Genomic DNA, 53,532 nt, shown 5'->3' with positions numbered 1-53,532 from the left:
CGCGCCGCAACGCAAGATCGATCCGGGGCCGCTGTTTCCGTGGCACGCGCTGGCCGAGGCCGGCGTCGGCGCATGGCCGGACGATGCGACGGTTGCCGCGCGGCTCGGCGGCCGCGATCCGCACGCGCCGGTCGATGTGCGCGAACTGCAGCTCAAGCTCGCGCGCTACGGCTACGATGTGCCGACCGACGGCGTGCTCGATGCGCGCACGCGACGCGTGTTCGCGGCGTTCCAGATGCATTTCCGGCCGTCCGACTACGCGGGCAATCCGGACGCCGAAAGCGACGCGATCGTGCAGGCGTTGCTCGACAAGTACTTCCCCGGTACGCAACCGGCGGACAACGCGCCCGCGGCGGGCGCGCCCTGAACCCGCGGCGCACCGCGCGCCGAAAAACGCGGGCTGTCATCCGAGTCCGGTAAACTGGCGGTTTTCCGCAATCCCGCAGCGTTACCACTCCATGACTCAAGACGAACTCAAACGCCTCGTCGGCCAGGCCGCCGCCGACTACGTGATCCAGAACGTGCCGGAAGGCGCCGTGATCGGCGTCGGCACCGGCTCGACCGCCAACTGCTTCATCGACGCGCTCGCCGTCGTCAAGTCGCGCTACCGCGGCGCCGTGTCGAGCTCCATCGCAACGACCGAACGCCTGAAATCGCACGGCATCAAGGTGTTCGACCTGAACGAGGTCGATTCGCTGCAGGTGTACGTCGACGGCGCCGACGAGATCGATGCGAGCGGCGCGATGATCAAGGGCGGCGGCGGCGCGCTGACGCGCGAGAAGATCGTCGCGTCGGTCGCCGACACGTTCGTCTGCATCGCGGACGCCAGCAAGCGCGTGCCGGTGCTCGGCGCGTTCCCGCTGCCGATCGAGGTCGTGCCGATGGCACGCACGGCGATCGGCCGGCGTGTAACCGCGCTCGGCGGCGTGCCGGTGCTGCGCGTGACGAAGGACGGTGCACCGACCATCACCGACAACGGCAATGAGATCATCGACGTGAAGGGGCTGCAGATCGCCGATCCGCGCGGTTTCGAAGCCCAGGTGAATGCATGGCCGGGCGTCGTGACGGTCGGTTTGTTCGCCGAGCGCGGCGCGAATCTGTGCTTGCTCGGCACGGAAAACGGCGTTGAAACGATCGTTTATTCGGCTAATTGAAAGAAATGAAAAGCAGTCCGTAACGGCTCGTTACAACCGTAATGGATTGAATGTTTAAATCTTGTGGAAACCGGGGCCCGGCAGGCGCAGTGCGCTTCCCGGGCCTTTTTTGTAGCCTTATAAATCACCCCGTCAAAAAGAGGGATAACCCTGTCAGGTGTTTACCAGATAGCGAAATATCCTCGAACTCATCAACTTATAGATCATAAGAACAGTAGTAACCAGGGCCGGCGGAACTGCGGAGCAGGTGTTCGCAAATCGACGCACGGGGAGGTGTCATGGAGCAGGGCAAAGACCGGTCACTGGTCGCCAAAGTGATGGATGGGCTTGTCTCGGGTATCGTCGAAGACAAGTACGGCGGCATCTTGCCGCCGCAAGATGTGTTGTCGAAAGAGTTCGATGTGAGTCGCACCGTGATGCGGGAAGCGTTGTCGATGTTGCTTGCGCGCGACATGCTGGACGTTCGGCCGAAAGTCGGCACGCGCGTGCGGCCGATGCGCGACTGGCGCATGATCGACGAAGACGTGGTGAGCTGGCGGTTTCGGGCAAAACCCGATCCACAGTTCATGCGCGACGTCATCGAATTCCGGATGCTGATCGAACCACGTGCGACCGCGCAGGCGGCGGTGCGTGCGACGGCGGCTGACATCGCGGGTATCCGCGAGGCGTTCGATGCGTTCAAGGTGCTGCAGCCTGGCGACACGGGCTACGACACGGCGGACGAGTTGCTGCACACGCGGATCGTGCAGGCGAGCGGCAATCAGTTCTTCCAGCAGATGGCGGCGATCGTGCGCGGTGCGGTGCGTCTCGTGAATCCGCGCGTCGTGCAGAAGGAGGGGGCGCACGAGATTGCCGTGAAGGCGCATGCGCGTGTCGTCGACGCGATCGAGCGGCGCGATCCGCGCGAGGCCGAAGCGGCTTCGCTGGCGCTGATCGATTTCAGCGCCGACGAGATCTCGCGCGATTTCTCCGTCGACGTGCCGGTGCGTGCCTGACGTTGTTCGTGTCGCTCATCCGAGTGCTGGCGAGCCGTTTATCATGACGGCCGACCGGCAGCGTGCCGGTCACCGTCATACGACCGACACGGAAGATCAGGATGAACGACAACGACCAACGCCCGGTGCGCTTCGGCATCGTCGGTGCGGGCAGCATTGCGCGCCGCTTCGCGCAAAGCCTCGCACACGTGCCAGGTGCCACGCTCGCCGGTGCCTGGGCCCGCCGCGCCGACGCAGCGGCAGCCTTTTGCGGGACGTGCGGCGGCACGCCTGCCGCGAGCCTTGAGGCGCTCCTCGCGAGCGATATCGACGCGGTTTACATCGCGACACTCCATGACAGTCACGCGCAGTACACGCTGGCCGCACTTGCCGCCGGCAAGGCCGTGCTGTGCGAAAAACCCGCGACGCTGAACGCGGCGCAACTCGACACCGTGCTGCGTGCGGCACGCGACGCCGGGCGGCTTTTCATGGAAGCGATGAAGCCGCCGTTCTTTCCGTTGTACCGTCAGCTGCGCGTGCACCTGCGGGACGATCCGATCGGCGAGATCCGGCTCGTGCGGGCGGGCTGCGCGTCGTCGTCGGTACCGGACGACCATCCCGTCTATCGCCTCGATCGCGCGGGCGGCGCGCTGCTCGATATCGGGATCTACGAGGCATTTCTCGCGGTCGACTGGCTCGGCGCGGCGCGCGACGTGCAGACGCTCGGCCGCGTCGGCGCGACGGGTGTCGACATGTTCGCGAGCCTGAACAGCGTGCATGCGAACGGCGGGATCGCGCAGCTCTTTTGCGGGCTCGACGTGATGGGGCGCGGTGACGCGCTGATCGCCGCGGCCGGCGGCCACGTGACGATTCACGAGAAGTGGTGGAACCCCGCACGCGCGACGATCCGCTACGCGGACGGGCGGTCGGTCGAACTTGACGCGCCGGTCGACGGCGGTGGGTTGAACTACGAGACCGCGCATTTCTGCGGCCTGCTGCGCGCGGGCGCAACCGAAAGCCCGATCATGACGCACGACCATTCGCGGCAGATGATCGCGATGACCGATGCGGCGCGTGCCGCGCTCGGCGTGCGCTATTCGGGCGAGTAGGCGGAGAACGTGGGGTGCCGGGCACGCGTGCCCGGCGGATGGCGTGCGCTCAGTGCCGCGACGGCAGCGACAGGCGTTTTTCGTACCAGCGCTGCACCCACTCGAGGATCTGGCACAGGATCCAGTACACGGCCGCGGCGGCGAGATAGAGCGGCAGCGGCTGATAGGTCGCCGCGATCACTTCCTGCGCGCTGCGCAGCAGTTCGGTCACGGTGATCACGGACACGAGCGACGTATCCTTGATCAGGCTGATCAGGCTGTTCGACAGGCTCGGCACCGCGATGCGCAGCGCCTGCGGGCCGATCACGTAGCGCAGCGTCTGCCCCCACGACAGCCCGAGGCTGTACGCGGCCAGCCATTGGCCGCGCGCGATCCCGTTGATCGCGCCGCGCATGCTTTCGGACATGTAAGCCGCGACGTTCGCGGACAGCGCGATGACGCCGGCCGGCGTCGGGTCGAGCGAGATGCCGAGGCTCGGCAGCCCGTAGTAGATGACGAAGATCTGCACGAGCAGCGGCGTGCCGCGCATCAGGCTCACGTACGCGCGCGCCAGCCACGCGAGCGCGTTGACCCAGATGCGTTCGAAGCCTTCGAGCGGTTCGCTCTGGCGGATGCCCATCATCGCGAGCATGACGGCGCCGAGCAGGCCGAACACCATCGACAGTACGGCGAACTTGACGGTCAGTACGGCGCCCTGGGCGAGCACCGGCAGCGATTGGACGAGCAGGGACGTTGTCGACATGGAATACGAATCGAATGCTTGCGCGGAAGCGCAATCATAAACCGGACGAATAAAACAAAGGGCGGCATCGTTGCTGATGCCGCCCTGTTCGGCCCGCCGTCAGGCGGGAAATGCAGGCGTGCTTACTTGATCGGTTTCGTCACGTCGATGCCGAACCACTTGTCCGAGATCTTCGTGAACGTGCCGTCGGCCTCGAGTTGCGCCATCGCGTCGTCGATCGCCTTCTGGAACTGCGGGTTGCCCTTCTTGAACGGGATGCCCGACGGGTTCGCCGAGCCGACGTTCGCGCCCGGGCGCAGCGGCAGCTGCGAATTCTTCGTCAGGTAGGCGAGCATCAGGCGATCGTTGAGCGCCGCGTCGAGGCGGCCGGCCGCGAGATCGCGCAGGTACTCGGGCGCGCCCGGGTACGTCTTCACGTCGATGCCGGGCACCGACTTCGCCATGTCCATATAGTTCGTGCCGAGCGCGACGCCGAGCTTCTTGCCTTTCAGGTCGTCCAGCGACTTGAACTGGCGCGTGTCGTCCTTGCGCTGGATCAGCTGTGCGGACGAATACGTGTACGCCGGCGAGAAGTCGAGCGTTTCCTTGCGCTTGTCGGTGATGCCAACCTGGTTGGCGATCACGTCGAACTTGCCGGCCTGCAGGCCGGCGATGATGCCGCTCCATTCGGTCGTCACGAATTCGGCCTTCACGCCGAGCTTCGCGGCCACGGCCTTCGCGATGTCGACGTCGAAGCCGACGAGTTCGCCTTGCGGATTCTTCGAGTTGAACGGCGGGAACGTGCCTTCGAGGCCGATTCGCAGCGTGCCGCGTTGTTTCACCTGGTCGAGGAGGTCGGCCGCATGCGCGGTGGCGGCGGCGAACGACGTGCCGATCAGGCCGGCAACCAGCAGCTTCTTCAGCAGCGAAAATTTCATCGTGTGAGCTTCCTTGCCCCGATGGGGGCTTCTGTTCTGATAGTGCGATCGATGATAGCAAAAACACAATCGATCGATAAATATCGTTTGTTTATGCCTATATTACTTACGCGGCAGGCTCGCGGGCGACGGCCTTCACGCATTCGGCGACGAGTGCGGGGCCGCGATAGATGAAGCCCGTATAGAGCTGGACGAGCGCCGCGCCGGCCGCGAGCTTTGCACGGGCGTCCTCGCCCGAGAAAATGCCGCCGACGCCGATGATCGGCACTTCGCTGCCCACTTCGGCGCGCAGCTTGCGGATCACCTCGTTCGACGCGTCGAACACCGGGCGGCCCGACAGGCCGCCGGCTTCGTCCGCATGCGGCAGGCCCTGGACGGCCGCGCGCGACAGCGTCGTGTTGGTGGCGATGACCGCTTCGATCTTGTGGCGCAGCAGCGTGTCGCCGATTTCCTTGACCTGTTCGTCGTCGAGATCGGGCGCGATCTTCAGCGCGAGCGGCACGAGCTTGCCGTGCAGGTCGGCGAGGCGCTGCTGCTTGTCCTTCAGCGCGGCGAGCAGCGCGTCGAGCTCGCCCGCGCCCTGCAGCTGGCGCAGGTTCTTCGTGTTCGGCGACGAGATGTTGATCGTCACGTAGCTCGCGAACGGGTACACGCGCTCGAGGCAGTACAGGTAGTCCTCGGCGGCGCGTTCGATCGGCGTATCGGCGTTCTTGCCGATGTTCAGGCCGAGGATGCCGCGATAGCGGGCGGCCTGGACGTTCTTCACGAACTGGTCGACGCCGTGGTTGTTGAAGCCCATCCGGTTGATCAGCGCGTCGGCCTGCGGCAGGCGGAACATCCGCGGGCGCGGGTTGCCGGGCTGCGGGCGGGGCGTGACCGTGCCGACTTCGATGAAGCCAAAGCCGAGCGCCGCGAGGCCGTCGATGGCCGCGCCGTCCTTGTCGAGGCCGGCCGCGAGGCCGACCGGGTTGCGGAACGTGAGCCCCATCACGGTGCGCGGCGCGTCGGGCACGCGGGCCGACAGCGCGCAGGCGAGGCCCGTGCGGCCGGCCGCGCCGAGCGCACGCAGCGTAAGGTGGTGAGCGTCTTCCGCATCCATTTTGAACAGGGATGCGCGGGCCAGCGGATAGAGGGAACTGAACACGGGAATTGGGCGGACGGCCGGAATGAATGACAACCCGCTATTTTACCGGGAGTTGGGCGGCAGGGGCGCGCTTCGCGTCGTCGCCCCCGCGGCGCGCGTCAACCCGAGCCGGAGTGCCCGCCCGGCAACGGCGCGCGGGCCAGTGCCGCGTCGACGGGCGGCAGGTCGATCCGTTCCGGATCGAGCGTCTTCCAGCGGCCGTCGATCAGCCCCTCGAGCGGGTGGAAGTTCGCCTTGTAGGCCATCTTCGGGCTCTCGCGGATCCAGTAGCCGAGGTACACGTACGGCAGGCCGAGGCTCTTCGCCTGCTCGATCTGCCACAGGATGTTGTAGGTGCCGTAGCTCGTGTGCCGGTCGTCGGGCTCGAAGAACGTGTAGACCGACGACAGCCCGTCGCCAAGGATGTCGATCATGCTGACCATGCGCAGCTTGCCGGGCTCGCCGCCCGGCGCGTCGAGGTCGCGGAATTCGACGAGGCGGGAATTGATCCGGCTCTGCAGCAGGAACTGCTCGTACTGGTCGCGGCTGTCGCGATCCATGCCGCCGCCCGCGTGGCGCGCGGACTGGTAGCGCATGTAGAGCGCGTAGTGCTCTTCGTCGTAGTGCAGCGGCGAAACCGTCGCGACGAGCGCGCGGTGCCGCTTCCACATCCGGCGCTGCGTGCGCGACGGCACGAACGCGTCGACCGGCACGCGCACCGGCACGCACGCGCGGCAGCCGTCGCAGTACGGGCGATACGTGAAGACGCCCGAGCGGCGGAAGCCGGCCTTCACGAGTTCGGTGTAGATGTCGGAGTTGATCAGGTGGCTCGGTGTCGCGACTTGCGAGCGCGCGATACGGCCGTCCAGATAGCTGCACGGATAGGGCGCCGTTGCATAGAATTGCAGCGCCGAAAGCGGTGAAAGCGGCAGCTCAGTCGGGTGAGTCATGGGCAGCTCTCGATGCAGGGAAGGAGTGCCGCGCTAGCGCTCGATCCCGGAGGGCGCCGCCGTTTCGGCGGGGCCCGTCAGCGCGGCGAGCACGCGCTTGTCGAACTGCCACGGAATCGGCGGTTCGGCTACCGCGCTGCGCACGTGAGCGACAAAGGCCTTGCGTGCGATCTCGCGGCCGCCGAGCGACGCTAGATGCGACGTATTCTGCTGGCAGTCTATCATCTCCAGCCCCTGCTCGCGAAGGTGGGCGACGAGCGCGGCCAGCGCGATCTTCGATGCGTCGGTGGCATCCGCATACATCGACTCGCCGAAAAACATTCGCCCGAACGACACGCCGTACAGGCCGCCGACACGGCGCCCGTCATGCCACGTCTCGATGCTGTGCGCGTTGCCGGAGCGATAGAGCGACGTGTACGCGTCGATGATCTCGGCGGTGATCCACGTGCCGCGCTGCCCTCGGCGCGGCGCCTGCGCGCAGGCGCGCATCACGCCCGGAAAATCGTGATCGACGCGTACTTCCCATTCGGGCCCGCGCAGCACGCGCTTCAGCGTCTTGCGCAGCGACGGCGACACCTTGAATTCGGCCGGCACGAGGATCATGCGCGGGTCGGGGCTCCACCACAGCACGGGCTGGCCGTCGGAGTACCACGGGAAGATGCCGCGCCGGTACGCGTCGATCAGACGGGACGGCAGCAGGTCGGCGCTCGCGGCGAGCAGCCCGGGCGCGCCGGTCGCGGGACCGAGCGCGCGTTCGATGGACGGAAACGGATCGTCCGGGCCGAGCCAGGGGACCATGGGTCGCGGGCTCAGCCGTTGCGCAGCGAGCGGAAGATATCGCCGGTGTGCACGCCGTAGTCGCCCGCGGCGCGATCGGCGAAGAAGAATCGCAGGGTCTGGCTGACGGTCGGGAACGCGATCTCGTCCCACGGGATGTCGGCTTCGTCGAACAGCTTCACCTCGAGGCTTTCCTCGCCGGCTTCGAAGGCCGGATCGGTGAGCCGCGCGAGGTAGAACAGGTGAACCTGGTGCACGTGCGGCACGTTGAGCAGCGTGAACAGGTTCTGCACCTCGACGCGCGCGCCAGCTTCCTCGAGCGTTTCGCGCGCGGCGGCTTCCGCCGTCGTCTCGCCCATTTCCATGAAGCCCGCGGGCAGCGTCCAGAACCCGTAGCGCGGTTCGATCGCGCGGCGGCACAGCAGGATCTGATCGCCCCAGACCGGGACCGTGCCGACGACGTTGCGCGGATTCTGGTAGTGGATCGTGCCGCAGTGATCGCAGACGAAGCGCTCACGGTTGTCGCCCGGAGGAATGCGCGCGATGACTTCGTGACCGCAGACGGAGCAGAATTTCATGTCGAGTGGAAGGGACGAGGTGAATGCGAGTGTATCACCGGGGCGCGGCATTCTCGAACGCCTGCGCATGCGGGCGGCGTGTCGCACGAAGCGCAGGGCGCACGTGCGTGAAGAGGGGGAAGAATCGTGCGCGGAAAAACAAAAAGCCCGGCGCGGAGCCGGGCTTTTTGCGTAATTCTGGACGTTTGGTTGCGGGGGTAGGATTTGAACCTACGACCTTCGGGTTATGAGCCCGACGAGCTGCCAGACTGCTCCACCCCGCGTCCGTCGAAGAAATGAATTATAAGGAGTTACCCGAACGCGTGCAAGCACTTTCTGACAATCGCGTGTCGCGTCTTGTGCGGACGGGACGGTGGGCGCGTGCGCTAGAATCGAACGGTTTGTTTCGTCTCTTCGGCAACGGCGCCTTGCGCGATCGCATCGGCGCCGTTGCGATTCTCATTACGGCATCGACGGATTCATGGACATCGCTCACGATCTGCAATCGATCGGCGCGCAGGAACAGGCGCTCGTGTTTCCCCATTTCGACCCGGCCCGTGCGTGGGCGCTCGGCAACCGGATGCATGCCCTCGCGACATCGCGCGGCCATGCGATCGCGATCGACATCGTCACGTTCGGCCAGCCGCTGTTCTACGCGGCGCTCGCCGGCGCGACGCCCGACAACGCCGACTGGGTGCGCCGCAAGCGCAACGTCGTCGCGCATTTCCGGCGCAGCTCGTATGCAATCGGCCTGCGCATGCAGCAGGCCGGCGCGACGCTGGCGGACAAGCACGGGCTGCCGATCGGCGAATATTCGCCGCACGGCGGCGCGTTCCCGCTGACTGTCGCGGGCGCCGGCGTGATCGGCTCGATTACCGCGTCGGGGCTGCCGCAGCGCGCGGACCACGAATTCGTCGTCGAGGCGCTGTGTGCCGAGCTCGGCCAGGATTACGCCGTGCTGGCCCTGACGAGGAGCTGAGCGATGCAACTCCCGGGATACGCATGGCTCGCGATCGCGATCGTCGCGGAAGTGATCGGCACGTCGGCGCTGCGCGCGGCGGACGGCTTCACGCGCTTCTGGCCGTCGGCGCTCGTCGTCGTCGGTTACGGCATCGCGTTCTACTGCCTGTCGCTCACGTTGCGCACGATGCCCGTCGGCATCATCTATGCAGTCTGGTCGGGCGCTGGCATCGTGCTGATCACGCTCGTCGCAATGCTGCTCTATCGTCAGGTGCCGGACCTGCCGGCGGTGATCGGTCTCGGGCTGATCATCGCGGGCGTCGTGGTGCTGAACCTGTTCTCGAAGATGCAGGCGCACTGAACGTGCGACTGCCGTTTGCCGGATGGCCCTCATGACCGATTCCGCTTCCGCTGCCGTTTCCGCTGAATCCGCGCAGCCCGACGTGCTCGCGTATGTCGCGAACCGCATCGGCTTTCTCGAACTGAACCGGCCGAAGGCGCTGAACGCGCTGTCGGTCGGCATGATCCGGTTGATGCAGCAGGCGCTCGACGCGTGGCGCGACGATCCCGAGGTTGTCGCGGTCGTCGTGCACAGTCCGCATCCGCGCGCCTTCTGCGCGGGCGGCGACGTGCGCTTCTTCCACGACGCGTGGCAGCGCGGCGACCGCGATGCGGTCGACACGTTCTTCATCGAGGAATACACGCTCAACCACGCGATCTTCACTTATCCGAAGCCTTACATCGCGCTGATGCACGGCGTCGTGATGGGTGGAGGCATGGGCATTTCGCAGGCGGCGCGGCATACGGGCGGCCTGCGCGTCGTGACCGACTCGACGAAGATGGCGATGCCCGAAACGCGCATCGGCCTGTTCCCGGACGTCGGGATGAGCTGGTTTCTTGCACGTACGCCCGGCGCGATCGGCCGTTATCTCGCCGTGACCGGCGCGCCGCTCGACGCCGCCGGCGCGCTGTACGCGCAGCTCGCCGACGTCTATCTGCCCGATGCCGCGCTGCCGGCGCTGCTCGACACGCTGCGCAGCGCGCGCATCGACAGCGGTGTGCAGGCCGTCGCGTGCGTGGCCGCAGCGGCCGCCGAACACAAGGTCGTGCCGACGCCCGATACGTCGGCGCTGGCCGATGCGTATGCCGGGATCGACCGGCATTTCGCGCAGCCGGATATCGGTGCGATCCTCGCGTCGCTCGACGCCGAGCAGGATTGCGCGGCGGTCGACGGATGGGTCGAGAAGGCGGCCCATGCGATGCGCAGCCAACTGTCGCCGCTGTCGATGGCCGTGTCGCTCGAAGTCGTCGAACGCGCACGCGGCGCGACGATGGGCGATTGCCTGCGGCGCGATCTCGATCTCACGCGCTCGACGTTCGCGCGCGGCGACGTGATCGAAGGCGTGCGCGCGCTGATCGTCGACAAGGATCACCAGCCGGTCTGGCGCTTCAAGTCGGCCGCGGATATCGATCGCGCGGATGTGCTCGCGATGTTCGACAGCCCGTGGATACCCGATACGCATCCGCTGCGGAATCTGCGCGACTGACGTGAGCCGGGCCGGGTCAGGCGCGGTATCGAAATGAAAAGGCCGCCTGCACATGCAGGCGGCCTTTTCGTTGATGGATGTCGATTCGTCCGCGGTCGAAGGATGCGGAGATCGGGCCCGCGTTACTCGTCGCGCGCGTCGTCCGACATGAAGGCGCGCATGAACACGAGCGCACCGAAGCCCCACACCGCGTTCGCCGCGAAGCCGGCCGCGAGCACGGGCATCATGTTGCCCGACGGCCAGATGCCGCGCAGCGGATCGATCGCGAACACGCGGGCGGCCGTCAGCACGATGCCGCCGAACACGAGCGCGCCGATCCACGATGCCTCGCGTTCCGGCGAGACGCGCAGCAACCACGCCATCGGGATTGCGCAGCACGCACTGATCAACGCATTCGCGACAAATTCAGGAATGCCGAGCGGCGCAAACGGCTGCGTGGAGAAGCCGGTTGCGGCGATCAGGTCGGCCGTGTGAAGGAGTGCGAGCGTGGCCTCGCGGAAGAACAGGGCGGCCAGGAAGCCGGACAGGAATGGCAGGATGACTTTCTGCATCGATGAGCGCACCGCGGGCGCGCACGGCCGGGGCCGTCCGCGCGGAGTTATTCGGAAAGGTGCGTCATTATAGGGCCCGGCCGCCGCGATATTCGCTCCAGCGTCGTGCTAATCACGAAAGCGGAAAACCTAAGCTCAAAAAAATCGTTCCAAAGCCCTGTACCGATCCCTAGACTGATTTCCCAGAAACAGCCGTGCAATCGCGTCCTCGCCCGCTGCATGGCCTGACCGGCGAGCCATCCCGATTCGAACGCACACCATGCATGCGTCGCTCATCCGCGACGCGAGCAGGGCGGTGTTTTTTCCAAATTCCGGCAAGGACAGTCAAGCAGGAGCAGCAGATGAATGTGTTCTGGTTTATCCCCACGCATGGCGACAGTCGTTATCTCGGTACGGCCGAGGGCGCGCGCGCCGCGGATTACGACTATTTCAAGCAGGTTGCCGTGGCGGCCGACACGCTCGGCTACGACGGCGTGCTGCTGCCGACGGGCCGTTCCTGCGAGGATGCGTGGGTCGTCGCGTCGAGCCTCATTCCGGCGACGCAGCGTCTGAAGTTCCTGGTCGCCGTGCGTCCCGGCATCGCTTCGCCGGGACTGGCGGCGCGGATGGCCGCGACGTTCGATCGCCTGTCGGGCGGCCGCCTGCTGATCAACGTCGTGACGGGCGGCGATGCGGCCGAGCTCGAAGGCGACGGCCTGTTTGCCGATCACGATACGCGCTACGAGATTACCGACGATTTCCTGAACATCTGGCGCGGGCTGCTTGCCGCGTCGCACGACAACGGCGGCTTCGACTACATCGGCAAGCACCTGCAGTCGAAGGGCGGCAAGGCACTTTATCCGCCCGTGCAGCGTCCGCATCCGCCGCTGTGGTTCGGCGGTTCGTCGCCGGCCGCGCACGCGATCGCCGCCGATCACATCGATACCTACCTGACCTGGGGCGAGCCGCCCGAGGCCGTCGCGAAGAAGATCGCGGACATCCGGGCCCGCGCTGAAGCGCGCGGCCGCAAGATCAAGTTCGGCATCCGCCTGCACGTGATCGTGCGCGAGACCGAGGACGAAGCATGGCGTGACGCCGACCGGCTGATCAGCCGCCTCGACGACGACACGATCGCGCGTGCGCAGCAGGCGTTCGCGAACATGGATTCGGAAGGCCAGCGCCGCATGGCCGCGCTGCACGGCGGCAAGCGCGGCGGCCGCGATGCGCTCGAGGTGTATCCGAACCTGTGGGCCGGCGTCGGTCTCGTGCGCGGCGGTGCGGGCACGGCCCTCGTCGGCAATCCCGAGCAGGTCGCGGAACGCATGCGCGAATACGCGGACCTCGGCATCGAGACATTCATCCTGTCCGGCTACCCGCACCTCGAGGAGTCGTATCGCTTCGCCGAGCTCGTGTTCCCGCTGATCAAGGGCAAGGGCGCGGAGAAGGCGACCGGCCCGCTGTCGGGGCCGTTCGGCGAGATCGTCGGCAACAGCTATCTGCCGAAGGCGAGCCAGAGCTGAGCGAGGAGAGGCCTGCGATGACAACGAAAACATCGACGACGGGCGCCGTCGTGGCCGCCCGCGCATGGCGCGCCGTCGCGCCGTGGCTGGTGCCGCTCGCGCTGCTGGTCGCATGGGAGGTCGGCGCGCGCGTCGGCTGGCTGTCGACCCGCGTGCTGCCCGAGCCCGTGGCGGTCGTGCGCGCGGCCTGGTCGCTCGTGACGTCGGGCGAAATGTGGGCGAATGTGAAGGTCAGCACGTGGCGCGCGCTGTTCGGCTTCGCGATCGGCGGCGGTGTCGGCCTCGCGCTGGGTCTCGCGACCGGCCTGTCGAAGGCGGCCGAGGTCGCGCTCGATTCGACGATCCAGATGATCCGCAACATCCCGGCGCTCGCGATGATTCCGCTCGTGATCCTGTGGTTCGGCATCGACGAGAAGGCGAAGCTGTTCCTCGTCGCGCTCGGCGTGTTCTTTCCGGTCTACATCAACACGTATCACGGGATCCGCTCGGTCGACGCGAACCTGATCGAGATGGCGAAGAGTTATGGCGTGCGTGGCTTCGCGCTGTACCGCGACGTGATCCTGCCCGGTGCGTTGCCGTCGATCCTCGTCGGCGTGCGATTCGCGCTCGGGCTGATGTGGGTGATGCTGATCGTCGCGGAAACGATTTCCGCGCAGTCGGGCATCGGCTATATGACGATGAACGCGCGCGAATTCCTGCAAACCGATGTGGTGGTGGTCGGCATCCTGCTGTACGCGGTGCTCGGCAAGCTGGCCGACGTGCTGGCGAAATGGCTCGAGCGCGTGACGCTGCGCTGGCACCCCGCTTACCAATCAGGAGCAAAGGCATGAATGCGACGACTTCGGCGGCCGCTTATGGCCTGCTCGCCGGCGCAGACCTCGAGGCCGAGCTTGCGCAGGCGCGTGTCACGGACGGCGATGCACGAGACGCGGCGATCCTCGATCGCGACGGCGGCGCATCGGTCGTTCCGCTCGCGCGGCGGCGAGCGGGAAGCCCGGCACCCGACGATGCGGTGACGCTGTCGGGCGTCAGCAAGCGTTATGGCGCGCGCACCGTGCTCGACAACGTCGAGCTCGGCATCGCGCGCGGCAGCTTCGTCGCGATCGTTGGTCGCAGCGGCTGCGGGAAATCGACGCTGCTGCGTCTCGTCGCGGGACTCGAGCAGCCGAGCAGCGGCGCGCTCGTGACGCGTGGCGAAGGTGGCGGCGCGCTCGATACGCGGATCATGTTCCAGGATGCACGCCTGCTGCCTTGGAAAACCGTGCTGCAGAACGTGATGCTCGGCCTCGGGCGCGGTGCGCGCGACGACGCACGCGCGGTGCTCGACGAAGTCGGCCTGCTGGAGCGGGCGAACGACTGGCCCGCGCAACTGTCGGGCGGCCAGCGGCAGCGTGTGTCACTGGCGCGCGCGCTCGTGCACCGGCCGCAACTGCTGTTGCTCGACGAGCCGCTCGGCGCGCTCGACGCGCTGACCCGCATCGAAATGCATGCGCTGATCGAGCGCCTGTGGCGCGAGCATCGGTTCACCGCGCTGCTCGTCACGCACGACGTGCAGGAGGCCGTCGCCCTCGGCGACCGCATCCTGCTCATCGAGCAGGGGCGTGTGGCGCTGGATCAACCCGTACCGCTCGACCGGCCGCGCGCCCGCGCATCGGCTGCGTTTGCGGCGCTGGAAGACCGCGTGCTGAAACGCGTGCTCGCCGGCGGACCCGGCGCGGCCGATCAGGGCACGGTGCATGAAGCAGACAACGTTCGACCGGTCGGGCAGATCCGCTGGGCCGTTTAATTCCGGGCGGCTTCGGCCGTCCGTTCTGAGACTTTTTTCTTCGGAGCGATCAACCCGATGAGCATCACTGCAATCAACGTGCGTAACCAGTTCAAAGGCAAGGTGAAGGAGATCATTCGCGGACCGGTGGTGTCCGAGGTCGACGTCGAGACGCCGTTCGGCATCGTCACGTCGGTGATCACGACCCGGTCGGTCGACGAGCTTGAACTGAAGGTCGGCGCGGAAGTCGTCGCGCTCGTGAAGTCGACCGAAGTATCGATCGCGCGTCTCTGAGCGCGCATTTCCCGCGCCGGTGTGGTGCCGGCGGGCAGCCTTGCCCGTCGGCGCCCGCCGCGCGGCATTCCCGCAACGCGTTTGCCTCGATATTCGGCGTCCGGACGAAGTGCTAGGATGGAACGACACCTACGCCGGAGGCCAACGCATGACCCCCATCCTTTCCCCGGAAGCCATCGAGGCGCTGAAATGGATCGACCAGTTCGGCGAAAGCCGGCCGGTTCCCGCCGCGTTCGACGACGTCGTTTATGCGTTGCTGAACGAGGGGCTGATCTATCAGGCGACGGCCGACAGGGTCGACCTGACCGCGGATGGTAAATCCTTTTTGTCTGACGAATACGATTGAGCGCGCGGCGCCGGCTGCAAGGGCGGTCTGGCGCCGTGTTGCCACGGAGCGTGCGATGGAACCGAGAGGCAGCGACCTCGGCGATTTCAGCGAGCCGTACCGCGGCTTCGAGATCGAGGTGAAGACCGAGCAGGTCTGGGACGGCGAGCATGCGCATTACCGCGTGCTGCAGGGCGATGCCGTGCGGATCGACTGGCGGCTCGTCAAGGTCGACGGCGTGTTGCTGACCGAACGGCGGGTGATCGAGCGTGTGCTGGACGAGGCGCGGCGGGCGGTCGATGCGGAGTTGGGTGAAGGGTAGAGCGGGTGTCGGGCCGGCACGGCCCGTGTTGCGGTAAAATAGCGGGTTGTGTCCGCGCCGCTTGGCCTGTTGCCCGAATTTCATGTCCGTTCCGTCCTCGCTTCCTCCCCGCCGCGTATCCGTCGCGCCCATGCTCGACTGGACCGATCGCCATTGCCGGTCGTTCCACCGTACGCTGACGCGCGATACCTGGCTGTATACGGAGATGATCACGACGGGCGCGCTGCTGTTCGGCGATGCCCAGCGGCATCTCGCGTTCACGCCGAACGAATCACCGGTCGCGCTGCAACTGGGCGGCAGCGAGCGCGACGATCTCGCGCGCGCCGCGAAGCTCGGCGAGCAGTGGGGCTACGACGAAATCAACCTGAATTGCGGGTGTCCGTCCGAGCGCGTGCAGCGCGGTGCGTTCGGCGCGTGCCTGATGAACGAGCCGCAGCTCGTCGCCGACTGCGTGAAGGCGATGCGCGATGCGGTGTCGGTGCCGGTCACGGTCAAGCACCGCATCGGTGTCGATGCGGTCGAGGACTACGCGTTCGTGCGCGATTTCGTCGGCACGGTGGCCGAGGCCGGCTGCGAGACGTTCGTCGTGCATGCCCGCAACGCGATCCTGAAGGGGCTGTCGCCGAAGGAGAATCGCGAGATCCCGCCGCTCAAGTACGACTATGCGTATCAGTTGAAGCGCGATTTTCCGTCGCTGGAGATCGTCATCAACGGCGGCATCAAGACGCTCGACGAGGTCGCGCAGCATCTCGAGCATGTCGATGGCGTGATGCTCGGCCGCGAGGCGTATCACAACCCATACGTGCTTGCGGATGTCGATGCGCGCTTCTATGGGTCGACCGCAGCGGTGCCGACGCGCGAAGAGGCCGAGGCTCAACTGATCGAATATTGTGCGGCCGAACTGAAGCGCGGGACCTACCTCGGTGCGATCGTGCGGCACGCGCTCGGACTGTATCGCGGCATGCCGGGCGCACGCGGCTGGCGTCGTGTGCTGTCCGACAACAAGAAGCTCGCGCGCGGCGATCTGGCCGTGTTCGACGAGGCGCGCGCGCATCTGAACGAAGCCGAAGAATTTTTTGAAAAAAAGGCTTTGCAAGATTCAAAAGACTTCGTATAATCTTGCTTCTTCGCTGCTGAAACAAAAACAGCGGAGAAACAAAGCGGTACCAGTGGTGGCTGTAGCTCAGTTGGTAGAGTCCAGGATTGTGATTCCTGTCGTCGTGGGTTCGAGTCCCATCAGCCACCCCAAAGAATGCATTAACAAAACAGGCGCTTAGGCGCCTGTTTTGCTTTGCGGGGGACAACTCGGGGACAATAGCGTCGATTCGAGCCTCGCCATCTCTAGAGCGTTCTGCTCGCCATCCATCCATTTCGCGTACGTTGTCAGGAACATCTCGATGCTGTGCCCGAGCTGTTTCGCACAAAAGGCCGGGGTCATTCCGGCCATCAGCATCGCAGTCGCGTAGCTATGCCGCATGTTGTACGGGCGACGGTAGCGAATTCCGAGTCGTTTCAGAATCGGCGTCCAGAAGCTTCGTCGGAATGCGCGCTCGTCCTCCCATCGTATGCCGTTTCGCGGGTCATGAAAAATTGCTGCGCCAGTGATCTGGGTAAATGATCGCTGACGCGTCAATGCGCCGAGAGCCCGGCTGTTGAGCTGGACCGTGCGAGCAACCGCCGTCTTTGTTCGATCCTTGTGTTCGCCGCGTACAAGCGCTTCCGCAACCAAGATCGTCCCGCTCTGCAAATCTACGTTCAGCCATTGGAGGCCAAAGATTTCGGACGTTCGAAGACCGGTCCAGAACCAGAATTCAATGAGGTTGTGGATCTGCCCGGGATAGGCGCGCTCGGCCTCTCCAATAACTTTTTCCGACTCGTCACGAGAAAACGGATCGGGCGGGGGCTTCTGATGCTTGGCGCGAGGCACATTCGTCGCGGGATTGTCGGTCAGCACGTTGTCTGACACAGCTAAGTCAAGCGCCTTTCTCAGCACCGAAGCGTAGTTGTTGATCGTCTTGCCGCTTAGGTCGGGCCGGCCGGCGATCGCCGTCAAGATGTGGCTCAACTTGAGTTTTCGAAGTGGTGTCGGGCCCAATGGACTTTGATTCTTGTCGCAGGCTGCGGCTTTCCAAAATCGGATTGCACTTTCGTATCCGTCTTTCGTCGACAGCTCAATTCGCTGGGTGGCGAGCCATGTGTCCAGCCAGCCACCGACTGTAAGCGTGCTTGGCGCACCGCTGGTCGGAAAATACTCAACCACGCTGAAGGTTCCGAGCCGAATGTGATCGACGATCTCCGCGATAAGTCTGTGGGCGTACTTCACGTTTGCGGGAGTGGGCGGCATCGGCTTGCCGTTCAGCATCAACGTTTGCCGCTCTCTCTTGCCATCGAGCGTGAAGTTCAGTCGGATGGACGCCGCGCGAATCTCTAAGCCGCCGCTTGTTCTATTCATAGTTGATACCCCATGATGGAAATGAAGATTCCGCCGTCAGGCGAGCGCCGGTATTCGCGACCTTCGAGCCACTTTCCGTCCTCGATCTTTCGGCGGATGGCTTTCTCCGTCAGGCCGGTGATCACGGCGGCGAGTGCCACGGTGACGTAGGGGGCCGGTGCAATCAGAGTAGGTGAGTCGATCATGCTACGATCCCTCTGTCTCAAATAAGCGTTGAACCAATGCAGAAAATATTTGTGATGCGCGGATACGCGATGAACTGTGAGACGCGCGTAACGGAGGACGGCAAGTGCGCCGCTCAGGTCGAGGTTACGAAGTTGGGCTTCAGCCGGGAGGCCGCGTTCCGGAGTCTCGGCGAGTTCGGCACTGAGGCCGAGGCGGTTGACTACTCGAGGAAGTTTTCGGAAGAGTGGTTGATCCGGTACGCATGAGCCTGAGGTTCAATATGACAAAAACGGAGTTCCGCACCCTCGTATTCGAAATCGCGCGGGCGCAACGGTTGCGTGTCGACGAGATGAAAGATGGCAAGGAGCGGATCTGGTTTAACGAGAAAAGCCAGAAATTCCTCCATGAAGATCACATTGACGCCTTGTTTGATCGGCTACGCCATCCCAATCTTTCTCCGCGCGACATCAGCATTGAGATTCAGAACGTCGCGCCGGGGCGCCCCTGCACCCACAAAGGTATGCGCGAGATTTACGAGAAAATCCACGGCAGCGAGCGATGCGTCAATTTCACAAATCAAACAGAGACTCGAATGGAAGTTTGTCAAGCCTGTTCCGCACTCGAAGGTGTATCTTCGAGTGCGCCGCCTCACTTTCACTTGCAACTCCAGAGTTCGTCTAGCGGCGGATTTCCTGACAGCTTGAAGGTGATGTTCAGTCGATATTTTTGCAGCGAGTGTCATTCTTTTGCGTTTCGCAATACCGAGGCCGGTGATCCGCCGAATACATGGATTGTCGAGCGAGCCGATAGATGATCTGGTAGCGTATCGGCGCTCACGATTCTCGATTGCGAGAATCCAACAATGCTCGTCCTCGACGAGCCAATAAAAAGTTGCTAGCGTCAGAAACGTCCAAACACCTACAAGGAGGTGAAGATGTCGGGTAATTCCGGGAGAGCGAAGGAACTCGCTGAGTACGAGCGTTTGCGTGTAGAAAACGTTGAGGCACGTCGCGAGTACTATGAAGAGCGCAGTAAAGTGCAAGCCGATCCGACCCGTTCGACTGCTACTTTGTCATCGTTGGGTGACATTCTTGGCAAAGCCCATCGTGCGTTGCTGAACAAGGCTGATGAACTCGAGATCCCACCTCAATATACGGCGCACCTTGACCCATATAAAGGTCAGTAGGGGCGCCTGAAGGTAGAGAAACACGACGAGGTCGCGACCGCGCCGAGCCAGATTTTCGCAGGGACGAGGTGAGCACTCCGCACGGTATGCGACACGGTGGAATCGGACTTCACGAATAGTCAGACATTGGGCATGCTACGATTCGCGCAAAACAAGCGGGGGTGCGATGAAAAATTGGCGGTTGGTGGTGGGCATACTCTTTGGTCTCGGAGGAGCGATCCTGATTGCATTCTTTGGTGCAACCACGGCGGGGACTAAAGCATATGATCCGACGCTCATGGCATCTTGGGTTCAGGCGGTTGGCTCCATCGCCGCCATTGTCGGTGCATACTGGTTCGTGCAAATTTCAGCGAGAGATCAGCGGCAACTGGCTACAAAGGTTCGCGACAGAGAATTGGCTGAGCGGCGTTCGTCTATTCAAGCTGTGCTTGACGAAGTCTACATAAAATTCATGGAACTTCGCCGATGGTACGAGCTTGAGAACGGCACTCTTCCTCTCGAGGTGTCATTCCTATCAGTCGATGAACTTGCGAGCGCGGCGAGCCTATTGGACGACGTACCTCTGTTTGAATTCGACTCTGGTGAGCTAGTGAAAGCGATACTTGAGTTGAGGCGCACGTGTCGAACGACAATTGCCTTGTTGGAGCGTCAAGCGCGAAACTTTCGCGATCCGGAAAAGGATGAAAGGTATCCTGGGCACCCATGTATCGCAGATCAGGTCAATGACGAAGTCGACTACATCGAGACTGTTTACTACGCCGCGCTAAAAGTGACGGGGGCGGCGGCCATCCATCGCCCCGCACTGATTCGCGCATTTATGTGGCAGCGTCTCCAAAGCGAAAACTGATTTCCGTTGGTCCAATGCGCAGTCATGTGCAGTAGGTGCTTGCGCAACTCGCCAACTCGTCCCACTGTTGAGTGATGGCGAAAACGAGAACGGCGGCGATAAGCACGCCAAGGCTCTTGAGCCAAAGGATCAGAGCGCTTTCACGACCACACTCCCATCAGCGCTTCGATCGGCGGAGCGACGGCGCCGGCAAGCAGGTAGAAGCCGGCTATCACACAGAGGGGGATCCAATCTCGATTCATGGTCATCTCAATTTGTTGTTTTTGCTTGGCGTAACCGGTATCAGACGATGGCGGTCAGCGTCGTGCTGCCATCGCCGTGTTCGGTGCGAAGCATCAACGGTGCTCCGCCGAAAAGTTCAGGGCGAAGTTCGCGCAGTGCATTACTGAAGTTCTTCGGTGCTTCGAAGCCGTTGCCGAGCAGTGCGGTCGTGACCGCGAGCTCGGGACCGTCGCCGCCGGGCGTGAAGAACGACGCGACGATGGGAATCCCATGTTCTTTGCAGATAGCGATGATCTGCGTCATGAGCGGCGAGATCTGCTCGTCGTAGATCTGTTCCTTGGTGGCGGCGGTCATATCTTTCTCCAATATGATTAGGAATGCGAATTCATAACAGCGCTCAACGAACGGCACTGGCGTTCAATGTCGTCCGATCAACGCTGTCGAAACTCTTAAGGGTGCGCACTCGCCAGGGCGCCGCTGCGCTAGGTTGGTGGGTGCGGAGGATCCGCGGCCGAATGCGCGCCCTTGAGAGAGTTGAGGCAGGTTCCTTGCGATAATGGATGCGCCGACCTGAGAGACGGCACCCATAAACCACCGTTACAAGGAATCACCCATGAGTGAACCGAAAGACGACAGCACGGCGACCAAGATCCTTGTCGAACTGATCCGAGGCGGATCGGTGAAGCTTCCGCACGTGGACAGCCCGACAAATACCCAAGTAGCGACGAAAAGAGGCGAAGAAGCTGCCGCATATCTTGTCGCACTCCACAAGGGCCTCAAGGCCATTGACTAACGTAGCAGGACACCTACGGCTCACCAGTAGGCAGCTGACATCACCGATGCGCTCTCGTTGAAAGCGCATCGGTCATTCTGGTGTTAGGCGCTACCCCGTTTCTCGGCTACACCATCGAGCCGGCCGGTTGCTCTCGGTACTGCGACCCCGGCGCACTAGCACTCTTAAGGATCAACCGCCTGGGCGGCGGCTCGGCGATCATAAATGTGTCGCAGCACTTGCGATCGCAACATGGCGGCGACGCGCCAACGACTGTACGACGACGGCTGTCTGGCTGCGAGTAATGCTTTCAAATTTATTTCTCGTTAATGTCTAAATCAATACAAATATTACAAAAACATATCTAAATCATCAAATTTATGAACTGCGAGTCTAATTGTTGCCAGTAATTTGATATTTCAGAAAGATTTGTAATGATGGGGTTGGTGGTGCTTCCCGTAAGAGTTTAAAAAAATATGGTAATCTCGCCGCGCGTCTGGCTCGATGCGAATAAAACGAATCACAATTTTATGAGAGGAAAGCTGTGAAAAAGGGGATTCTTGTATTTATTGGATTGTTGATGTTTCATGTGTCGTCTGCATTCGCAACAGTGATTTCTTCCGGGACGACGCTTTATCTGGGCACACGGGTTTGCTCCGAAAATGGCCAGTACTGCCTCAACATGCAAACGTCCGATGGCAACCTGGTGCTGTACGGTCCGAGCGGTGTAGTGTGGTCCGCACAGGTTGCAGGGAAGGGCGTTACGCGCGCAGTCGTGCAGCCGGACGGCAATTTCGTTCTGTATACTTCAGCCAATGTACCAGTGCTCTATTTCAATACTCAGCATCCGGGTGCATATTTAAATGTTCAAAATGACGGTAATCTCGCGCTTTATTGGGATCGCCCGGTCTGGCAAAGTCATACAAGTGATACCAACTCTATTCAGGCGAACCAAGGGCGTATCCTTCATACTAACAACAAAATTCCTGCGGGTGCGAGCTACACGGTCGGCCAGTATTTCTTGATCTTGCAAGCCGATGGAAATTTCGTTCTTTACAAGAACGGTGCTGCGATTTGGAATTCAGGGACGGTGGGGAAGGGCGTTACGGCGGCTTGGATGCAGAACGATGGCAATTTCACGCTGACGAATGATGCAGGCGCTGCGATCTGGCAAACGAACACAGAAGTAAATCCAAATAATTATTTTGCGTTTCAGCCAGACGGAAATCTTGTTGTTTATGCGCCAACCGTGAGCTGGGATCGCCTCGCTCATTTCGATCACCCGGACTATCTCGATCACGGTGGCGGTAACTACTGCTTTGCTTGTACGGCTAAGCCGATTTCGATTCCGTTCTAAGGATTGACTGACCGCGTATTGAGCCAATGGCGCGATAGTGATGAAGGGGGCCCTCCGAACGTGGGGCCCCTTCTCGTATTCATGATCAATGGACGGCGATGAAACCTGGCGTCGCACTACGACTGGTCCGCAGCGACTTCCAGCAAGTGATGTAGGAATCTGATGTCGATCGCGGCAGGCTTGGAATGCCTCGATCTGCGAGATGGTGTCTGTGACCAGGTGCCAGGCTTGCATCCGCGCGTCGTCGTCGAATTGCTTGTCGTTGCCGGCCGCGCGGCGCACGTCCTCTGCGGTGGCTTCGCGCCAACTGACCAATATGGGGAAGTGCATCCCGCGTTGATAGTGATTCACATGCCAATCCAAAAGAACAACATCTTGTCCGTCTCCGGTTTCATGCTAAGTCTTAGCGTGCTCTACGGACCGGAATGCGACGGATGGGGATGTGTCTTGTCCAGAAGCGTCACTAATCTGGATCCTGCCACATTGGAGGTTATCTGCGATGTGCACATATATGAACGAACTACCGGGCGCCGCACGAGGACCATGAGCTACGCGAACTGCGGATCGACCCGTCCAGTGACGAGTACCTGGTCATGTGCGCATGCACCGACCTGCCGACGAGAAACGGTCGGTTGCGATCCTGCGGTCAGCGGACTATGACGAGTGTCTGAACGCGCCGAACGTCGACGCCGCGCGCGATGCTGCAACTCTATCCGGCGGACGACATGGTGGCCGAACCGAAGGAGGCCGAGTGATCTATTTTTTGGGGAAGATGTCCATATCGGATAACGTCGCGCTCCAACCGACACAGCAGCAAGTAGTATCTCGACGAAAGCCTGGAGGCTCGTCAAAAGAATCGCAAGCTGATGAGCGCGATTGCGCTTTATTGGATCGGTTTCTGGTTCGTTTTTCTGGTGCCTATGGAAATTAAGGCGACAACGCAGTCTGCGTAGAATCACGGCATCGGTATGAAGATGCATGCTAAGATCAGCATCAAAATGATCGGACACTATGTGTCTGTAGGGGATAAGCGATAAAAATCCAACTTCCAGTCGAGGCATGGAAATCATTTTTTTTGCTCGCCACGTTATTACTCTGTTGGTAGACCTGATCAATGCAAACAAGAAAAGGAGCATTTCGATGAAGTTGACATCCGTCATGAAGGCGTTTCGACTCTCGGTGCCGTTGATTCTTGCAATGATGATTTTTCCATCTGGCGCTTTGGCTGATACGACGCGATTTGTATCGTCGTTCTCGACGGTCGCCGCGGGGGATTCGCAAGAGCTGCAGAATACATATATGAGCGAAATGGATGGAAGTAATTCACCATATAACAAATTAAATGGGATCCATCTTACTCCAGAGCAGTTTGTTGCAGTGAGGTCGAGAGATTCCATGTATCAAGCCAAGGCGATTATTGGCGTTTGGTCAAAATTGATCCAGAGTGATGGTCAGCCGGTGCCAAATCTAGCCGATGCCGTAAACAATCTCGGGTTGCAGGTGATCGATGGTTATCGCGATAAAATTCTTGCATTGTACATTTATGATGAGCCTACATATGCGAATATCTCAAAAAGTACGCTTCAGTTGATAATTTCAAAATTGAATTTCAGATTTCCTGGAATTCCGACGTATGTTGTTTACTATAGAAATTGCTATGTAGACCAATCCTGTAGCTCCTCGTTGCCCATGTCTGAGCGTGATATACCGGATAACGTGGATTGGGTCGGATTTGATATCTACAATTCGAGCGGTGATCCGAATTTTGTAACAAACACGGTTACCCCATTGGTGACGCAACTGCGCACACATCTGGATCAGTTGGGCATGAAGAAGGGTATCGTTATCGTTGCGCAGGGATTTCAATCGGGCACTACCGCTCCATCCGTGAGCAGCGACAACGCTTTGGCACAGCAAATGAAGAATTATTTTGCCCTTTTGGAGTCTGCGAACGGTTGCATTCAGTCTTGTGGCCTTCAGAGGGTCATCGGCATTGATAGTTATTTTTGGGGGAAAGATTCGACTGGGCAGTTGATTGCCTTTGGCAGTCACTGGCTGCCGAATACGCAGAGAGCTCTTTTTGATGTGGCTGGCCCAATCATAAATAGAAGTGTGACTGGAAATAGATACTACGTTCCGGAGTCAAATTTTGATGGTCAATTTGCTGTCGTGACTAACGGGTATCCGGTTTACTACTACAAATATTCTGCAAATTCATACTATTGCAGGTATGCCAGTGAGCAAGAGTATTTGAATGACAAGTCTGCTTTGGGGTTGGCAAATAGGGTTACGCCAATCTACCCGACCATCGAAAGCCTATTTGACAATGGTCCGTGTCATCCGTAAGCGATAGATCGATCGGTGGCCGATTCTCGAAGTCTTGACTATACGCGGTACGAGGCGGCGCCGTGAAACAGAAGCGGGCGCCCAACAGGCGCTCGCGAGGTATCACTGCCACGGGAAATCGCAAAGAAGTGGGGAGGGCGTTACCGACGTACCGATGGGTTGCTCCGGGGCTGCATGCGTCGCGAAGTCATGTGTGTCGTCGTTGCGAGTTCGCGAACGAGGCTTTCTTTCTCGCCTCAGGCTAAGGTTCGCACGCGCCGTGCCGTTATCTTTCCTGGACAGCCCTCGTGCCTCGAATGCTGATCCGTTTTCTTGCCTGCTCGCGTACTGCGCGAGCAGGCTTTTTTCGTTTACGGCGGCTTCAAACCGGCAACTTGGCGGAATAGAGCAGGGACTTGGCGCGAACCGACAAAGCGCAACAGTCTTTCATTCGTGTAATGTGTGACTTCCTCGTGCCCTCATGCTTTGAAGGGCCGTTCGATCCCGACGACCAGTGACGGTGTCGGGATTTTTTTTGCCCGCGCGCCGATGTCCCGACGACAAGCCGCCACGGAATGCAATGCCGTCGCGGAGTCTGGCGAAGACGCATCGATGCGATGGCTTCAACAACTGCGCCGCACTCACGCCACGCCAAGGCATCGGACCCGTGGCGTCCTTCGCATACCGCAAAGCACGGTATATTTTGCGACAAGACATTCCGACCGATAGAGCAAGCAGAAGGAGTTACCGCCGATGCAGGAAACCCGGACCACGCTTCGAGCTGCGACAGCGCACGACGCAAGCCACATCGCTCGCCTGCACACGCTGAGCTGGCAAACCGCATACAGCCATATCCTTCCGGCCGCCTATCTGTCCGACGAGGTGCCGACGGAACACGCGGTCCGATGGCGCAAATATCTCGATCGCAACGAAGAGGAGTGGGGCCTTGTGCTGATCGCCGAGTCGGATGGCGAGCCCGTTGGTTTCGTCAGTGCCGAACGCCCGGTCGATCCGGCGCTCGGCGTGCTGCTTGACTGCCTTCATGTTCATCCGTCGCATCACGGCAGCGGTACCGGCAAGCGCATGATCGAAGCCGTTCGCGCGTGGGCCCGAACGCTCGGTGTGGACAAGGTCCACCTGCAGGTGCTCGAGGACAACGTACGCGCGATCGGTTTCTACGAGCACAACGGCTGGCAGTTGGCGGGAGTCGAAACGAGCCGCATCGGCCAGACGGAGGTCACCGACCGGATCTACGCGATACAGGCCTAGGCGCTCGTCCGCATCCGAACGAACGGTCGCCCGCTATGCAACTACTCCCGGCCGCGCCGAAGTCACACCGGGTAAAGGCTGAATTCGCTTTGCCGTTACGTGCCGCAATAGCGCACGAGTAAATCGGCTTCCGTCTCGTGCACTTCGACGGGCAGCGTCGTTGCGCCTGCATAGGCTAGATAGCGTGCACGATGCTGGCCGTTGCGGAATGACGCGACGCCGACTTTCGACAGGCCGGGGATGCCGAGCAGCATTCGCGTTCTCGTTTCGCGAAACGTGATGAACGGCATGTCCGGAATCCTGTCCTGGTCCGGATCGAGGAACTCGCGAATACCCGCGGCTTTGCCAGGGGCCCAGTACTGAACTGACGGCAGCACGTAGTCCGTGGTATCGCGGTCGGCACATGCCAGCAGTTTCTTCAGGTCGATCGTCACGACCCGATGTCGCGAGTCGTCGGACGAGAATACCCGCTTGAGGTGCGCATAGGCATAGGGGACGTGCCCGGGAAGCTGGATAATCCAGACATCTACGCCGTTCTGTTGTGCGCGGGCGAGTGCCATTGTTTCCTCTGGTGGTGCAAGCGGTCTTTGTGGCCGGAGTTTAGCAGCGCGATTGCAACAGTGGAGCAGATTGATACCCGGGATAGGAAAACGGAGCGGCCCGCAGCAGGATCGGAAGCGAAGGCGCAGAAGGTATGGCCGGCAAAGCGGATGCGGTCATGCGCCGGTGGTCGATATCGATGGGTCACGAGAATATCGCGATACTGCCGGCGGGAATGACACGCCGCACGAAATTCACGCAAGATTCACATGGCATCGCAAAGCCGGGCAGGCGCGGATCATCATAAGAACCAAGAGGGCAGATTGACCGGAGAAAAGCATGGCGTCGAAACTTGAGATCGAATACCTCGATTACTGTTTCACTGCAACGCTCGAAATCAGGGAGTCCGGCCGGACCGGTGTTGTCGACTGGCAACTCGAATCCGATGCGCGAAGCAAGACCCTCGCGTGGATCGTGTTCGATCGCTTCCTCGAACGGAACGACTTCGCCGATGAGGAAGATGCGCGCGCAAATATCGTCGACTGGCTGGAGCGGCTTGCGGATCCGAGGTCGGGTGCGTCAGCGGAGATTGCGAAGGCGAGCGTGGTGGCTTCGGGAGCGGTGGCGGCAACTTCATCGACTGCCGAAGTCGTCGGCGAGACCGTTATTGAAATCGTCAGCGATCTCGACTGGATCGATATGGTTGCCGACTGGTTTTCCAGCGGTTCGCCTTGATGACGAAACCGGGGTGTCGTGACGCAGGTTATCGTGCTCGTGAATTACGGCTTCGCGAAATGCCGTATAAGAAAACGAAACCAGAGTCACGGTAAAAAATAGAATATCCCTGCTTTGACAATACACGCGGCTGACCGGAAACTGAACCCGGATCTGAATACGTCCGCTTGAATCAAATCAAGATCGAACTCCAGATATGAAATGAACAATGCGGCTGACGGCTGGCGCGATCACTCATTACCGATGTCGGCCTGACAAGCTGCACAGCAATGCTGTTCAGAGTCGGCGGATACGAATAGCTTGTCGACCGATTTTTCGTCAGCGAGGGCGGCAAGAAATATCAGGACATTTTCGACATGCCCGAGCATCGCGGCGCGGTGCTTGCATGGTCTTTCCGGAAATCGATCGAGGCGTCTCCATACCAGCGGGGTGGTGGTGTTGCCCGTCGTTGTAGTGACGCCGACCGCGCGGCACGCGAGCCTGCCGGTTGCCGCGGGATTGTCACCAAATGGTGAGTTGCCGCACAGACTGTTGCGCGGCCCCCGATCACAATTTGGCAGGTTGACCGTTCTTCCCCGGCCCGGTCAACCGTTTCCCCGCTCGCTCGCGCAGGAGCGGGGCTTTTTGCCCGTCCGACGCCGGAAGGTGCGTCGGCGGAACCGGACAGGCGTTCGGCAGGCTGCATAATCGCGCCCCGGCATCCGTTCGCCTGATCCGTACGAATCGCTTTCCTCGTGCCTGAGCGAACCCTCAGGCCCATCGCCGGTTTCGGCCGGCGATGCCTTGGTCCCGGCGGCGCGCAGCCACGCTGCCGGGATGTTTTTTGCGCCGAATGCGCTGCATCACGTCGTGCGCAGCGCGCGTGTCGACCTGCTCAGCCAGTCTGTTCGACGCTGGTTTCCCATCCGTCGTATTCCCCTCCGAGCGAACGCACTTCGCGATTGATCGCGATCGTATGCCGCGTGATGTCGGCCAGCGCCATGGTTCCTTCGTGCGAAAACCGTACGGCCGACTTGCCGTCCTCGGTCGGGGCGACCGATTCGACCGGATAACCTTTCGCTTCGGCCCAGTCCGCGAACTGGTGCGCGTCGCTCGGGTCCTGAAAGTACGCCCAGTGCATCACGCGCCGGCTCACGTCGCTGGCGTCGCCTTTCTGCCGCAGCGCATCCAGCACGCGCATGTCGCGCATGATCTGCCAGTCGTCGTCGGTCGGGTAGAGGGTCTGCCAGTACGCTTCCTTGCCCGGATCGTCCTGATGGGCGTACTGAAGCGCGTAGGTCGTCTGGTCGGCCAGCGAGTCGACGATTTCCGCCGCTGCTTCGTCGTCGAACGGCACGTAGAAAAGGAAATCCCGATTACCGTCGACGGTGATGCGGCCGACCTGCACACCGCCTTTCGCGGTGATCGTGGCGTCCAGCAGATCCTCGATCGTCGTGAGATCGGCGAACTCGTCGCCGGTCGGCAGGCCTTCAGGCGTCGGATGCGCAAAGGGGACGCGCACGCTGAGCAGCGACGTGCGCGGATCGCCTTCCGCGATTTCCGCAAAGCTGTGGTTGAAGCTGATGAAAGCCTGATGGTCGCCCATTCTGGCAGGGAAGGTTCCCCAGGCGTCGGTCATGTGTTTCTCCCGTACACGATTGTCTGTTGACGGTTGCAAAGCGTCCCAATGTATCATCGAAAATCGCGTTGGCCGAAGAGGCGCACATGATCGCGAGTCTGGGCATTCTGGTGCCGGTGGAAGAGGATCGCTATCGGGCGGTGGTGGATTTCTACCGTCTCGTGCTCGCGCTTCCGGTGCATTCCGACGGTGTGTCGGCCGCGGGGAATCCGTGGCATCGCTTTGTCGTGCAGGGCGCGACGCTGACCGTTCATACGGGCAGGCGCGGCGAGTTTCCGTATCCGGAGTTTCGGCCGACCGGCCATGGAATCGCGTTGGCAATCGAAGTGCCACACGTCTCGGAGGCCGTTGCACGACTTGAATCGCACCGCGTCGGCATCCTGAACGACTGGGACTACGGCGATGGCACGGTGGCGATTTCCGTGGCAGACCCCGCGGGTAACGTATGCGAGATCTGGGGTTGCCCGTGACCCGACGCGATAGTGCGGCGGGCCGCAAAAATTTCGAAGGAGAATCCGATGTCGATGTTTGCGGTGAATGGTGTCCGAATCGATCCGCTCAGCGCGCGCGTGACGCACGTGCGCTGGGCGGCCGTGAATCCCGCCGACCGGTCGTGGGCGGCGAAGCCGAGCGAGGCGCCGGTGGCGGAAGTGGCGCACGCGCTCGCGTCGGGCAACGATGTCCGTGCGATTTTCTCGGAGTCGGACGCAACCGCGATTGGGCCGAGGCTGAAACGCGTGCTGTATCGCGACGCATCGGAAGGCATCGAACTCGACATCGATGCAACGAGCGAGTCGCGCACGTTGCGGGATCTTCCGCAAATCTGACCGGAGCGGCACGCGCAGGCGGTAACGGGTGCCGCCTCATCGATAGCGGCAGCTGGCCGAAAGGTCGGCTCGCACGACGCCGATCGCGAGGAGTAGTATCGGACAACCGCCATGCTGCCGTGCTGGTTGCGCCGAACGGTTTGACGCGCCGCGCGACTGTCGGCGAGCCAGTACCCGAAGCGAATATCGCACACGCGCCCGAGACCATGTCCAGACTTCTCATCGCCCCGTTGGTATCCGCGCTTTGTCTGGCGCTCTCGGCCTGCCAGACCGCGTCCGCGCCGGCTCCGCTGCCGTCGCCCGAGACTGCGTCGGCAGCCGTTCCGGCGTCGTCGCCGGCCGCGCCGATCCGCGGTATCGGCCTGGCGCCTCATCTGGCAGGGCAGAGTCACTGGGCCGTCGGTCAATGCACGACCAACGGCACCGTCAAGGTGTGCAATTGACCGATGCTGACCGAACGGTGTCCGTTCCCTGCGAATGAAAGATTGTGAGTGCGCGGCGACGCACGACTTTCCCGACCGCAACGAATTCTTGTCGACAAGGGGCTCGTCGCCAATCCCGGTCTTCCGGTGCGTTCCCGGCGTGTTGATAGGGCGCCCGACCTCGATGGGCCGATTGCCGTCGATGCAATTGATTGAGCGATGAACAGCGAACACGAAACAAACGATTCCGGCTTGCACGTCGATCCCGTCGCGGGAACGGTCATCGGCCAGTTGCCGGTCACGCTGGCGGTCGATAGCCGGAGCCTGAAGAAAAGGGCAATCGTCTGCGCAGTGCTGGCCGCGGCGAGCCTCTGCGGTTATGCGGCGGACCCGACGCTCTGGCCGGTAGCGGCGCTGGCCGTGCTGCTGGCGCTGGCGAGTGCCGCCTTCTTCGTCTCGTCGCGGCGCAAGATGGCGCTGCATGTCGACGAAACGGGCTTCAGGCTGATCGGCTCGGCGCGTGAAAAACCCGTTACGCCATGGCGCGACGTCACCGAGTTTCGGATCATCAGCGTCGCTGGAAATCGTTACATCGGCTACCAGTTCTCGGCGTATTCGTCGCGTACCAAGGTGCCGGGCGGCGTGATGCTGCCGATCTCCCGGTTTGCCGATCTTCCGCTCGACGCGGTGGCCGGATTGCTGGAGGCATGCCGCCGACAGTTCGGCGTGCCGGACGACCAGGCCGACCGAACGGCCTGAGCGACCCGCCCGTCAGGAAAACAAAAAAATGTCGGGGGCCATGTCGATTTCCGTCGGGTTCGTCCGTCGTAGCATCGGAGGCGTGCGCATCGCGCGTCCGTCCCGTTTTCCGATACGACAACCGACTGAAGGAGCGACACCCATGTCCACGTCCGTCAAACCGATCCCGGAAGGGATGCGCACGCTGACGCCGCACCTGATCTGCGCCGGCGCAGCAGCAGCCATCGACTTCTACAAGCGCGCCTTCGGTGCGAACGAACTGTTTCGCCTGGCGATGCCCGACGGCAGGCTCGCACACGCGTGCCTCGCGATTGGCGATTCGACACTGATGCTGGTGGATGAAATGCCCGAGCACGGCGCGCTCGGGCCGAAGGCGCTGAAAGGCACGTCGGTCTGCCTGCACCTGTACGTGCCGGACACCGATGCGGCGATCGCAAAGGCCGTCGCGGCCGGTGCGACGGTCACGATTCCGGCCGCCGACATGTTCTGGGGCGATCGCTACGGACAGGTCGAGGATCCGTTCGGACACCGCTGGTCGCTCGCGACGCATCAGCGCGACCTGACGCCCGAGCAGATCGCGGAGGCGATGGCCAGCGCACCGCCGTGCGGAAGCTGACATAGTCGCGCAGCCGCGGTTGAGCGGCAGGGTGGCGGCACAGGCCTGCACCCGGTTCGCCCGCGGTCACGTGCCGGCCGTCTTGCCGCGCTGCTTGTCCTCGTACATCCGGTGATCGGCCGATGCGAGCAGGTCGGCCACCGCGTGATGGCGCGCGGGATCGTACGCGACGTGCCCGACGCTGAACCGGATCGCGTAGCCGCGCGCGTCGGCCGCGTTGCGCAACGCGAGCGCGTGCGTCACGCGTTCGACCGGCTCGACGGCGTCGGCCGGATCGGTGGCGCTCAGCAGCACGACGAACTCGTCGCCGCCGAGCCGTGCGATCACGTCGCCGTCGCGCAGCGCGCCCGTCAGCGTATCGGCGAATGCCTTGAGCGCGCGGTCGCCTTCGGCATGGCCGAAGCGGTCGTTGATCGTCTTGAAATCGTTCAGGTCGAAGAACAGCAGCGTGGCGTGACGGCCCAGGCGATCGCACAGGCTCAGCACGTGGCGGGCCAGGATCTCGAAGCCGCGCCGGTTCGTCAGCTGCGTAAGCTCGTCGGTGGTCGCGAAATGCAGCGCGGCGATCTCGCGTTCGGTCATGTGGGCGAGATCGCCGAGCAGCGCGAGTTCGTCGGGCTCGAGCGAACGCGGCCGCGTATCGATCAGGCACAGTGTGCCGATGGGTGCGCCGTTCGGCGCCGCAAGCGGCCGGCCGGCGTAGAAGCGGATGCCGGGTGCGCCGGTGACGAGCGGGTTGTCGTGGAAGCGGCTGTCGTTCAGCGCGTCCTGGATCACCATCGTATTGCCGGCGAGCAGTGCATGGGCGCAGAACGATACGTCTCGCGACGTCTGCGTGACGTCGATTCCCGCATGGCTCTTGAACCACTGGCGATTCTCGTCGACGAGGCTGACGAGTGCGATCGGTACGTCGAACAGCCGACGCGCGAGGCGCGTCAGGCGGTCGAAACGCTCTTCGGGCGGCGTGTCGAGGATCGAGAGCGAATGAAGCGTATCGAGCCGGGCCGCCTCGTTGGCCGGTTTCGGTGCGATTTGCATGGGCCTTGTCTCTTGTCCCGGCTGCGAGGCCGGTCATCGGATCGTATGCCGACCAGTATGGCGCATTATTTGGCGCCTCGCCAAGCCTGAAGCCCGGAGCGACCGGTTTCGGCTTGATCCGGATCGATGCAGATGCGGTGAGAAGCGGGCGTCATGGACCTGCGTTTCGTCCCGATACGGAATCGGATGTGCGATGCCTCAAGGTGCTCGGCACGGTGCCGTAAATAGGACGAGTCCAATCGTTCATCACATCCCATCGCACCATGGTTCGAATTCTGTACGCGGGTTATCTCGCGTTTGCGCTGTATCTCCTTTATCCGATGGTGCAGAACGCGCTGACATTCGGCACGGATTGCGTGAGCAGCGCGCTGCCAGGGGGCGCCCGCGGTTTGTCGACGCCTTCGGCAAGCGGCGTGGACGGACACGCGAACCGCTGCGCGCCGACCGCGCAGGCCGGTGCCGCGACCGGGCGGTTGCCTGAAATCCATTGAACGCGGATTGCCGCACGTGTCGTTCGATGCGTGATGCGGCGCGTTGGCCATTCGGCCGAATTGAATGCTGCGCGACGCTCGCCGATCATATGCAACACGGCGGATCGAATGCGAGATGTCGAGAGCCGCGCGTAAGCGCGGCGCGCGTCAGTAGCTGGAGCGGTACGGCGCGCCCTGGTCGAAACGGCTCTGCCAGTGCGCGAGGTAGCGCGATGCGAGTTGCGGATTGTTCCAGACCACCACGACGTTTTCGGAATTGCGGCTGGCGGCCGATGCGCTGTAGTTGAACGAACCTGTTTCGACGTGCTCGGCGTCGATCACGAGGTACTTGTCGTGATGGATCGCATAGGCGTCGATCGTGCGGGTCGGGATGCCGGCGTTCACGAGCAGGTTCAGCGCCTGCTTGCTGCTCTTTGCGCGGTTGCCCTTGTCGTCGACGACCACGGCGACATTGACGCCGCGTCGCTTCGCGGCGAGCAGCGCGCGCGTGACGGGCGGCGACGTGAATGAATACGCGGCGACGCGGATCGAGCTGCGCGCGGCGCCGATCGCTTTCAGCACGAGTGCCTCGGCGCCGCCGTCGGGCGAGAACGCCGATTCGACGACTTGCGTCGCGGGTGCTTCGTGAGTGGGCGCGGGCAGCCATCGCGACACGAAGTCGATCGCTTGCTGGAGCAGCGATTCACTTTGCGTCTTGCCGAAAGCGGCGAAGGGTGTGGCGAGCAGGGAAGCGGCGAGACAGGCGGCGGCGAGGCGATTGCGCGACAACATCTTGGACAGCGAACAATTTCGAGACAGCGGGCCGTGAGTGTAACGCAGACGCGGCGGCTCGGTCACGTGCGGATGCGAAGGGATTCGCACGCGCGATGATCGGTGGTGGCCGTGGCAATGACGCAAAGTTGCGTTGTGCGGTATCCGTGTACGCGATCAGGACGATCAACGGATGTTGCCGACGGCAGCGTGTGATTGCGCTTGCCGTTGCGGGATAGCGATGCGCAAGCAATGCGCGAACGCAGTCGAGCGGGCTCGTTGCGGCCCGTGATGGACGCGCGCGTGCAAAGAACGACGCGTCAGCGTCCGTCGATCATGCGCGCGCCATGCGTCAATCCTCGACCGCCGGCGCACTGGCTTCGTCGGATGCGATCCACCCGGGGCCGGGCTCGGGCAGCACGTCGCGTGCGTCGAGTGGTTCGCCGCAGGCCGAGCACACGGTGACCGCATGCATCAACTGGCCGCAGGTGCGGTGGCGCAATTGCACCGGCGGCCCCTGGCCGTCGTCCTTCCAGCGATCGCCCCACGACATCAGTGCGAGCAGGGCCGGGTAGAGGTCGAGGCCCTTGTCCGTCAGCCGGTATTCGAAGCGCGGCGGGCGCTCCTGATACGCACGCTTGACCAGCACGCCTTCGTCGACGAGCCGCGCAAGCCGTTCGGCCAGCACATGGCGCGTGACGCCAAGCTGCGTCTGGAACGCGTCGAAACGGCGGCAGCCGAGGAACGCGTTGCGAAGGATCAGCATGGTCCAGCGGTCGCCGAGCACGGCGAGCGTGCGCGCGACCGAACAGTTCAGCGTACCGATGTCATCCCATTTCATCGTCGAGTCTCTTGCGGCGGTTCAGCGAAATAGCGGGTTCGATTATAGAACCCGCCTTCGGTTACAACGGGCACGGCTACGTTGACAACGGCCGCCATCGTTGTCAATAATAAGTTCCAATTTAGAACGTACTCGCGCGGCGACGCGCTTTCAACCCGGAGACACCCCGATGAATCCGCTTTCCCTGTCCGGTCTCGATCTGCTGCGTGCCGCGGTGGCGGGCGACGCGCCGCTCGCGTCGATTTCCGAGACGATCCCGATGCGTCCGCTGGACGTCGAACTCGGCTATGTGAAGTTTTCGGCGCGGGCGGACGGCCGGCACCTGAATCCGCTCGGCGGCGTGCACGGCGGGTTCGCCGCGACGGTGCTCGATTCGGTCACGGGTTGCGCGGTGCATTCGATGCTCGACGCGGGTGTCGGTTACGGCACGGTCGATCTGCATGTGAAGATGCTGCGGCCCGTGCCGCGCGACGCCGACCTGATCGCGGAAGGGCGCGTGATCCACCTGTCGCGTTCGCTGGGCGTCGCGGAGGGCACGCTGAAGACACCGGACGACAAGATCGTCGCGCATGCGTCGGCGACCTGTTTTATTCAGCGGCCGTAGTAACGAGGGCGCCAAGGCTGCCGTCCGCGCAGGCGCGTGTACATCCATGCCGGCGCCGAAGGCCGCCTGTAAGCGTACGCGGCGCAAGTCTGAAGCGGCCGCTTCAATGTGATAGCGTTTCTGCTTTCCACCGACGCGACAGGAACAGCATGGAATACCGCACACTCGGCGATTCGGGCATCGAGGTCAGCCTGATCGGTCTCGGCACGATGACGTGGGGCGAGCAGAATTCGGAGCGCGACGCGCACGAGCAGATCGACTACGCGATCGCGCAGGGCGTGACGCTGATCGATGCCGCGGAGATGTATCCGGTGCCGCCGAAGCCCGACACGCAGGGGCGCACCGAGCAGTACATCGGCACGTGGCTCGCGCAGCATCGCGCGCAGCGCGACCGCATCGTGCTCGCGACGAAGATCGCGGGGCCGGCGCGGCAGCCGCACAATCCGCGCCATATCCGCGGCGAGGGCAACCAGTTCGACCGCAAGAACCTGACCGAGGCGCTCGATGGCAGCCTCAAGCGCCTGCAGACCGACTATGTCGATCTCTACCAGTTGCACTGGCCCGACCGCAGCACGACGACGTTCGGCCGCCCCGCCTATCCGTGGGTCGACGACGCCTATACGGTGCCGATCGAGGAAACCCTCGGCGTGCTCGCGGAATTCGTGAAGGCCGGCAAGGTGCGCGCGATCGGCGTGTCGAATGAAACGCCGTGGGGCGTCGCGCAGTTCCTGCACGCGGCCGAGAAGCTCGGGCTGCCGCGCATCGCGAGCATCCAGAATCCGTACAGCCTGCTGAACCGCACGTTCGAGAACGGGTTGTCGGAATTCACGCATCGCGACGGCGTCGGCCTGCTTGCGTATTCGCCGCTCGCGTTCGGCTGGCTGTCCGGCAAGTACGAGAACGGCGCGCGTCCGGCCGGCGCGCGCATCACGCTGTTCGAGCGCTTCCAGCGCTACAGCAAGCCGCAGGCCGTCGAGGCGACGTCGCGTTACGTCGCGCTCGCGCAGCGTCACGGGCTGTCGCCCGCGCAGCTCGCGCTCGCGTTCGTCAACAGCCGGCCGTTCGTGCGCAGCAACCTGGTCGGCGCAACGTCGCTCGCGCAGTTGAAGGAGAACATCGGCAGCATCGACGTGACGCTGTCCGACGAGATCCTGGCCGAGATCGACGCGCTGCACGAACTGCAGCCGAACCCGGCGCCGTAAACGGCGCGCGGCCCGCGCGGCAACGATGCCGCGACGGGCCGCTTCGGCGGCGCATCGCGGCGCCGTCGCTGGCTTCGTTACCGCATCTTGAGCCGTGTGCGCGCGACAAACAGCGCGGCGAGGCTCAGCAGCGCGCAGCCCATCAGATAGAGCGCCGGCGACAGCCGGTTGCCGGTCGTGCTGATCAGCCAGGTGATGACGAACGGCGCGAAGCCGCCGAACAGCGTGACGCCCGTGTTGTAGCTGACCGCGAGCCCCGTTGCGCGCGTCTGCGGCGGGAACAGTTCGGCCATCAGCGCCGGCAGTGCGCCGCAGTACATCGCCTTCAGCATGCCGATCCAGATCAGTGCGGCGAGCATCGTCGCGAACGACGCGTGGCGCGTGAGCCAGGCGAATGTCGGCCACACGGAGACGAGCATCAGGACAGCCGCGACCACCATCATGCGGATCCGCCCGGTGCGATCGGACAGATGGCCGACGACCGGCGTGACGAGCGTCAGCACGAAGCCGGTCGCGAGCGTCGCCGCGAAGCCGGTCGACGCGGGCAGCCCGAGCTGCTTGATCGCATAGGTCGGCATGTACAGCACCATGTAGTTGATCGCGGTCGAGATCACGAGCGCGCCGATCGACAGCAGCAATCGCAATTTCTGATCCGCGAACAGCTCGCGCACGGGCGCTTCGGAGCGCGCCTGCGTCTTGAACTCGACGCCTTCGTCGACGTAGCGGCGGATGTACAGCCCGATCGGCCCGATCGCGAGACCGAACAGGAACGGCACGCGCCAGCCCCAGCTTTCGAGTTGCGCGGGTGTCAGCGTGGTGGTCAGCAGTGCGCCGAAGCCGGAGGCGAGCAGCGTCGCGAGGCCCTGGCTCGCGAACTGCCAGCTCGACATGAAGCCGCGCCGCTGCGGCGCGTGCTCGACGAGGAACGCGGTCGAGCTCGCGAATTCGCCGCCCGCGGAAAAGCCCTGCATCAGCCGCGACAGCATGATCCCGAGCGGTGCGAGGATGCCGATCGATGCGTAGGTCGGCATCAGCGCGATCAGCAGCGTGCCGGCCATCATCATCGCGATCGACAGCAGCAGCGACGCCTTGCGGCCCGCGCGGTCCGCGTACGCGCCGAGCACGAAGCCGCCGATCGGCCGGATCAGGTAGGACAGCCCGAAGGTGCCGAGCGTCAGCATCAGCGACGTTGCTTCGCTCGTCGCCGGGAAGAACAGCTTGGCGATCGTCACCGCAAAGAAGCCGTAGACGATCAGGTCGAACCATTCGAGCGCGTTGCCGATCGACGCCGCGAAGATGATGCGCCGGATCTTCGCGGCGCTGGGGCGGGCGGCTTCCTGCGAGGTCAGGGTGGTCGTATTCATCGTGTGTGCAGGTCCCGTGAAAGGGGCGAAGCGCGTTACAGGGCGGCGCCGGCCGCGGCGGGCGCCGCGCGGCGAACGGGCGGCGCGTCGTCGCCGAGATCCCAGAAGAGGCCGGCCATCATCTGCAGCCCCTCGCTGACGACGCTCGCGAGCAGGTGCTCGTCGGGCGCGTGCTGCGAGCACGCCGGGTACGAGTGCGGCACCCACAGCGTCGGCAGCCCGAGCGTGTCGGCGAACACTTCGTTCGGCAGCGTGCCGCCGAGATTCGGCAGGATGGCGGGCTTCTTGCCGGTGGTGCGCGCCAGCGATGCGACGGCCCAGCGGACCCACGGATCGTCCGGCGGCACGCGCGTCGCCGGTGCGCCGCGTTCGATGTCGATCTCGATGTCGCCGAAGCCGTGCGCATCGAGGTGCGTGCGCAGGTGCGCTTGCAGCGCTTTCCAGTCGGTGCCGACGACGAAGCGCAGCTGGCAATGCGCATACGCGACGGGCGGGATCGCATTGACGGGGTGCTCGGGGTTGCCGGCCTTGAACGCGAGGATCTCGAACGTATTCCAGCCGAACACGCGCTCGGCCGCGGACAGGCCTGGCTCGCCCCAGCCGGCATCGAGCGCCGGATCGCCGGGGCCGCCGCCGACGGACAGGTCGGCGAGCGCGTCGCGCACGGCGGCCGGGATCGGCGGCGGACGCAGCCCCGCGACGCGAATCGCGCCGCGCGCATCGACGAGGCTCGCGAGCGCATGTGCGAGCACGATCGCCGGATTGCGCAGCAGGCCGCCCCAGTTGCCCGAGTGGTGCGCGCCGTCGCGGGCGCGCAGGCTCAGCTTGAAGTTGACCGAGCCGCGCGAGCCGAGGAACACGGTCGGGCGCGCGGCGGCGATGCGGGGGCCGTCGGACGCGATCAGCACGTCGGCCGCGAGCGCGTCGCGCTCCTGGCGGCACAGCGCGTCGAGGCCCGGCGACCCGGTTTCCTCACCCATCTCGATCAGCAGCTTTGCATTGAAGCCGAGCCGGCCGCCGCGCGCGTCGAGCACGCTCGCCAGCGCGGCCAGGTTGATTGTGTGCTGGCCCTTGTTGTCGGCGCTGCCGCGGCCGTACCAGCGGTCGCCGTCGGCGGTCAGCGTCCACGGCGACAGCGGCGCGCGCCACTGCGCGTCGTAGCCGCGCACCACGTCGCCGTGGCCGTAGATCAGCACGGTCGGCAGCGCATCGTCCTCGTGGCGCGACGCGAGCAGGAACGGGCCGCCGCCGTCGACGGGGTTGTCGACGATCCGCGCAGTGAAGCCGAGGCGCGCGGCCTCGGGGGCGATCTCGTCGGTCAGGTACGCGCGCAGCGCGGCACCGCTGCCGCTTTCCTGGCTTTCAGTGCGCAGGCCGATGCGGCGGCTCAGGGTCGTGAAGAACGCACCGGATTCGAACTGGTTCAGCGCGTGCTGGATGGCGGCGGTACGGCTCAAGTCGGGTCTCCTCGGTCGGGTTCGCGGCGCGTGCGGATCACGTGCGCAGCGTGAAGTGCGATCGATTCTAGAAAGCCGTTTTTTTTGTCACAATGATCGAATTTCGAACCTTTCTTTGCCGAAAAGGCAAAGCAGCGCAGCCGGGAGCGGCACGGAGACAGAACAATGGCGGCTTTCCTGCATGGCCTCGCGTTGCGGTATTTCGTCGAAGTGGCGCGCACCGGCTCGATCAGCGACGCATCCGCGCGGCTGCATGTGGCCGTGTCGGCGATCAGCCGCCAGATCGCGAAGCTCGAGAGCGAGCTCGGCGCGCCGTTGTTCGAGCGCCGGCCGCGCGGGATGGCGCTGTCGGAGGCCGGCGAGCGGCTGCTGGCGTTCGCGCAGCGCAGCCTGCTGGAGGCCGAGCACGTGATGAAGGACATCGGCGGGCTCGATGCGCTGCACGGCAGCCTGCTGAAGATCGCGTGCTCGGAGGGGTTCGCGATCGATTTCCTGCCCGGCGCGCTCGCGAGCTTCAAGGCACGCCACCCGGGCGTCGATTTCACCGTGTGGGTCGTGTCGCCGGCGGACGCGACGCGGCGCGTGCGCGACGGCGATGCGGACGTCGCATTGACCTTCAGCCTCGCGCCGGAGAAGGGCGTGCGCGTCGAGCACACCGAACGCGCGCCGATCTTCGCGCTGGTGCGGCACGACCATCCGCTCGCGACGCGCGACGCGGTGTCGCTCGCCGATGTCGCGCGTCACCCGCACGTGCTGCCCGAGGCCGGCACGACGGTGCGCCAGCTGATCGACATCGCGTGCGCGCTCGACGGGCTGCTGCTCGAACCCGAACTGACGAGCAACAACACGGCGGCGATGTACGGCTACGCGCGGCGCACGGGAGCCGTGATGTTCACGGGGCTGCTGTCGGTGCGCGACCGCTGCGACGCGGACGGCTTCGTCGTCGTGCCCGTGACGAACCCGCAACTGCGCGAGCGCAGCATCCAGGTGCAGACGATGGCGGGGCGCGATCTGCCCGCGTCGGTACGGGCGTTTCGCGACCATCTGATCGACGCGATGCAGGCCGCATCGCCGCCGCCGGCCGTCGCGCGCGGCCCGAGACGCCGGCCCGTGAGATAATCGCCAATCCGCCTTCCGCGCCCATGCGGCTCATCGAGCCGCATCGCCCCTGTTCGACGCCAAATTGAAGAACCTGATTGTCACCCTCGATCGCGCCGGCGAGTTCGACGAGATCATCGACGTGCGCACGCCGCTCGAGTTCGCCGAGGACCATATTCCCGGCGCACTGAACGCGCCCGTGCTCAGCAACGAAGAGCGCGTGCTCGTCGGCACGATGTACCGCCAGGTGTCGCCGTACGAGGCGACGCGTGTCGGCGCGGCGATCGTGGCGCGCAACATCGCACGCCATCTCGACACGACGTTCGCCGACCGTCCGCGCAACTGGCGGCCGCTGATCTACTGCTGGCGCGGCGGCAAGCGCTCGGGCTCGATGACGACCTGGTTCAACCTGATCGGCTGGCAGGCGCGCCAGCTCGACGGCGGATACAAGGCCTATCGCCGCTCGGTGTGCGCGACGCTCGACACGCTGCCGACGCGCTTCCGCTACATCGCGCTCGTCGGCCATACGGGGTGCGGCAAGACGCGCCTACTGAACGCGCTGCGCGACGCGGGCGCGCAGACGCTCGATCTCGAGGCGCTCGCGTGCCATCGCGGCTCGCTGCTCGGCGCGCTGCCGGGTAGGCCGCAGCCGTCGCAAAAGGGGTTCGATTCGGGGCTCGTCGAAACGCTCGGACGTTTCGACCCCGAATGGCCTGTGTTCGTCGAATCGGAAAGCCGCAAGATCGGGCTCGTGCAGTTGCCGATCGCGCTGCTCGACGCGTTTCACGCGGGGCCGTGGGTGCAGGTCGAAGCGGCACATGACGAGCGCATCGCATTCCTGCTCGACGATTACGCCCACCTGTTCGACGCACCGGTCGCGTTCAAGGCGCAACTCCATCGGCTGATCGGCCTGCACAGCCGCGAAGAGGTGGCGCACTGGAATGCGCTGATCGATGCGAACGCGCGGGCCGAACTGTTCACGACGCTGATCGACAAGCATTACGATCCCGCCTATGCGCGCACGTACCGCGCAACGTACAACAAGCCGAACCGGGCGCTGACGTTCGCTTTCCGGCCCAACGCGGCCGACGTGCGCGATCAGGCGTGCTCGCTGCTGGCCCAGCTCGCGCTGGCCGGGCTGCCCGCGTCGGCCGCGCTGGCGGCAGGCGCGGAATCCGTAACCGACAAAGACAAATCGACGACCACACGATGACGACCACACGCACCCAACCCAATCCGGCCCTCGGCTGGATGACCTTCCTGCTGATCGCGGTCGCAGGGCTGTTCTATGTGAAATGGTTCCCGTACTACAACAAGGCGTTCGTTGCCGCCGAGCATCATTCGATCGGCCAGTCGATCCTGATGGGCACATCGGCGGTCGCGCCCGAGCCGTCGCTGAAGGCCGCGCTCGACTACGCATGGGCGTACGGCAAGGCGATCTGGCAGGCGATGGTGCTCGGCCTGCTGCTCGGTTCGGCCGTTCAGGCGCTGCTGCCCGCACACTGGGTTGCGCGCGTGCTTGGCCGCACGGGCTTCGGCAGCGTCGCCGCGGGCGGCCTGCTGTCGCTGCCGGGGATGATGTGCACGTGCTGCGCGGCGCCGGTCGTCGCGGGCCTGCGTGCGCGCCATGCATCGCCGGGCGGCGCGGTTGCGTTCTGGCTCGGCAACACGGTACTGAACCCGGCGGCGCTGGTGTTCATGGGCTTCGTGCTCGGCTGGCACTGGAGCGCGCTGCGCCTCGTGCTCGGCATCGCGATGGTGTTCGGGATCGGTTATCTGCTGAACCGCATTGCGCGTCCCGAAGACCGCAGCATCGACGATGCGCAGCTCGCCGCGCTGGCGGCCGAGCAGGCCGCGGCCGGCAATCCTTTCGTCCGCTGGGTGAAGCTGCTTGCCCGCATGGCCGTGCGCCTCGTGCCCGAATACATCGTGCTCGTGCTGCTGCTCGGCGCCGCGCGCGCATGGCTGTTCCCGCATATCGGCCCGGACATCGGCAATCATCTCGGCTGGATCGTCGCGTTCGCGGTCGCGGGCATGCTGTTCGTGATCCCGACGGCCGGCGAGGTGCCGATCATCCAGGCGATGCTGTCGCTCGGCATGGGTGTCGGCCCGGCCGCCGCGCTGCTGATGACGCTGCCGCCGATCAGCGTGCCGTCGCTCGCGATGCTCGCGCGTTCGTTCAAGCCTTACATGCTGGCGATCGTCGCGGTCCTCGTCGTCGTGTTCGGGATCGCGAGCGGGCTGCTCGCGGTCGCGTTCGGGTTCTGACGCGCGCAAGCGATGCGCCGATCGGGCGCGAACGTCGTATTCATCCGGCGCCGCCGCTTCACGCGTGCGGCGCCCTTTACAAGAAGCAAACAGGAAAACGCATGACCCAACCGAAGATCCATCCTCGACTCGAAAAGGCGCTGACGCGCGGCGATCTCGCGATCCGCCAGGCCAATTCCGCGCGGGCAACTGCCGTGCTGAACGCGCTCGGCACGATGATCATCGAAGCCTCTTCAACGATCGGCGTCGAAGCCAGCATCGACATTCCGCAGGGCGACCGCATTTACGATCCCGTCAACGGCCTGTGGCCGCAGAAGATGCTGGTGTCGTTCGACGGCCCGGTGGACGAAGCCGATGCGGACGAACTGCGCACGGTCTATCTGGTTGCCGACGATCCGGGCACGCAATTCCGCGTCGAGTGGCATCGCGCGGACGGCAAGCTCGGCCGTCAGGAAGGCGGCCCGCTCGCGACCGTCGCGTTCCTGACCGACGTCGAGATCCCGTGGAGCGACGACGACGAGTGACGTCGTCGCGTGAAGCCGGCGCAGGGCGCGCCGGCCATCAGCGCATCATCCGCCGCCGGAACAGCCACGCGGACAGCAGGAATCCGCCGACCGCGTAGCCGGCGAGCACCGCGATATGCAGCGCGACGTCCGTCGCCGGCCGACCGAGCATCGCGGGCCGGATCAGCTCGACCGCGTTCGCGAGCGGCAGCGCATGCGCCGCATGCTGCGCGATCGGCGGCAACTGCGTGATCGGGAAGAACACCCCGGACAGCAGCAGCATCGGCGTCAGCACGAGCGTCTGATAGAACATGAAAAAATCGTAGGACGGCGCGAGCGCCGTGACGATCATCGCGATGCTCGCAAACGCGAGGCCCGCGAGCGCGATCACGGGCAGCGCCGCGAGCATCGACGGAAACCGCGCATAACCGAGCGCACCCGCGACGAGCATGATCGCGACACCCGACAGCATCGCCTTGCTGGCACCCCAGACGATCTCACCGAGCACGATGTCGCCGAGCGCGAGCGGCGTATGCATGATCGCTTCCCAGGTGCGCTGCACGTGCATCCGCGAAAAGCCCGAATACATCGACTCGAAGCTCGCGGACATCATCACGCTCGACCCGACCGTGCCCGCCGCGAGGAACGCGATATACGACACGCCGTCGACATGGCCGAGCATCAGGCCGAGCCCGAAACCGAGCCCGAACAGATAGATCATCGGATCGGCAAGATTGCCGAACATCGACGCGAGCGCGAGCTTGCGCCAGACCAGATAGTTGCGCCGCCAGACGGCAACCCAGTTGGTTGCGTTCGCGGGCATCGCGATCGCGAAGCGCGACTCGCGCGGCGGTGCCGACGGTGCGGCGGCGGAATAGTTGCGGACGTCCATGATCGCTCAGTCCTGCATTTCGCGGCCCGTGAGCCGCAGGAACACATCTTCCAGATTGGCCGGGCGATGCAGATAGCGCAACCCCGGGCGACCCTTGAGCCGCGCGCTGAGCGGCTCAGGGTCGCTTACGTAGCAGAACAGCGTCTCGCCGCTGATCTCGGTGCGCTTCGCGTACGCCGACAGCTCGTCGCGCAGTATGGCCGGATCGGGCCCGTAGATCTCGATCACGTCGCAGCCGATCTCCGATTCGATCAGCGCGTGCGGCGCGCCTTCGGCGATCTTGCGGCCTTCCTCGATCACGCACAGGCGGTCGCACAGACGTTCGGCTTCTTCCATGAAATGCGTGGTGATCAGGATCGTCTTGCCGCGCGCGAGCAGCGAGCGCAGCCGCTCCCACATCAGGTGCCGCGCCTGCGGATCGAGGCCGGTCGTCGGCTCGTCGAGCACCAGCACGTCGGGATCGTTGACGAGCGCGCGCGCGAGCGTGAGGCGGCGCTTCATGCCGCCCGACAGCTCGCCGACTTTCGCGTCGGCCTTGTTCTCGAGTTTCGCGAATTCGAGCAGCGGCCGCACGAGCGCACGGGCAGCCTGCGCGGACATCCCGAAATAGCGGCTGAACACGAGCAGGTTCTCGCGCACGGTGAAGTCGGGGTCGAGATTGTCGAACTGCGGGACGACACCGACGCGCTGGCGCGCATGCCGTGCACGTGATGGAACCGGTTCGCCGCACAGCGAAATGGTGCCAGCATCGGGATGCGCGAGGCCGAGCAGCATCTTCAGCGTCGTGGTCTTGCCGGCGCCGTTCGGCCCGAGCAGGCCGTAGCACTCGCCGGCCTGCACGTTGAAGGACAGACCGTTGACGACGAGCTTGTCGCCATAGCGCTTCTCTACGTTCCGTAAATCGATCGGTGCGACGGACATGGGCATGTTGTCATTGTGAGCGGGCGCACAGGCGTTCCGCTGTCGGCTGCGTGGCCGGCTTGCGAACGGATCGGGCGAATGCGTGTCACATGGGCATGACCGAAGCGCACGAGGCCGACGCCTGATGGCCCGCCGGAGTACGAACGGGCCATTCTAGTGCATCGACTGCGTCTCTTCAGGGCATGCCTGCACGGTGCGATGCATACGCGCACCGATCGTGCACTGCATCATCGCGCACGCGCCGAGCGGGGCGAATCAGCGTTTTCCATCCCTTGCGTCCTGAATTGCGGCGCACCATGATGAATGCGTAGGCTCGTTGTCGCGATAGGGAGGTTTCATGGCTAGCTACAACAAGATTTTGCTGTGTTACGACGGCTCGCTCGAAGGGCGCAAGGCACTGCGTTGCGGCGCCGATCTCGCAATGGACCTGAAGGCCGAGACGCATTTGCTGTCGGTCGTCGACATGCGTTCGAGCATTGCACAAAGCGCGGGCTTGCTGACCGACGTCGCGTGTGGCCGATTCGAGGAAACCGCGCGCGAAATCCTGCAGGAAGGCGTGAACTGGCTGCGTGAGCGCGGCGTACAGGCCGAAGGCCATTTCGCGTTCGGCTATCCGATCGACGAAATCGCGAATCTCGCGACGGAGCTGAAGGTTGACCTCGTCGTCGTCGGCCACCGGTGCCGTAGCGGGCTGTCGAGATGGTGGATGGGGTCGGGCAATACGCAACTGCTCGACCGCGTGAACTGCAGCATTCTGGTTGCGTGCTCGTCCGCGCAAGAGCAGAAGGCCGAAATCGCGCGGGAGCGTGAAGCGGCTACGGCGAGCGGCAAATGATCTGATGACTTGACGACGGCCTGACCGGCGATTCGCGCCGGTCAGGCGCCGCGCCGCATCAGCGGCGCGGGCGTCGACCGCGGCCGGCTACGCATGCAGGTCGATCGCGGACAGCTTCCACGAGAACAGGCCGAAGCGGTGGAATATCGCCGCATAGCGTGTGCCGTCGGCGCTTCGCTGATAGGTCACGACGAATTCGTCGACATTCCGGTAGCCGGCACTGGTTTGCTGCTGGTGCGGCGGATGCGTTGCATCGCCCGGACTGGCCGGTGCCGACGATGACGCAGCCGCGGTGGCCGCGTTGCTGCCCGGAACGGCTGCGCTTGCCGGAGCCGGATTGGCCGGCGGTGCGGCCGGTGCGCTGCCCGGCGCATTGCCTTGCGGCAGATTCGACCATTCGGGCGGACGCTCGCCCGGATTGCCGCGCGGCGGCAAGCCGCTCATCAGCGCGGCCACGCCCTCCGGGGTCGCGTACGCATCGACCAGCGGGCCGATCAGCGCGGACCCGATCAGCGCGCCAATCACCGCGAACGGATTGTTCTTCTTCACCGCGTCGATCCGGCGCATCAACTCTTCCGTGACCTGCTGCTTCAGACTGATGCGCAGCGACGGAAAATCGACATATTCACTGATGGCCTGCGCATCGCGCGTATCGATCGCCGATTTCAGGCGGCCGAGCGCGACGTACGGCGACGCATATGCATAGCCGATCGCCGCCATGACGGCGACGGCCAGCACGGCGATCAGCAGGGGTTTGAGCCGCCATGCGCGGCCCGAAGATCCAGTCACGTTGCCTCCGGTGCGGGAATGTTCCGCAATCAGAGACCGCCTGGCGTGGCCGATCGTTCCTCTGCAATGCAGCGATCGATCATCCGGCACACGGCATCGATCGTGCCGACCATGATCAGGCGCGAACGGCCGTGATAGACGCGCACCGGCGCGCGGCGCGCAGGTTCCGCGTGATTCAGACCGGCGTTCAGCGATACCCGCGCGAAGGCGGGAAGCGCTGACGGCAGCAGCGACGCCTGCCGTTCGACTGCGACTTCTTCTTCCACAGGCGCCGCCGCGGACAGCGGTGCGCAGGGCGTGCGGCCGCGCAGATGGCGCAGGCGACCGAATTGACGGAAAGGCAGCAGGCGGGCAAGGCGTTCCATGATGTTCTCCTAACGAGACGGAATGTCAGAGTTCGCCGGATCGGATCAGCCCGACGGCGATGCCTTCCAGCGCGAATTCCGCGCTGCCGGCCTTGACGAAGATGTTTTCGTAATCGGGGTTCTCCGCGATCAGCTCGAGACCGCCCGGCCGGCGCATCAGGCGTTTGACCGTGACGTCGTCGCCGAGACGCGCGACGATGATCTGGCCGTCCTTCGCTTCCGTGCGCTTCTGCACCGCGAGGAGGTCGCCGTCGAGAATGCCGGCGTCGCGCATCGACAGGCCGCGCACCTTCAGCAGGTAATCGGGTTTGCTGGAGAACAGCGCGGGATCGCACGCGTAATGCTGCGAGATGTGCTCCTGCGCGAGGATCGGGCTACCGGCCGCGACGCGGCCGACGAGCGGCAGCGACAGCTGCATCAGGCCGGCATGCGGCAGCGTGAACTGGTGCGGGGAATCTTCGAGGCCGAGCAGGCGGATGCCGCGCGACGCGCCGGCGGCCAACTCGATCACGCCCTTGCGCGCCAGTGCGCGCAGGTGCTCCTCGGCCGCATTCGGCGAGCTGAAGCCCAGTTCGGCCGCGATCTCGGCGCGGGTGGGCGGGAATCCGGAGCGTTCGATCGCGCGACGGATCAAGTCGAACACTTGCTGCTGACGGGCGGTGAGTTTGGTCATGGCTTAACTGTATGGATAGACAGTGAGCTGTATTTTTATACAGTACTTCGCGAAATTCAAGTGTTACGTGAGGTTCGACGCGATCGCGCCGGTTCCGACGCGATTCCGCGCCGTCCGGACGCCGGTTTATCCGCCGCAACCGTCCATCCCGTCTGCGTTAGCACTTTTGAGTATTAAAAAATGAAGAACGATTATTTTTAATCATGTAACCCGTTCGCTAGACTGGCCCGACATCGCAATACCGACAACACTGGAGAACCAAGGATGGCGAAGCGCAATACGGGGCTGGTGGGCGGGGTGGGCCGCCTGATCGCAACACTCGCGCTGGGCGCGGCGGCGGCGCTGGGCGTCGCGACGCATGCCCAGGCCGATACGACCTTCCTGAACGTGTCGTACGACCCGACGCGCGAGCTGTATCAGGACTTCAACCAGGCGTTCGGCAAGGAGTGGAAGGCGAAGACGGGCGAGACCGTCAACTTCAAGCAGTCGCACGGCGGCTCGGGCGCGCAGGCTCGATCGGTGCTCGACGGCCTGCAGGCCGACGTTGTCACGCTGGCGCTCGCTTACGACATCGACGCGCTCGCGAACAAGGGGCTCGTCAACAAGGACTGGCAGAAGCGCCTGCCCGACAACGCTTCGCCGTACACGTCGACGATCGTGTTCCTCGTGCGCAAGGGCAATCCGAAGGGGATCAAGGATTGGGACGACCTGACCAAGCCGGGCATCTCGATCGTCACGCCGAACCCGAAGACGTCGGGCGGCGCGCGCTGGAACTACCTGGCCGCGTGGGCATACGCGCTGCACAAGCCGGGCGGCAATGAGCAGACGGCGAAGGAATTCGTCACGAAGCTCTACAAGAATGCGGGCGTGCTCGATTCGGGCGCGCGAGGCGCGACGACGAGCTTCGTGCAGCGTGGGATCGGCGACGTGCTGATCGCATGGGAAAACGAGGCATTCCTGTCGGTCAAGGAATTCGGCACCGACAAGTTCGAGATCGTCGTGCCGTCGGTGAGCATCCTGGCCGAGCCGCCCGTCGCGGTGGTCGACAAGGTGGTCGACAAGAAGGGCACGCGCAAGCTGGCCGATGCGTACCTGAATTTCCTGTACAGCCCGCAGGGCCAGGAGATCGCGGCGCGCAACTACTACCGGCCGCGCTCGAAGAACGTGCCGGCCGAACTGACGAAGCAGTTCCCGAAGCTGAAGCTGTACACGGTCGACGACACGTTCGGCGGCTGGACGAATGCGCAAAAGACGCATTTCGCGGACGGCGGCGTGTTCGATTCGATCTACAAGCCGCAGTAACGCCATAACGACAGCGGTGCGCCACGCAGTGCGCCGCATCCCCGACGGGCCGCCGGCGCGATTCATGCGCCGGCGTTTGCGTCGGACCCATGAGCAGCAACGACCCAGCAAGAGCATCCGATGACGACGTACACCTTTCGCAAGCCGAGCGCGCTGCCCGGTTTCGGCGTGACGCTAGGCATCACGGTGGCCTATTTGAGCCTCGTGGTGCTGATTCCGCTCGCCGCCACGTTCCTGAAGACCGCGACGCTGTCGTGGGACCAGTTCGTCACCGCCGTCACGTCGCCGCGCGTGCTCGCGTCGTACCGGCTGACGTTCTCGGCCGCGCTCGGCGGCGCACTGATCAACGCCGTGTTCGGCTTCCTCGTCGCGTGGGTGCTCGTGCGCTACACGTTCCCGTTCAAGCGGATCGTCGACGCGATCGTCGACCTGCCGTTCGCGCTGCCGACCTCGGTCGCCGGCATCTCGCTCGCGGCCGTCTATGCGACCAACGGCTGGGTCGGCCAGTATCTCGCGCCGCTCGGCATCAAGATCGCGTTCACGCCCGCCGGCGTGCTGGTCGCGCTGACCTTCATCGGGCTGCCGTTCGTCGTGCGCACCGTGCAGCCGGTGCTCGAGGATTTCGAGCGCGAGCAGGAAGAGGCCGCCGCGTGCCTCGGCGCGTCGCGCTGGCTGACGTTCCGCCGCGTCGTGCTGCCGGCCGTGCTGCCGGCGCTGCTCACCGGTTTCGCGCTGGCGTTCGCGCGCGCGCTCGGCGAATACGGCTCGGTGATCTTCATCGCCGGCAACGTGCCGATGAAATCCGAGATCACGTCGCTGCTCATCATCACGAAGCTCGAACAGTACGACTACGCGGGCGCGACCGCGCTCGCGGTCGTGATGCTGGTCGTGTCGTTCCTGATGCTGCTGCTGATCAACACGCTGCAATGGTATCTGCAGCGTCGCACGAGCAAGGGCGCGAGCGGCCCCGCGCCCGCGACCGTCATCGCAACCGCGGCAGGAGGCCAGCAATGAACCAGGAGGCCACCGTCGTGCTGAAAACCCCGTCGTCGGCCGCGCGCGGACGCGCCGCGAAGCGGCTCGACCCCGTCAGCGAGTCGCGCGTCGTGCGCTGGCTGCTCACGGGCATCGCGCTGGCGTTCCTCGCGTTCTTCCTCGTCGTGCCGCTCGCCGCGGTGTTCGTCGAGGCGCTGAGAAAGGGCGTCGGCTTCTACCTCGAATCGCTGGCCGATCCCGATGCCTGGGCGGCGATCAAGCTGACGCTGACCGTCGCCGCGATCGCCGTGCCGCTGAACCTTGTGTTCGGCGTGTGCGCATCGTGGGCGATCGCGAAGTTCGAATTCCGCGGCAAGGCGTTGCTGACGACGCTGATCGACCTGCCGTTCTCCGTGTCGCCGGTGATCTCGGGCCTGGTCTACGTGCTGCTGTTCGGCGCGCAGGGCTGGATCGGGCCGTGGCTGCAGGACCACGACGTGCAGATCATCTTCGCGGTGCCGGGCATCGTGCTCGCGACGATCTTCGTCACGTTCCCGTTCGTCGCGCGCGAGCTGATTCCGCTGATGCAGGCTCAGGGCACCGACGAGGAAGAGGCCGCGCGCGTGCTCGGCGCATCGGGCTGGCAGATCTTCCGCCGCGTGACGCTGCCGAACGTGAGGTGGGGCCTGCTGTACGGCGTGATCCTGTGCAATGCGCGCGCGATGGGCGAGTTCGGCGCGGTGTCGGTCGTGTCGGGCCATATCCGCGGCGTGACCGACACGATGCCGCTGCACGTCGAGATCCTGTACAACGAATACAACTTCGCGGCGGCGTTCGCGGTGGCGTCGGTGCTGGCGCTGCTCGCGCTCGTCACGCTCGCGCTGAAGCTGCTCGCCGAGCGTCATCTCGCCGCCGAACTGGCCGGCGCGCGCGACGCCGTTCCCGCACATGCCGGCCCCGTCGCCGTCGTTTCGTCGAAATCGTAAAGAGGCAACCAGAATGGGTATCACCGTCCGTAACCTTCAGAAGCGCTTCGGCGATTTCACGGCGCTCGACAACGTCTCGCTCGACTTCCCGCCCGGCGAACTGGTCGCGCTGCTCGGGCCGTCCGGCTGCGGCAAGACCACGCTGTTGCGCGTGATCGCGGGCCTCGAGCACGCGGACGCCGGCCAGGTCGTGCTGCAGGGGCTCGACGTCGCGTCGGTCGGCGCGCGCGACCGTCAGGTCGGTTTCGTATTCCAGCATTACGCGCTGTTCCGCCACATGACGGTATTCGAGAACGTCGCGTTCGGGCTGCGCGTGAAGCCGCGCCGCGAGCGGCCGTCGGAAGCCGCGATTCGCGACAAGGTGCACGACCTGCTGAAGCTCGTGCAGCTCGACTGGCTCGCGCAGCGCTATCCGTCCGAGCTGTCGGGCGGCCAGCGCCAGCGCATCGCGCTCGCCCGCGCGCTCGCGGTCGAGCCGAAGGTGCTGCTGCTCGACGAACCGTTCGGCGCGCTCGACGCGAAGGTCCGCAAGGAACTGCGCGGCTGGCTGCGTCGTCTGCACGACGACCTGCACATCTCGACGATCTTCGTCACGCACGACCAGGAGGAGGCGCTGGAAGTCGCGGACCGCATCGTCGTGCTGAATCGCGGCCACGTCGAGCAGGTCGGTAGCCCGCAGGACGTCTACGATCATCCGCAGAGCGCGTTCGTGTACGAGTTCCTCGGCGCTGCCAACCGGCTGCCGGGCACGGTCGCCGGGCGAGGCTTCGTCGCCGAGGGGGCGGCCGCGCCGATCGAGGTCGATGCCGATTTCGCGGGCCCCGCGAACGCGTACGTGCGACCGCACGACCTGCAGCTTTGGCCGACGGGCGAAGGGCATCGGGACGGCATCGCGGTGGACGTGCGCCGCGTGATCCCGCTCGGTGGTTCGGTGCGCGTGGAGCTCGAGGCGCGCACGGGCGGCGCGCTCGAGGCGGAACTCGATCGCGATGCGTGGCGTGCGCTCTCGCTGCAGGTCGGCGACGGCGCGACGGCCGTGCCGCGCGCGGTGCGTGTGTTTCCCGCGCGTTGACGAGAGAATGCTGGGCAGAGGGCGGAAACCGCTCCGATTCGACAATCAAACAACGACAGCCTAAGAGGCATACCCATGAATTTTCAGCAATTGCGGTTCGTGCGCGAAGCGGTGCGCCAGAACATGAACCTGACGGAAGTCGCGAACGTGCTGTACACGTCGCAGTCGGGCGTGTCGAAGCAGATCAAGGATCTCGAGGATGAACTGGGCGTCGACATCTTCATCCGGCGCGGCAAGCGGCTGACGGGGCTCACGGAGCCCGGCAAGGCCGTGCACCAGCTGATCGAGCGGATGCTGCTCGACGCCGAGAACCTGCGCCGCGTCGCACGCCAGTTCGCCGACCAGGACAGCGGCCACCTCGTCGTCGCGACGACGCACACGCAGGCACGCTACGCGCTGCCGAAGGTGATCCGGCAGTTCACCGACGTGTTCCCGAAGGTGCATCTCGCGCTGCGTCAGGGCAGCCCGCAGCAGATCGCGCAGATGATCCTGAACGGCGAGGCCGATCTCGGCATCTCGACCGAGGCGCTCGATCGCTATCCGGACATCGTCACGTTCCCGTGCTATTCGTGGCACCACACGGTCGTCGTGCCGAAGGGCCATCCGCTCGTCGGCCGCGAGAACCTGACGCTCGAGGAAATCGCCGAGTACCCGATCATCACGTACGACCAGGACTTCACGGGCCGCTCGCACATCGACCAGGCGTTCACACAGGCGGGCGCCGTGCCCGACGTCGTGCTGACCGCGATCGACGCGGACGTGATCAAGACCTACGTCGAGCTCGGGATGGGGATCGGCGTCGTCGCGGCGATGGCCTACGATCCGCAGCGCGACACGGGGCTCGTCGAGCTCGATACGCAGCACCTGTTCGAGGCGAGCACGACGCGGGTCGGGCTGCGCAAGGGCGCGTTCCTGCGCGCGTATGCATACCGGCTGATCGAGATGTTCGCGCCGCACCTCAACGAAGCGGAAATCGCGGGGATGTTGCGCGAAGCCGTCTGACGGCGGCGCGCCGCGCGCCGTCCGGGAAAGTTGCCCGCGGATGGCGCGACGTGCGCGCAGGTTGCCATGCACAGGGTGGCGGCAGGGGCAGGGGATGCGCCGCCGCTGTCATGGCTGACCGACTTTTCGAACAATCGAATCATCGACCGCAGTCGCGGTTTCCAGTCCGATGCGCCGCGAGCGGCGCTCGACACGCGTTCGCCTGCCAGCAGAAAAACAAGACGGCATATTCGAACGCTTCGTTTCGGCCCTGTCGAACGGGCCACGCTTCGGAAGATATGATTCAATGCGCCTGAATGCCGGATGTTAGGCGTTCGGGCCGCTCCACGGCTGTCATCCTGACTGACTGACCGGCCGGCCGGCACCGGCGACACAACGCAACGCGCAACGCTGCGACGAAGTGCGAGAAGCGAAACCGGCAGGCCA

At 64.1% G+C, this 53,532-nt stretch carries 63 protein-coding genes and 2 tRNA genes (1 of these 65 running past the window's edge); 42 read left to right on the top strand and 23 right to left on the bottom strand.

Annotation, left to right across the window (positions count from 1 at the left end; all coding sequences use genetic code 11):
* The 4 genes from VL15_RS05840 to VL15_RS05825 all read left to right on the top strand — a co-directional run.
* Nucleotides 1-367 carry the final stretch of an N-acetylmuramoyl-L-alanine amidase gene (locus VL15_RS05840; RefSeq protein ID WP_048243913.1) on the top strand. Its footprint begins 506 nt before the window's first position, so only the last 367 of its 873 coding nucleotides appear in the window; its start codon lies beyond the left edge, outside the window; the stop codon is at nt 365-367.
* 91 nt (nt 368-458) lie between these two features.
* Entirely contained in the window at nt 459-1,154 is a 696-nt protein-coding gene (gene rpiA / locus VL15_RS05835; RefSeq protein ID WP_048243911.1) for a ribose-5-phosphate isomerase RpiA, read from the top strand.
* 278 nt (nt 1,155-1,432) lie between these two features.
* Nucleotides 1,433-2,149 (top strand): FadR/GntR family transcriptional regulator, encoded by a 717-nt coding sequence (locus VL15_RS05830; RefSeq protein WP_048243909.1) that lies wholly within the window; start codon nt 1,433-1,435, stop codon nt 2,147-2,149.
* A gap of 101 nt (nt 2,150-2,250) precedes the next feature.
* The gene (locus VL15_RS05825; protein ID WP_048243906.1) at nt 2,251-3,237 is read left to right on the top strand and encodes a Gfo/Idh/MocA family protein; all 987 of its coding nucleotides are present in this window, start codon (nt 2,251-2,253) and stop codon (nt 3,235-3,237) included.
* 49 nt (nt 3,238-3,286) lie between these two features.
* On the opposite strand, the gene VL15_RS05820 is transcribed toward VL15_RS05825, so the two are convergent.
* The 7 genes from VL15_RS05820 to VL15_RS05790 all read right to left on the bottom strand — a co-directional run bounded on the left by VL15_RS05820 (nt 3,287) and on the right by VL15_RS05790 (nt 8,587).
* Nucleotides 3,287-3,979, bottom strand: coding sequence for an amino acid ABC transporter permease (locus VL15_RS05820; RefSeq protein WP_048243905.1), 693 nt, complete (start codon nt 3,977-3,979; stop codon nt 3,287-3,289).
* Between the two features lie 122 nt (nt 3,980-4,101).
* On the bottom strand, nt 4,102-4,896 hold the full coding sequence (locus tag VL15_RS05815; RefSeq protein ID WP_048243903.1) for a cystine ABC transporter substrate-binding protein: 795 nt from the start codon (nt 4,894-4,896) through the stop codon (nt 4,102-4,104).
* A gap of 106 nt (nt 4,897-5,002) precedes the next feature.
* On the bottom strand, nt 5,003-6,040 hold the full coding sequence (locus VL15_RS05810) for a quinone-dependent dihydroorotate dehydrogenase (protein WP_063778200.1): 1,038 nt from the start codon (nt 6,038-6,040) through the stop codon (nt 5,003-5,005).
* A 98-nt stretch (nt 6,041-6,138) separates the two neighbouring features.
* Nucleotides 6,139-6,969: an arginyltransferase gene (locus tag VL15_RS05805; RefSeq protein WP_048243899.1), complete on the bottom strand. Its 831-nt coding sequence runs from the start codon at nt 6,967-6,969 to the stop codon at nt 6,139-6,141.
* Between the two features lie 33 nt (nt 6,970-7,002).
* Nucleotides 7,003-7,767, bottom strand: coding sequence for a leucyl/phenylalanyl-tRNA--protein transferase (gene aat / locus VL15_RS05800; protein ID WP_048243898.1), 765 nt, complete (start codon nt 7,765-7,767; stop codon nt 7,003-7,005).
* A gap of 11 nt (nt 7,768-7,778) precedes the next feature.
* Nucleotides 7,779-8,324 (bottom strand): NUDIX hydrolase, encoded by a 546-nt coding sequence (locus VL15_RS05795; protein WP_011351855.1) that lies wholly within the window; start codon nt 8,322-8,324, stop codon nt 7,779-7,781.
* 186 nt (nt 8,325-8,510) lie between these two features.
* Nucleotides 8,511-8,587 (bottom strand) — tRNA-Met (locus VL15_RS05790).
* A 197-nt stretch (nt 8,588-8,784) separates the two neighbouring features.
* Between VL15_RS05790 and VL15_RS05785 the strand changes: the two genes are divergently transcribed.
* The 3 genes from VL15_RS05785 to VL15_RS05775 are packed head-to-tail and all read left to right on the top strand — an operon-like array spanning nt 8,785 to nt 10,810.
* Complete coding sequence (locus tag VL15_RS05785; protein ID WP_048243896.1) at nt 8,785-9,282, top strand: heme-degrading domain-containing protein; 498 nt, start codon at nt 8,785-8,787, stop codon at nt 9,280-9,282.
* A 3-nt stretch (nt 9,283-9,285) separates the two neighbouring features.
* The gene (locus tag VL15_RS05780; protein ID WP_048243894.1) at nt 9,286-9,624 is read left to right on the top strand and encodes a DMT family transporter; all 339 of its coding nucleotides are present in this window, start codon (nt 9,286-9,288) and stop codon (nt 9,622-9,624) included.
* Between the two features lie 31 nt (nt 9,625-9,655).
* On the top strand, nt 9,656-10,810 hold the full coding sequence (locus VL15_RS05775) for an enoyl-CoA hydratase/isomerase family protein (RefSeq protein ID WP_048243892.1): 1,155 nt from the start codon (nt 9,656-9,658) through the stop codon (nt 10,808-10,810).
* A 122-nt stretch (nt 10,811-10,932) separates the two neighbouring features.
* On the opposite strand, the gene VL15_RS05770 is transcribed toward VL15_RS05775, so the two are convergent.
* A complete protein-coding gene (locus VL15_RS05770) occupies nt 10,933-11,361 on the bottom strand; it encodes a hypothetical protein (protein ID WP_048243891.1) in 429 nt (142 codons plus the stop codon).
* A gap of 341 nt (nt 11,362-11,702) precedes the next feature.
* On the opposite strand from VL15_RS05770, the gene ssuD reads away from it, so the two are divergent.
* The 8 genes from ssuD (at nt 11,703) to VL15_RS05730 (ending at nt 16,814) form a co-directional block, all read left to right on the top strand.
* Nucleotides 11,703-12,860, top strand: coding sequence for an FMNH2-dependent alkanesulfonate monooxygenase (ssuD, locus tag VL15_RS05765; RefSeq protein ID WP_048243889.1), 1,158 nt, complete (start codon nt 11,703-11,705; stop codon nt 12,858-12,860).
* A 17-nt stretch (nt 12,861-12,877) separates the two neighbouring features.
* Nucleotides 12,878-13,690, top strand: coding sequence for an aliphatic sulfonate ABC transporter permease SsuC (gene ssuC / locus VL15_RS05760; protein WP_048243887.1), 813 nt, complete (start codon nt 12,878-12,880; stop codon nt 13,688-13,690).
* Nucleotides 13,687-14,646 carry an ATP-binding cassette domain-containing protein gene (locus VL15_RS05755; protein WP_048243886.1) on the top strand — a complete coding sequence of 320 codons (960 nt, stop codon included), beginning with the start codon at nt 13,687-13,689 and terminating at the stop codon, nt 14,644-14,646. Before ssuC ends, VL15_RS05755 begins: the two co-directional genes overlap by 4 nt.
* Before the next feature lie 57 nt (nt 14,647-14,703).
* Entirely contained in the window at nt 14,704-14,919 is a 216-nt protein-coding gene (locus VL15_RS05750) for a TOBE domain-containing protein (protein WP_006400187.1), read from the top strand.
* A 148-nt stretch (nt 14,920-15,067) separates the two neighbouring features.
* Nucleotides 15,068-15,265: a hypothetical protein gene (locus VL15_RS05745; RefSeq protein WP_048243884.1), complete on the top strand. Its 198-nt coding sequence runs from the start codon at nt 15,068-15,070 to the stop codon at nt 15,263-15,265.
* Nucleotides 15,266-15,320: 55 nt separating this feature from the next.
* The gene (locus VL15_RS05740; RefSeq protein ID WP_048243883.1) at nt 15,321-15,566 is read left to right on the top strand and encodes a hypothetical protein; all 246 of its coding nucleotides are present in this window, start codon (nt 15,321-15,323) and stop codon (nt 15,564-15,566) included.
* Between the two features lie 130 nt (nt 15,567-15,696).
* Nucleotides 15,697-16,683 (top strand): tRNA dihydrouridine(20/20a) synthase DusA, encoded by a 987-nt coding sequence (gene dusA, locus VL15_RS05735; protein ID WP_048243881.1) that lies wholly within the window; start codon nt 15,697-15,699, stop codon nt 16,681-16,683.
* Between the two features lie 55 nt (nt 16,684-16,738).
* Nucleotides 16,739-16,814, top strand: a tRNA-His gene (locus VL15_RS05730).
* A gap of 25 nt (nt 16,815-16,839) precedes the next feature.
* Here the strand turns inward: VL15_RS05730 and VL15_RS05725 are convergent.
* Nucleotides 16,840-18,018 carry a site-specific integrase gene (locus VL15_RS05725; protein WP_048243879.1) on the bottom strand — a complete coding sequence of 393 codons (1,179 nt, stop codon included), beginning with the start codon at nt 18,016-18,018 and terminating at the stop codon, nt 16,840-16,842.
* Nucleotides 18,015-18,203 carry an excisionase gene (locus tag VL15_RS05720; protein WP_048243878.1) on the bottom strand — a complete coding sequence of 63 codons (189 nt, stop codon included), beginning with the start codon at nt 18,201-18,203 and terminating at the stop codon, nt 18,015-18,017. The genes VL15_RS05725 and VL15_RS05720 overlap by 4 nt, the downstream gene beginning before the upstream one ends.
* A 36-nt stretch (nt 18,204-18,239) precedes the next feature.
* Between VL15_RS05720 and VL15_RS43085 the strand changes: the two genes are divergently transcribed.
* The 4 genes from VL15_RS43085 to VL15_RS05705 all read left to right on the top strand — a co-directional run bounded on the left by VL15_RS43085 (nt 18,240) and on the right by VL15_RS05705 (nt 20,216).
* Nucleotides 18,240-18,449 carry a hypothetical protein gene (locus VL15_RS43085; protein ID WP_048243876.1) on the top strand — a complete coding sequence of 70 codons (210 nt, stop codon included), beginning with the start codon at nt 18,240-18,242 and terminating at the stop codon, nt 18,447-18,449.
* Nucleotides 18,446-18,997, top strand: coding sequence for a hypothetical protein (locus VL15_RS05710; RefSeq protein WP_048243874.1), 552 nt, complete (start codon nt 18,446-18,448; stop codon nt 18,995-18,997). The genes VL15_RS43085 and VL15_RS05710 overlap by 4 nt, the downstream gene beginning before the upstream one ends.
* Before the next feature lie 120 nt (nt 18,998-19,117).
* Complete coding sequence (locus tag VL15_RS41750; protein WP_155420131.1) at nt 19,118-19,369, top strand: hypothetical protein; 252 nt, start codon at nt 19,118-19,120, stop codon at nt 19,367-19,369.
* A gap of 166 nt (nt 19,370-19,535) precedes the next feature.
* Nucleotides 19,536-20,216: a hypothetical protein gene (locus tag VL15_RS05705; protein ID WP_048243872.1), complete on the top strand. Its 681-nt coding sequence runs from the start codon at nt 19,536-19,538 to the stop codon at nt 20,214-20,216.
* Between the two features lie 282 nt (nt 20,217-20,498).
* Here the strand turns inward: VL15_RS05705 and VL15_RS05700 are convergent, their stop codons facing one another.
* On the bottom strand, nt 20,499-20,792 hold the full coding sequence (locus VL15_RS05700) for a hypothetical protein (RefSeq protein ID WP_048243870.1): 294 nt from the start codon (nt 20,790-20,792) through the stop codon (nt 20,499-20,501).
* A gap of 259 nt (nt 20,793-21,051) precedes the next feature.
* Here VL15_RS05700 and VL15_RS05695 point away from each other — a divergent pair, with 259 nt between their 5' ends.
* The 4 genes from VL15_RS05695 to VL15_RS05690 all read left to right on the top strand — a co-directional run bounded on the left by VL15_RS05695 (nt 21,052) and on the right by VL15_RS05690 (nt 26,161).
* The gene (locus tag VL15_RS05695) at nt 21,052-21,231 is read left to right on the top strand and encodes a hypothetical protein (protein WP_048243868.1); all 180 of its coding nucleotides are present in this window, start codon (nt 21,052-21,054) and stop codon (nt 21,229-21,231) included.
* A 523-nt stretch (nt 21,232-21,754) separates the two neighbouring features.
* The gene (locus VL15_RS39650; protein ID WP_080970733.1) at nt 21,755-22,567 is read left to right on the top strand and encodes a curculin (mannose-binding) lectin; all 813 of its coding nucleotides are present in this window, start codon (nt 21,755-21,757) and stop codon (nt 22,565-22,567) included.
* Nucleotides 22,568-23,626: 1,059 nt separating this feature from the next.
* Nucleotides 23,627-24,913, top strand: coding sequence for a hypothetical protein (locus tag VL15_RS41745; protein WP_155420130.1), 1,287 nt, complete (start codon nt 23,627-23,629; stop codon nt 24,911-24,913).
* A gap of 732 nt (nt 24,914-25,645) precedes the next feature.
* Nucleotides 25,646-26,161: a GNAT family N-acetyltransferase gene (locus VL15_RS05690; RefSeq protein WP_048243866.1), complete on the top strand. Its 516-nt coding sequence runs from the start codon at nt 25,646-25,648 to the stop codon at nt 26,159-26,161.
* A 95-nt stretch (nt 26,162-26,256) separates the two neighbouring features.
* Here VL15_RS05690 and VL15_RS05685 read toward each other — a convergent pair whose 3' ends face one another.
* A complete protein-coding gene (locus tag VL15_RS05685; protein ID WP_048243864.1) occupies nt 26,257-26,721 on the bottom strand; it encodes a plasmid fertility inhibition factor family protein in 465 nt (154 codons plus the stop codon).
* Nucleotides 26,722-27,040: 319 nt separating this feature from the next.
* On the opposite strand from VL15_RS05685, the gene VL15_RS05680 reads away from it, so the two are divergent.
* Nucleotides 27,041-27,436 carry a hypothetical protein gene (locus VL15_RS05680; protein WP_048243862.1) on the top strand — a complete coding sequence of 132 codons (396 nt, stop codon included), beginning with the start codon at nt 27,041-27,043 and terminating at the stop codon, nt 27,434-27,436.
* An 874-nt stretch (nt 27,437-28,310) separates the two neighbouring features.
* On the opposite strand, the gene VL15_RS05675 is transcribed toward VL15_RS05680, so the two are convergent.
* Complete coding sequence (locus VL15_RS05675) at nt 28,311-29,054, bottom strand: DUF695 domain-containing protein (RefSeq protein ID WP_048243860.1); 744 nt, start codon at nt 29,052-29,054, stop codon at nt 28,311-28,313.
* Between the two features lie 26 nt (nt 29,055-29,080).
* On the opposite strand from VL15_RS05675, the gene VL15_RS05670 reads away from it, so the two are divergent.
* The 5 genes from VL15_RS05670 (at nt 29,081) to VL15_RS05655 (ending at nt 31,678) form a co-directional block, all read left to right on the top strand.
* Nucleotides 29,081-29,524: a VOC family protein gene (locus VL15_RS05670; protein ID WP_155420129.1), complete on the top strand. Its 444-nt coding sequence runs from the start codon at nt 29,081-29,083 to the stop codon at nt 29,522-29,524.
* Nucleotides 29,525-29,572: 48 nt separating this feature from the next.
* Nucleotides 29,573-29,881 carry a hypothetical protein gene (locus tag VL15_RS05665; protein ID WP_048243856.1) on the top strand — a complete coding sequence of 103 codons (309 nt, stop codon included), beginning with the start codon at nt 29,573-29,575 and terminating at the stop codon, nt 29,879-29,881.
* A 206-nt stretch (nt 29,882-30,087) separates the two neighbouring features.
* Nucleotides 30,088-30,324 carry a hypothetical protein gene (locus VL15_RS43675; RefSeq protein WP_080970732.1) on the top strand — a complete coding sequence of 79 codons (237 nt, stop codon included), beginning with the start codon at nt 30,088-30,090 and terminating at the stop codon, nt 30,322-30,324.
* 198 nt (nt 30,325-30,522) lie between these two features.
* Nucleotides 30,523-31,062, top strand: a complete 540-nt coding sequence (locus VL15_RS05660; RefSeq protein WP_048243855.1) for a hypothetical protein — start codon at nt 30,523-30,525, stop codon at nt 31,060-31,062.
* A gap of 142 nt (nt 31,063-31,204) precedes the next feature.
* On the top strand, nt 31,205-31,678 hold the full coding sequence (locus tag VL15_RS05655; RefSeq protein ID WP_048243853.1) for a VOC family protein: 474 nt from the start codon (nt 31,205-31,207) through the stop codon (nt 31,676-31,678).
* A gap of 66 nt (nt 31,679-31,744) precedes the next feature.
* Here the strand turns inward: VL15_RS05655 and VL15_RS05650 are convergent, their stop codons facing one another.
* Nucleotides 31,745-32,716, bottom strand: a complete 972-nt coding sequence (locus tag VL15_RS05650; protein ID WP_048243851.1) for a sensor domain-containing diguanylate cyclase — start codon at nt 32,714-32,716, stop codon at nt 31,745-31,747.
* Between the two features lie 263 nt (nt 32,717-32,979).
* On the opposite strand from VL15_RS05650, the gene VL15_RS05645 reads away from it, so the two are divergent.
* Nucleotides 32,980-33,207 (top strand): hypothetical protein, encoded by a 228-nt coding sequence (locus VL15_RS05645; protein WP_048243849.1) that lies wholly within the window; start codon nt 32,980-32,982, stop codon nt 33,205-33,207.
* Between the two features lie 147 nt (nt 33,208-33,354).
* Here VL15_RS05645 and VL15_RS05640 read toward each other — a convergent pair whose 3' ends face one another.
* Both VL15_RS05640 and VL15_RS05635 read right to left on the bottom strand, forming a co-directional pair.
* Nucleotides 33,355-33,978 carry a phospholipase D family protein gene (locus tag VL15_RS05640; RefSeq protein ID WP_048243846.1) on the bottom strand — a complete coding sequence of 208 codons (624 nt, stop codon included), beginning with the start codon at nt 33,976-33,978 and terminating at the stop codon, nt 33,355-33,357.
* A gap of 331 nt (nt 33,979-34,309) precedes the next feature.
* On the bottom strand, nt 34,310-34,798 hold the full coding sequence (locus VL15_RS05635; protein ID WP_048243844.1) for a winged helix-turn-helix transcriptional regulator: 489 nt from the start codon (nt 34,796-34,798) through the stop codon (nt 34,310-34,312).
* A gap of 169 nt (nt 34,799-34,967) precedes the next feature.
* Between VL15_RS05635 and VL15_RS05630 the strand changes: the two genes are divergently transcribed.
* Entirely contained in the window at nt 34,968-35,402 is a 435-nt protein-coding gene (locus tag VL15_RS05630; RefSeq protein ID WP_048243842.1) for a PaaI family thioesterase, read from the top strand.
* 149 nt (nt 35,403-35,551) lie between these two features.
* Nucleotides 35,552-36,604 (top strand): NADP(H)-dependent aldo-keto reductase, encoded by a 1,053-nt coding sequence (locus VL15_RS05625; protein WP_048243840.1) that lies wholly within the window; start codon nt 35,552-35,554, stop codon nt 36,602-36,604.
* Nucleotides 36,605-36,681: 77 nt separating this feature from the next.
* Here the strand turns inward: VL15_RS05625 and VL15_RS05620 are convergent, their stop codons facing one another.
* Together VL15_RS05620 and VL15_RS05615 are read right to left on the bottom strand one after the other, a co-directional pair.
* Complete coding sequence (locus VL15_RS05620) at nt 36,682-37,968, bottom strand: MFS transporter (RefSeq protein WP_048243839.1); 1,287 nt, start codon at nt 37,966-37,968, stop codon at nt 36,682-36,684.
* Nucleotides 37,969-38,003: 35 nt separating this feature from the next.
* On the bottom strand, nt 38,004-39,425 hold the full coding sequence (locus VL15_RS05615) for a M20 family metallopeptidase (protein WP_048243838.1): 1,422 nt from the start codon (nt 39,423-39,425) through the stop codon (nt 38,004-38,006).
* Between the two features lie 165 nt (nt 39,426-39,590).
* On the opposite strand from VL15_RS05615, the gene VL15_RS05610 reads away from it, so the two are divergent.
* The 4 genes from VL15_RS05610 to VL15_RS05595 all read left to right on the top strand — a co-directional run bounded on the left by VL15_RS05610 (nt 39,591) and on the right by VL15_RS05595 (nt 43,315).
* Nucleotides 39,591-40,544 (top strand): LysR family transcriptional regulator, encoded by a 954-nt coding sequence (locus VL15_RS05610; RefSeq protein WP_048243837.1) that lies wholly within the window; start codon nt 39,591-39,593, stop codon nt 40,542-40,544.
* Nucleotides 40,545-40,608: 64 nt separating this feature from the next.
* Nucleotides 40,609-41,736, top strand: a complete 1,128-nt coding sequence (gene mnmH / locus VL15_RS05605; protein ID WP_048243835.1) for a tRNA 2-selenouridine(34) synthase MnmH — start codon at nt 40,609-40,611, stop codon at nt 41,734-41,736.
* On the top strand, nt 41,733-42,791 hold the full coding sequence (locus VL15_RS05600) for a permease (protein WP_048243834.1): 1,059 nt from the start codon (nt 41,733-41,735) through the stop codon (nt 42,789-42,791). The genes mnmH and VL15_RS05600 overlap by 4 nt, the downstream gene beginning before the upstream one ends.
* 101 nt (nt 42,792-42,892) lie before the next feature.
* A complete protein-coding gene (locus VL15_RS05595; RefSeq protein ID WP_048243832.1) occupies nt 42,893-43,315 on the top strand; it encodes a hypothetical protein in 423 nt (140 codons plus the stop codon).
* Nucleotides 43,316-43,352: 37 nt separating this feature from the next.
* On the opposite strand, the gene VL15_RS05590 is transcribed toward VL15_RS05595, so the two are convergent.
* Together VL15_RS05590 and nodI are read right to left on the bottom strand one after the other, a co-directional pair.
* Nucleotides 43,353-44,186, bottom strand: a complete 834-nt coding sequence (locus VL15_RS05590; protein WP_048243831.1) for an ABC transporter permease — start codon at nt 44,184-44,186, stop codon at nt 43,353-43,355.
* Nucleotides 44,187-44,192: 6 nt separating this feature from the next.
* Nucleotides 44,193-45,107: a nodulation factor ABC transporter ATP-binding protein NodI gene (gene nodI, locus VL15_RS05585; protein WP_048243829.1), complete on the bottom strand. Its 915-nt coding sequence runs from the start codon at nt 45,105-45,107 to the stop codon at nt 44,193-44,195.
* Between the two features lie 337 nt (nt 45,108-45,444).
* Here nodI and VL15_RS05580 point away from each other — a divergent pair, with 337 nt between their 5' ends.
* Nucleotides 45,445-45,942 carry a universal stress protein gene (locus tag VL15_RS05580; RefSeq protein WP_048243827.1) on the top strand — a complete coding sequence of 166 codons (498 nt, stop codon included), beginning with the start codon at nt 45,445-45,447 and terminating at the stop codon, nt 45,940-45,942.
* Nucleotides 45,943-46,029: 87 nt separating this feature from the next.
* Here the strand turns inward: VL15_RS05580 and VL15_RS05575 are convergent, their stop codons facing one another.
* The 3 genes from VL15_RS05575 to lexA are packed head-to-tail and all read right to left on the bottom strand — an operon-like array spanning nt 46,030 to nt 47,769.
* Nucleotides 46,030-46,731, bottom strand: a complete 702-nt coding sequence (locus VL15_RS05575) for a DUF2939 domain-containing protein (RefSeq protein ID WP_048243825.1) — start codon at nt 46,729-46,731, stop codon at nt 46,030-46,032.
* 29 nt (nt 46,732-46,760) lie between these two features.
* On the bottom strand, nt 46,761-47,096 hold the full coding sequence (locus tag VL15_RS05570) for a hypothetical protein (protein WP_048243823.1): 336 nt from the start codon (nt 47,094-47,096) through the stop codon (nt 46,761-46,763).
* Between the two features lie 25 nt (nt 47,097-47,121).
* Nucleotides 47,122-47,769, bottom strand: coding sequence for a transcriptional repressor LexA (gene lexA, locus VL15_RS05565; protein WP_047900600.1), 648 nt, complete (start codon nt 47,767-47,769; stop codon nt 47,122-47,124).
* 264 nt (nt 47,770-48,033) lie between these two features.
* Between lexA and VL15_RS05560 the strand changes: the two genes are divergently transcribed.
* The 5 genes from VL15_RS05560 (at nt 48,034) to VL15_RS05540 (ending at nt 53,106) form a co-directional block, all read left to right on the top strand.
* Nucleotides 48,034-49,071, top strand: coding sequence for a sulfate ABC transporter substrate-binding protein (locus VL15_RS05560; protein WP_048243821.1), 1,038 nt, complete (start codon nt 48,034-48,036; stop codon nt 49,069-49,071).
* A 120-nt stretch (nt 49,072-49,191) separates the two neighbouring features.
* On the top strand, nt 49,192-50,085 hold the full coding sequence (gene cysT, locus VL15_RS05555; RefSeq protein ID WP_048243819.1) for a sulfate ABC transporter permease subunit CysT: 894 nt from the start codon (nt 49,192-49,194) through the stop codon (nt 50,083-50,085).
* Complete coding sequence (gene cysW / locus VL15_RS05550; RefSeq protein ID WP_048243817.1) at nt 50,082-51,032, top strand: sulfate ABC transporter permease subunit CysW; 951 nt, start codon at nt 50,082-50,084, stop codon at nt 51,030-51,032. The genes cysT and cysW overlap by 4 nt, the downstream gene beginning before the upstream one ends.
* A 13-nt stretch (nt 51,033-51,045) precedes the next feature.
* Nucleotides 51,046-52,104 carry a sulfate/molybdate ABC transporter ATP-binding protein gene (locus VL15_RS05545; protein ID WP_048243815.1) on the top strand — a complete coding sequence of 353 codons (1,059 nt, stop codon included), beginning with the start codon at nt 51,046-51,048 and terminating at the stop codon, nt 52,102-52,104.
* 75 nt (nt 52,105-52,179) lie between these two features.
* Nucleotides 52,180-53,106, top strand: coding sequence for a CysB family HTH-type transcriptional regulator (locus VL15_RS05540; RefSeq protein ID WP_048243814.1), 927 nt, complete (start codon nt 52,180-52,182; stop codon nt 53,104-53,106).
* Nucleotides 53,107-53,532: the final 426 nt, after the last annotated feature.

Origin of the sequence: Burkholderia cepacia, assembly GCF_001039005.1 — a bacterium.
GTDB classification, from domain to species: Bacteria; Pseudomonadota; Gammaproteobacteria; order Burkholderiales; family Burkholderiaceae; genus Burkholderia; species Burkholderia theae.
The sequence above is the reverse complement of the archived record's forward strand: the minus strand, read 5'-3'. Positions and strand labels throughout refer to the sequence as shown.

Excerpts from the sequence above, each read along its gene's own strand:
- rpiA (WP_048243911.1), top strand. The coding sequence starts at position 459 with ATGACTCAAGACGAACTCAAACGCCTCGTCGGCCAGGCCGCCGCCGAC.
- VL15_RS05830 (WP_048243909.1), top strand. The coding sequence starts at position 1,433 with ATGGAGCAGGGCAAAGACCGGTCACTGGTCGCCAAAGTGATGGATGGG.
- VL15_RS05825 (WP_048243906.1), top strand. The coding sequence starts at position 2,251 with ATGAACGACAACGACCAACGCCCGGTGCGCTTCGGCATCGTCGGTGCG.
- VL15_RS05820 (WP_048243905.1), bottom strand. The coding sequence starts at position 3,979 with ATGTCGACAACGTCCCTGCTCGTCCAATCGCTGCCGGTGCTCGCCCAG.
- VL15_RS05815 (WP_048243903.1), bottom strand. The coding sequence starts at position 4,896 with ATGAAATTTTCGCTGCTGAAGAAGCTGCTGGTTGCCGGCCTGATCGGC.
- VL15_RS05805 (WP_048243899.1), bottom strand. The coding sequence starts at position 6,969 with ATGACTCACCCGACTGAGCTGCCGCTTTCACCGCTTTCGGCGCTGCAA.
- aat (WP_048243898.1), bottom strand. The coding sequence starts at position 7,767 with ATGGTCCCCTGGCTCGGCCCGGACGATCCGTTTCCGTCCATCGAACGC.
- VL15_RS05795 (WP_011351855.1), bottom strand. The coding sequence starts at position 8,324 with ATGAAATTCTGCTCCGTCTGCGGTCACGAAGTCATCGCGCGCATTCCT.
- VL15_RS05785 (WP_048243896.1), top strand. The coding sequence starts at position 8,785 with ATGGACATCGCTCACGATCTGCAATCGATCGGCGCGCAGGAACAGGCG.
- VL15_RS05780 (WP_048243894.1), top strand. The coding sequence starts at position 9,286 with ATGCAACTCCCGGGATACGCATGGCTCGCGATCGCGATCGTCGCGGAA.
- VL15_RS05775 (WP_048243892.1), top strand. The coding sequence starts at position 9,656 with ATGACCGATTCCGCTTCCGCTGCCGTTTCCGCTGAATCCGCGCAGCCC.
- VL15_RS05770 (WP_048243891.1), bottom strand. The coding sequence starts at position 11,361 with ATGCAGAAAGTCATCCTGCCATTCCTGTCCGGCTTCCTGGCCGCCCTG.
- ssuD (WP_048243889.1), top strand. The coding sequence starts at position 11,703 with ATGAATGTGTTCTGGTTTATCCCCACGCATGGCGACAGTCGTTATCTC.
- ssuC (WP_048243887.1), top strand. The coding sequence starts at position 12,878 with ATGACAACGAAAACATCGACGACGGGCGCCGTCGTGGCCGCCCGCGCA.
- VL15_RS05755 (WP_048243886.1), top strand. The coding sequence starts at position 13,687 with ATGAATGCGACGACTTCGGCGGCCGCTTATGGCCTGCTCGCCGGCGCA.
- VL15_RS05750 (WP_006400187.1), top strand. The coding sequence starts at position 14,704 with ATGAGCATCACTGCAATCAACGTGCGTAACCAGTTCAAAGGCAAGGTG.
- VL15_RS05745 (WP_048243884.1), top strand. The coding sequence starts at position 15,068 with ATGACCCCCATCCTTTCCCCGGAAGCCATCGAGGCGCTGAAATGGATC.
- VL15_RS05740 (WP_048243883.1), top strand. The coding sequence starts at position 15,321 with ATGGAACCGAGAGGCAGCGACCTCGGCGATTTCAGCGAGCCGTACCGC.
- dusA (WP_048243881.1), top strand. The coding sequence starts at position 15,697 with ATGCTCGACTGGACCGATCGCCATTGCCGGTCGTTCCACCGTACGCTG.
- VL15_RS05725 (WP_048243879.1), bottom strand. The coding sequence starts at position 18,018 with ATGAATAGAACAAGCGGCGGCTTAGAGATTCGCGCGGCGTCCATCCGA.
- VL15_RS05720 (WP_048243878.1), bottom strand. The coding sequence starts at position 18,203 with ATGATCGACTCACCTACTCTGATTGCACCGGCCCCCTACGTCACCGTG.
- VL15_RS43085 (WP_048243876.1), top strand. The coding sequence starts at position 18,240 with ATGCAGAAAATATTTGTGATGCGCGGATACGCGATGAACTGTGAGACG.
- VL15_RS05710 (WP_048243874.1), top strand. The coding sequence starts at position 18,446 with ATGAGCCTGAGGTTCAATATGACAAAAACGGAGTTCCGCACCCTCGTA.
- VL15_RS41750 (WP_155420131.1), top strand. The coding sequence starts at position 19,118 with ATGTCGGGTAATTCCGGGAGAGCGAAGGAACTCGCTGAGTACGAGCGT.
- VL15_RS05705 (WP_048243872.1), top strand. The coding sequence starts at position 19,536 with ATGAAAAATTGGCGGTTGGTGGTGGGCATACTCTTTGGTCTCGGAGGA.
- VL15_RS05700 (WP_048243870.1), bottom strand. The coding sequence starts at position 20,792 with ATGACCGCCGCCACCAAGGAACAGATCTACGACGAGCAGATCTCGCCG.
- VL15_RS05695 (WP_048243868.1), top strand. The coding sequence starts at position 21,052 with ATGAGTGAACCGAAAGACGACAGCACGGCGACCAAGATCCTTGTCGAA.
- VL15_RS41745 (WP_155420130.1), top strand. The coding sequence starts at position 23,627 with ATGGAAATCATTTTTTTTGCTCGCCACGTTATTACTCTGTTGGTAGAC.
- VL15_RS05690 (WP_048243866.1), top strand. The coding sequence starts at position 25,646 with ATGCAGGAAACCCGGACCACGCTTCGAGCTGCGACAGCGCACGACGCA.
- VL15_RS05685 (WP_048243864.1), bottom strand. The coding sequence starts at position 26,721 with ATGGCACTCGCCCGCGCACAACAGAACGGCGTAGATGTCTGGATTATC.
- VL15_RS05680 (WP_048243862.1), top strand. The coding sequence starts at position 27,041 with ATGGCGTCGAAACTTGAGATCGAATACCTCGATTACTGTTTCACTGCA.
- VL15_RS05675 (WP_048243860.1), bottom strand. The coding sequence starts at position 29,054 with ATGACCGACGCCTGGGGAACCTTCCCTGCCAGAATGGGCGACCATCAG.
- VL15_RS05665 (WP_048243856.1), top strand. The coding sequence starts at position 29,573 with ATGTCGATGTTTGCGGTGAATGGTGTCCGAATCGATCCGCTCAGCGCG.
- VL15_RS43675 (WP_080970732.1), top strand. The coding sequence starts at position 30,088 with ATGTCCAGACTTCTCATCGCCCCGTTGGTATCCGCGCTTTGTCTGGCG.
- VL15_RS05660 (WP_048243855.1), top strand. The coding sequence starts at position 30,523 with ATGAACAGCGAACACGAAACAAACGATTCCGGCTTGCACGTCGATCCC.
- VL15_RS05655 (WP_048243853.1), top strand. The coding sequence starts at position 31,205 with ATGTCCACGTCCGTCAAACCGATCCCGGAAGGGATGCGCACGCTGACG.
- VL15_RS05650 (WP_048243851.1), bottom strand. The coding sequence starts at position 32,716 with ATGCAAATCGCACCGAAACCGGCCAACGAGGCGGCCCGGCTCGATACG.
- VL15_RS05645 (WP_048243849.1), top strand. The coding sequence starts at position 32,980 with ATGGTTCGAATTCTGTACGCGGGTTATCTCGCGTTTGCGCTGTATCTC.
- VL15_RS05640 (WP_048243846.1), bottom strand. The coding sequence starts at position 33,978 with ATGTTGTCGCGCAATCGCCTCGCCGCCGCCTGTCTCGCCGCTTCCCTG.
- VL15_RS05635 (WP_048243844.1), bottom strand. The coding sequence starts at position 34,798 with ATGAAATGGGATGACATCGGTACGCTGAACTGTTCGGTCGCGCGCACG.
- VL15_RS05630 (WP_048243842.1), top strand. The coding sequence starts at position 34,968 with ATGAATCCGCTTTCCCTGTCCGGTCTCGATCTGCTGCGTGCCGCGGTG.
- VL15_RS05625 (WP_048243840.1), top strand. The coding sequence starts at position 35,552 with ATGGAATACCGCACACTCGGCGATTCGGGCATCGAGGTCAGCCTGATC.
- VL15_RS05620 (WP_048243839.1), bottom strand. The coding sequence starts at position 37,968 with ATGAATACGACCACCCTGACCTCGCAGGAAGCCGCCCGCCCCAGCGCC.
- VL15_RS05610 (WP_048243837.1), top strand. The coding sequence starts at position 39,591 with ATGGCGGCTTTCCTGCATGGCCTCGCGTTGCGGTATTTCGTCGAAGTG.
- VL15_RS05600 (WP_048243834.1), top strand. The coding sequence starts at position 41,733 with ATGACGACCACACGCACCCAACCCAATCCGGCCCTCGGCTGGATGACC.
- VL15_RS05595 (WP_048243832.1), top strand. The coding sequence starts at position 42,893 with ATGACCCAACCGAAGATCCATCCTCGACTCGAAAAGGCGCTGACGCGC.
- VL15_RS05590 (WP_048243831.1), bottom strand. The coding sequence starts at position 44,186 with ATGGACGTCCGCAACTATTCCGCCGCCGCACCGTCGGCACCGCCGCGC.
- nodI (WP_048243829.1), bottom strand. The coding sequence starts at position 45,107 with ATGTCCGTCGCACCGATCGATTTACGGAACGTAGAGAAGCGCTATGGC.
- VL15_RS05580 (WP_048243827.1), top strand. The coding sequence starts at position 45,445 with ATGGCTAGCTACAACAAGATTTTGCTGTGTTACGACGGCTCGCTCGAA.
- VL15_RS05570 (WP_048243823.1), bottom strand. The coding sequence starts at position 47,096 with ATGGAACGCCTTGCCCGCCTGCTGCCTTTCCGTCAATTCGGTCGCCTG.
- lexA (WP_047900600.1), bottom strand. The coding sequence starts at position 47,769 with ATGACCAAACTCACCGCCCGTCAGCAGCAAGTGTTCGACTTGATCCGT.
- VL15_RS05560 (WP_048243821.1), top strand. The coding sequence starts at position 48,034 with ATGGCGAAGCGCAATACGGGGCTGGTGGGCGGGGTGGGCCGCCTGATC.
- cysT (WP_048243819.1), top strand. The coding sequence starts at position 49,192 with ATGACGACGTACACCTTTCGCAAGCCGAGCGCGCTGCCCGGTTTCGGC.
- cysW (WP_048243817.1), top strand. The coding sequence starts at position 50,082 with ATGAACCAGGAGGCCACCGTCGTGCTGAAAACCCCGTCGTCGGCCGCG.
- VL15_RS05545 (WP_048243815.1), top strand. The coding sequence starts at position 51,046 with ATGGGTATCACCGTCCGTAACCTTCAGAAGCGCTTCGGCGATTTCACG.
- VL15_RS05540 (WP_048243814.1), top strand. The coding sequence starts at position 52,180 with ATGAATTTTCAGCAATTGCGGTTCGTGCGCGAAGCGGTGCGCCAGAAC.